Raw genomic sequence first — 57,671 nt, 5'->3', positions numbered from 1 at the left:
CCGTTATGAAAGTGATTTCTACGACATTGAAGTTGACGTGTTGCCCGTTAGCTTTCCACGATATTGCGTGGGCTAAGAATGATGTCGATTATCGTAAATCGCTTGGAAAAGCTCGCGTCTATATGGTGGCAAAAAAGCCTCGCATTGATTTTTGCAATGTGAAATTTTCGGGCCATAAAGTTGATCTTGACCTCGTGAGCGAATGTGGTCGAGTAAGCGTTTCTATCCCAGCAACTGAACCGCTGTTTAAGCCGAGTGAAAAGAAAACTCTTGTTGTTGATGTTGGTGCAGAAAAGCCGCACATTCTCGCCAAAGATGAAGTTGTCGCAAAAACTCACGGGATAAAATTCTATGAGATTGATACGGCGTTCTATGAAAAGGCGACCGACAAGGAACTGAAAAAGTGTCTGAACGATGACTCTTTTGTGGCTTGGTTTACGCCTGAGAAACTCTTGTACTTATATTCTAATAGGTTGCTTCGAATTCCGAACTTGGATAAAACCAAATGTTTCCTTTGGAATTATGAACCGATGTACATTGGAATTGTGGTGGACGAAAGCGCCGTGAAGCATCATCGTCATCACGAAACATTCCTTGAACTTCTTGAATCTGAAATTGAGGATTGCGAGGATATTCGCGATGACGTTGTGCTTTTGTTCTTTGATGTCGAAGAACGGGATAACAGTCTTTTGATCGGAAATGCGGTTTCGATAAATGAATTCCAAGCGCCGTTGGCTGGCAAACGGTTGCCGTCTATCGAATTGCTGTCGATGGCTGCCGAAAGCGTATTTGTCGAAAAATTCAAGCCCAAGTACAACGCCGCGCTTTTCCATCCATACCTGAACGGTGTGGATGCTACGCCTGATTCCGAATACGATGCTATTGATTACGCTATCGATGACTGGATGACTCTTGTATTCAAGGGCATGAAATGGTATGGCGGGCTTGAGGGAAATTGCTTGGTGTACAGCAGAGGCGATGGCCTGCGTGTGATGGCGCCAACATCGTTTGATGATTTCCTGGAAAGGAAATTTATCGAATCTGTGCTGGCTTGTTAAAAATAAAATCCTTCGCTTTGTTGCGGAGGATTTTTGCTAAACGCTAGGCGCTTTTTTCCTGCATCTACACCGGCGTCTTGCTCTTTTCTCCGGCGATTTCTCGCACGAGCTTGGGCACTTGATAGCCGGGGAGCTTGGTGCGGATTTGCGCGATGAGTTCTCGGGCGCGTTTATCGCTGACTTCAAAATGGGCGACACCTTTCGCGTGGTCGAGTTGGTGCAGATAGTAGGGGAGTACACCTTGCTCGAATAGCCTGCGGCTCAAGCGTTCGAGCGTTTCGGCGTCATCGTTCACGCCTTTCAAAAGAACGCTCTGGTTCAAGAGTGTCCAACCGCTGAATTTAAGTTGTGCGAAAACGGCGGCTGATTCTTCGTCGAGTTCATCAGGGTGGTTCACGTGTACTACGAGCACGCAATTGAATCGTGCGGGAAGTTCACGCAAAAGTTCAAAATGCTGCATCACGAGGTCCGGTCGCATAATCGGGAGTCGCGTGTGGATGCGGAGCGTCGTCACAGACGGGTGGAATGCGATTGCTTCCACGAGGTCGCGGAAAGGTCCCGGGCCAAGTGTGAGTGGGTCTCCGCCCGAGAGTATGACTTCCCAAATGCTCGTATGGACGTCGAGCCAGTTCGAAACTTCACTCGCGGTATTCTGTGTGTCCTGGAAGGGGTAGTTGCGCCTAAAGCAGAACCTGCAGCGCACACCGCAGGCAGAAGTCGAAACGATGAGGGCGCGGTTCTCGTACTTTTGCAAGATGCATTCGGACTTGCCGGCGGGGAGGTCCCCGACGGGGTCATCGACAAAGCCTGGAGCCTCCTTGAGCTCGTCCTTGCTTGGTAGAACCTCGCGTAGCAGTTTGACGGGCTCGGCCGAATTCTTGATGAGGTCGGCGTAATGCTTGGAACAGTTGAATGCGAACGTGGGCTCTTGGTCGAGGTTTGCGCGCATTTCGCTTGTCAAACCGGTAAAATCATTGCCCAAATAGTCTAAAAATTCAGAAATATGCGTGAAAGTTTTAACAGAATTGTCCATTATATTGCTAAATTTAGAATCAAAAACCAAAAGAGGATAATATGGGTACTGTAAGCACCAACGAATTCCGTAAAAAATTGAAAATCATGGTTGATGGTCAGCCGTATGAAATCATCGAAAACCAGTTTGTGAAGCCGGGTAAGGGTCAGGCTTTCAACCGCGTTCGTATCAAGAACTTGGTGACAGGCCGTACTCTCGAACGCACCTGGAAGAGCGGTGATACGGTGGAAGAAGCTGATGTGACCTACACCGAAATGACCTACCTTTACAACGATGGTTCTACTTGGTACTTCCTCAACAGCGAAACTCAGGAAACTGAAGAAATCTCCAAGGAAGCTCTCAATGGCTGCGAAGTTTGGCTCCTCGATGGCGCTACTGTCGAAGTCACTTGGTGGAAGGACCCGAAGACTCAGGCAACGCTTCCGATCGAAGTTATCCCGCCGACCTTCGTTGACTTGATGATCGTTGACGCTCCTCCGGCAGTTCAGGGCAACACCAGCGGTAACGTGATGCGTGAAGCTACTCTCGAAACAGGCGCTAAGGTGATGATTCCGCTCTTCATCGAAAACAACACCAAGATCCGCGTGGATACCCGCGACGGTTCTTACCTCGAACGCGCTAAATAAGACCGCTCGGCTCTTATGCAAGGCGGGGACTCCGTCTTCGCCTCGCTCTCGCAACCACGCTCGGTTAATACCGGGCGTTTGTTGCTCACGGTAATCTTAAACATGTCATCCCCGACTTGATCGGGGATCTCCTTTTAGCCTCGTCCAAGCGACGGGGCTATTTTTTTTTGCGGAGAGAATGTACTGACGGTAGTTGTAACAAAGTAATTGAATGAATTCTGTGTCGAAAAAGCTCTTTTTCTGGATTCTATTTCCTATTTCCGAAATCCTTATTCCGAATTTACTATATTCTACCGCGGAACATTTTATTTAACAGAGGTTCAAAAAAAATGAATTATTTCAACTCAATCCCTATGCGTCGCCAACTCGAAGAAATTGGCCACTGCCGTTTCATGGAACATTCTGAATTCAGCCGTGGTGTTGAAGCCCTCAAGGGTAAGAAGATTGTGTTCGTCGGTTGCGGTGCTCAGGGTCTCCATCAGGGTCTCGACCTTCGCGATAGCGGTTTGGATGTTTCCTACACGCTCCGCAAGGAAGCCATCGAACAGAAGCGCCAGTCCTGGAAGAACGCTACTGAAAACGGCTTCAAGGTCGGTACTTATGAAGAAATGATTCCGGATGCAGACCTCGTTTGCAACCTCACACCGGATAAGCAGCACCACAACGTGATCCCGGCTATCATGAAGCTCATGAAGAAGGGCGCAGCTCTCTCTTACAGCCATGGTTTCAACATCGTCGAAGAAGGCCAGGAAATCCGCAAGGACATCACTGTGATCATGGTCGCTCCGAAGGGACCGGGTTCCGAAGTTCGTTCTGAATACCTCCGTGGTTTCGGTATGCCGTGCCTTATCGCTGTTCACCCGGAAAACGACCCTGAAGGCAAGGGCTGGGACTATGCCAAGGCTTACGCCGCTGGTCTCCATGCTGACCGTCCGGGCGTTCTCGAAAGCTCTTTCGTCGCCGAAGTGAAGTCTGACCTCATGGGCGAACAGACCATCCTTTGCGGTATGCTCCAGACCGGTACGATCCTTTGCTACGACAAGATGGTGAAGGAATTCGGTATCGACAAGGCTTACGCTGTGAAGCTCCTCCAGTACGGCTGGGAAACGATTTCCGAAGCTCTCAAGCATGGTGGCATCACGAACATGATGGACCGTCTCTCCAACCCGGCTAAGATCCGCGCAACGGAACTTGCTGAAAAGATGAAGAAGATCATGAAGCCGCTCTACCAGGAACATCAGGACAACATCATCTCTGGCAAGTTCTCCAGCACGATGATGGTCGACTGGGAAGCTGGCGACAAGGACCTCCTCAAGTGGCGTGGCGAAACTGGCGAACTCGAATTCGAAAAGGTTGCCGCAACAGACAAGCAGATCACCGAACAGGAATACTTCGACCGTGGCGTTCTCATGACCGCTATGATCAAGGCCGGTGTGGAACTCGCATTCGAAACCATGTGCTCTGTGGGCATCAAGCCGATGAGCGCTTACTACGAATCCCTCCACGAAACTCCGCTCATTGCAAACCTCATCGCTCGTAAGAAGCTGTTCGAAATGAACCGCGTCATCAGCGATACTGCAGAATACGGCTGCTACCTCTTTGCTAACAAGTGCGTTCCTCTCCTCGCTGACTTCATGAAGAACGAAGTCAAGAAGGGCGACATTGGCGATATCTTCAACGAAGGCAATACCAACGCTGTCGATAACGAAGAACTCATCAAGGTGAACAAGAACATCCGTCAGCATCCGGTGGAAGAAGTCGGTGCTTGGCTCCGCGAACGCATGTCTGGCATGACCCGCGTCGTCTAAGCTTCGCGATACTGCGTTGTGGCTGCGCTCACGTACCTTAGTACGCTACGCGCATCCACGCCTTGTCTCGCTCGCTTATACTTGCGGGAAGAAAGTTGTCTAATTTTGATTATACGACTTTCACGGATTTCCATACTCGCTTATACTTAGCGGGGAAGTAGATACCGCAGTTCATAGCTTTGAACGTTTTAAAATCTCGTCAGGTAACCCCTGGCGGGATTTTTTTGTACGAAAAAGACGCTCGCGTTGGGCGAGCGTCTTGTAGTGAAATTTGCGAGTCTCGTTATAGGACTGCGCGCATTTCGTTTGTGGAATGCGCATCCCGTATTATAGATGCGTCGAGCGTTTCACGTATTACGCTTTCTGCGTTTTCTTGCTTTTCACGAAGACGAACGCTCCGAAAGCGATGAGCAAGATTGCTGCAAACAAGCTAACTTTGAGGCATGCATGGAATGGCTTACTGCGGTATTCCATGCGGACTTCGGATTTGCCTTTTGGAATTTCAACAGCGCGGAGGTCGCCGAATGCCTTGTAAACCTTGGCTTCCTTGCCGTTGACGGTTGCTTTCCAGTAGGGGTGGTAGTTGCCTGCGACAACCATGAAGCCTGCGCGGTCGCTTTCGACCTGGAACACTTGCGTGTCCATCTTCGGGCATGCGATAAGCTTTGCCTTGCCCTGTGCGATGCCTCCTTCACCTTTGTTTTGCGGTTCTTCGGAGAGGATGACCTTTTCGCGGTAGGCAAATCCGTTCTTAAGCGCGTCAATGGCCTTGGAATCTTCCATCGTGGTCGATTCGCCGTAGATGTAGGCTTCGCCCATGGCAGTCGTGATTGGCAAGTAGGAGGTGCCGCGCTGCGTATCGAAGATGATGGCGTTGATGTTCATCAAGTCGAGGAACGGGTGCGGTGCTGTCGGATCGTTGACGTTGATCAGATAGTTGGCGTTGCCCTGGCCGCCACGGAATTCGCGGTAGCTGGCAAGTTCGTTGTCATGGAAGCCATCCGCATTGCGCATATGGTATTGCGGGAAGATGTTTCCGCTGAGAGCCTTACTGCGGGAGAGCGAAAGTACACGCGGCTGGTTGATTGGATCTGCTTTGTAAGGAGCCTTGAGGGCTGCTACAATGCCGTTTTTCGGCTGCAAGTATTCGTTAGCGGCCACGTTCTGGATAAATGCTCCATTGATGGTCATGAGTTCAATGCCGGCAACTGCTGCGAGAATGCCGACCTTGGCTGGCGTGCTCCCTTTCCACTTGAACACGGCAATGCTCACGCCAATCACAACGAGAATCAAGATGAAGCTCGGGATAATCTTAGAGGCGGTCATGTTCATCACGACTTCGTTCAGCGGCTTGAAGTACGGGGCCGTAACGGGGTCGTTCAAGAGCTTTTGACCGCTCATGAGGAATGTACCGATAATTGCAAATCCGATAACAACTGCGGCCTGTACGCCTCTAGAGGTTCCCGGAAGCTTAGACTTGAATGCATCGACAAAGTTTTGGACGTTAATCGCCTTGCCTTGATCATCGAGGCTCATCACGCCAAGGCATGCAATTGCGTAAGCAAGGCAAACGACAAGTCCGAACGGGCTGATAAAGAGTGTCCAGTTGAAGCGTGCAATCACGACGAGCAAAAGTAGGATGACGAACATCGCGGTTCCATGCAAGAGAGCGCGACGGTTCTTGGTCGTATTTTCGTTCGGATCGCTAACTGTGCGAAGTACGGGGCCTGCCATCATCACGAGCAAAAGCGGGAGCCAGAAAAGGGCCATGCCCGGAGCGCGGAAGTTCTTGACGCCCGGCAGAATATTGTACCAGAGCTTGAAGAGCGGAGAATGGTCGCCCATGCCATAGCTCAAAGCGACAACGGCTCCGAGTCCCCAGAAACTTGCCCAGCGGCGCTTACCCGGGAGGAACAGGCAGAGGAAGCCGAGGAACGTGAGGAGTGCGCCTGCGTTGTTGTGGTCGAGCTTGAAGCTGTTGTGTCCCCAGTAGAACGGGCTACCCTGGCTACCGGCTTCGGCCATCTTGCGGTATTCGTCCATCGTCACATCGACAAAGGAACTGCCCTTGAACGAGTTGGACTTTTCATCTTGTTCATAGACATCGACACCGATAAATCCCGGAATGAGCATTTGAGCCATTTCTTCCTGGTGGAAGGACCAGCTCACGGCGTGACCGTAATTGGTGTGTTCGCCTTCACCGCGGACGGATTGCGTTGTCGTGTAAATGTAAGGCGGTACAATCTGGAAACTGCTGAGTGCAAGTCCAAAGGCAAGCGCTGCTGCTGCAAGCCCGATGCGTTTACCGCGTACGGCAAGCGTGTTGCAGTGGAAGGCTGCTTCGTATAGCGTGTAAAGGCCTGCTCCCCACAAGAAGAGGTACGTGAGCTGCAGGTGGCTTCCGAGAATCATCCACGTGACGCTTAGCGCAAACACAAAAAGATAGGGGAGGCTTCCGTCACGGACAATCTTACGGATGGCAAGGAGTGCCAACGGGGCAATGGCAAAAACCATCATCTTGCCGTCGTGGCCTCCGTAGATGTAGGTGAAGTATTCCGGCGAAAATGCGTAGAGGAACCCGAGGAGCGTTCCCCACCACTTGTTCTTGGTCAGGTTCCAGGCGAGGAGCATGGCGCTCATGAATGCGACCCAGACCGTGAGGATGAACTTGAACCCGACGGCGCGTGCCGGGTCCATCAGGAACTGCGTCCACACGAGCGGGTGGTAGGCGTCGCCGAATAGTGCGTCAATCGTCGGGACACCGCCGAGGCGGCTATCGTCCCATTCCGTGAGGATGACGTCGAATGTACGCAAAATGCGGTTGCCTATGCTGTTCAGCTGGTCGCTGTTGAGCATGAGTTGACTGGAATCGAATGCGAAATCGCGGAAAACGAACAGCAAAATCGCAAAGAAAATTGCGGCCATGGCCACAAAGAATGCTGGTTTCTTGTCGAGGAAATTCATAGTTGGAAATATAAAAATACCGCAGAGGAAGCCCGCTACGGTTTGTTAAATTGTTCGCCTTTGAATAAGTTTTCGAAAGAATGTTATTCGAGCGTGTTTTCGTCGGTCTTGGCCGTCTTGACGAGGCTGTAGATGCCGAATGCAGAAATGATGCACACAGCTGCGATGACGACGTACTTAATCAGTTTTCCCATAAGGTTTCTCCTTGACTTTTTTAGTAAAGATATTTGATTTTCGCAAAACGGTCAAGCGAATTTTTACTCTTTCGTGATAATCATGCAAATGACGGGGAGCTTTTTATCGACCTCGTTTTCACTTGGGATGATTTCGCTTTCGACGACCTTGCAGTTGAGCTCCTTCACAAAGAATTCGAGCTGGCTGCGTTCAAAACCAAGCCAAATGTGGCCGTGGGTCGTGCGGAACGATTCTTCCTTGTGCTGGGCGAGGTCCAAAAGCGCAAGCATTCCGCCCGGTTTCAAGATGCGGGTTGCTTCCTTGAGGGCGAGGCGCGGGTCTGTTGCATGGTGGAGCACTTGGCTCATCAAGACGAGGTCTGCGTAGTTAGAGGGGAGGCCCGTCTGCGTCATGTCGGCGACTTTCGGCGTCACGTTTTCGATGCCTTTCTGGCGCAAAATCTGCTGGAAACCGCTAATGATTTTTGGATCGTAGTCGAGTGCGGTCACGTTTTTGCAACGGCTTGCGAGCATGAGCGAGAGGTCGCCGCCTTCGCCGCACCCAATGTCCACGGCGTTTTCGAACGGCACCATGAGCTTGCTGAACAGGCTGATTTGTGCCTTGAGGCTTCCGCCGGCCTGGTCGAGCTTATGGATTTGTCCCTTGGTCTTATCGGTGCGTTCTTCGAGCGCTTGTGCGGCGCGGCACTTGAGAATGTCCTTGTCCTGCAGTTCATCGTAGGCTTCGCGGATAATCTGCAACAGACGGCTGCTCATGTAAAGTTCTTCGCTCAGACGGTAATAAGCCTTGATTCCATCGCGTCGGTCTTTCACGAGCCCGCATTGCGAAAGCTTTGCCAAGTGGCGGCTTGCGTTACTCTGGTGGATATCCAGAATGTCCTTGATTTCGTTGACTGTAAATTCGGACTGGTCCAGTAGGAGCAGTATCTTGAGGCGCATTTCGTCGGAAATGGCTCCAAAAAGTTCCATGTTCGGGATGATTGGTTCTCGGTTCTGGTTTAAATTCGAATTTGTCACGTGTTCCGCCAATACTTTTGTATGTTTGTGTTTGTGAATATAAATTTTTAGATGGACTTTTGATGTTTTCTGGGCGATTTAAAAGCTTATTTCGGGTGCTTTTTGCGGTGTTGTGTTTGGCAACGCTTGCCTTGGGTGCGCCCGACGCTTCCCGGAACATGCCCGGCGCGGAAGTTCCTCGCCATTACGAAGTCTCAGTCCGCTTGGATGTCCCGCTTTCGCTTGGAATCGTTATGACTTCGGTGCTTGGAGTTTATCAGTACTACGGGATGTCGAAAATTTCATCGAGCGACTTGAAGCCGAAATCAGAACTGTTACCGTGGGACCGCCCGTTTGCTGGGCTTTACAGCGGATGGGCAACGACTGTGAGCCATTATTCGGGGGCTTTGGCTGTCGCTCCATTGGCGTTGGCGGGGTACTCCTGGTACAAGGGCGATGCCGATGGTCATGACTTTGGCGCCTTTTCGCTCATGTTTGTGGAAGCGTTTGCCTTGCAGAACGCCTTGAACCAGCTGGTGCGTTCAACGCAGTTGTGGCCGCGCCCTTACATTTATGCGGAACGGGGCGAAGGCCGCAAAAAGGCGGAGTCCGCGAGTGGCGAGGCTTACGGTTCGTTTTATTCGGGACATGCCTCGGCTGCGTTTACGGTAGCCGTGTTTACAGGGGAGTGGTTCTCTGAAATTTATCCGAACTCCAAGTACAAAAGTCTCATATGGGTGTCATCGTTGACGCTTGCCGGGGCTGTCGGGGCCTTGCGCGTTGTCGCTGGCAAACATTACCCTACTGATGTTGTAGTTGGGGCGCTTGTGGGAACAGGCGTAAGCTTTGGAGTGCTTAAATTGCATGAAATTTGTAAAAAGAATATTTCTTTTTGGGCAATTCCGGGCAATATTGGCGCTATTTTTTACTTTTGACAATTTTTTATAGCATTTTTTCCGAAAAAGCGTATATATATTGTGTAGGCTTACTTCGTAAGTCTATTATTTGTGAGGTTATTGATGTTGGATGAGGTGTGGCGTTCGTTGTGCGCCGTAGCGATTTTGACCGTGTCTGTGGTCACCCATAATTACGCAGCAGAGTTTAAGGATTATAGAGATGGACGCGTTTATCGTGGAATTCCGTCGGGATCGTTAAACTGGTTCAAACAAAGTCTCAAGTACAGCAAGACCTCATACTTTACTGACGAAAATGGAATTCCTTTTTATCGTAGCGATAGCTGGAAAGCCTCATGCCCAGAGGGAACGCAGCTCCCGGATGAAACGGATTGGGACGAACTGATTGAAGAAAAATTCTCAGGCCCAGATAAAATCCAGAACATGAATGATTTTGTGGGACATTCGTCGCTTGGTTTTTACAAGTTTGAATTTGATGAAGTGGTGAATGCAAGAAAAGGTTATGCCTATTTTGCTGTCCGTGGCCCGGCCAATCACGCGATAAGGTTTGAAACCAAGCATGGAACCACAAAGTATGTGGATATTGAAGAAGCTGATGCCATCCAGATCCGTTGCGTTTTTGCTCGTGACCAGTTTGCCGAAAAAAATATCTCCCCGAAGGATATGATTTTTACGGATAAACGCGATAATAAAAAGTACAAGGTCGGCGTCCGTGGCGGTAAAATTTGGATGATGAAAAATCTCGCATTCAGCGTGACGTCCGAGAAACAGTGCTATGTAGATGATAAATCCTACTGCGAAAAATTTGGACGCTATTACACCTATGATGATGCAACTAAAGCATGTCCTCCAGGTTGGCACTTGCCAGATGACGGCGAATGGCGTGATTTCCAGAAAGACCGCGCCACGCTGGATTGGGACAATTTAGGTCAGGGCGGTTGCCAGGATTGGGACAACTTCTGCGATGGCTTTAATTCTGGGCATTATTGGTCCAAGTCTTCTGTCCAGCCTAATACCGCCCGCTCATGGGAATTCAATCGCGCCGACAAGGATATTGAACGCACAGACGCCAGTGTTTACAAGGGCCTGTACGTTCGCTGTGTCGCAGATTAATCGGCTATTGCAAAAAAGGCGTACAGTACGGAAAATACTGTCGCAGAGACAAAACTCCCCGAGAGGTAAACGAAAAGCCCGAAGACGATTACCGTCAGAGATAGAAGAAAAATTTTACTCGGGCTAAATGGATAATGAATGTTGAACATGTGTGACCTTTAATGTTTATCTTTAACTGTTTATAAAATAGATAAAGATTATGTCATTAAATGTCACTGCTTGTTTTTACAGCTCGTCCTCGCTTTCGGACACGTCTCCGAAATGGCTCCCGTATTCGTCAAAGTTGACTTCTTCGGCGATATCGTCATTGTCGATGTCTTCGTTGTCGAGGCCTAGCCCAAGTCGGGCGCAAATGCGGTCCAGGAGGATGAGATCCACATCTTCGGTGTCGCCCCCTTCGCGTTCATAAGCTTCGATGATGAGCTCCTGTTCGTCAGCTTTATATTTATCGACAGCTTCTGTAATTTTCATTTTTTCTCCTTTGCGGGTAATCAAAATTATCCGCGTCTCTGCTAGTAATATCGCCAATCTGTGTCATAAAGTCAATGGTTTTTACTAAATTTTTTACCATGAACAAGAAATTGTCTTTTATTGCGCTTGCATTGATGGTTGGAATGTCTCAAGTTTGGGCTGTGGACCCCCGTATTGAACAGGGTGCCCGTTTTGAGGCCAAGGGTCAGTATGATAAGGCTCTTGGGGAATACCGAGCCATGTTGGCTGAAAATAAGAAGAATACTGAAGCTTATATGGCGGCAGGCAAGGTTCGCATGAAGATGAAGGACTATAAGGGGGCTGTGGCAAACTTCCGCCTCGCTTATGGTTATGATCCGAGTTTGACGGAAGCGTACGAAGGCGCTGCCAAGGCTTACGAAGCTATGGGCCAGCAGGCTAAGGCCGATGCTGAACGCGCTAAGATGAAGGGTGGCAAGGCTGCTGCAAAGACCGAAACGGCAAAGGCTGAACCTGCAAAGACTGCACAGCCCGCACAAACATCTCCTGCTGCAAAGGCTGAGCCGGCAAAGACCGCTGCCCCTGCAAAGGTCGAAACGCCGAAGGCTGCACAACCGGCGCCTGCAACGGCTGCCGCTTCCGAAGATCCGTTTGAAAAGGGCAAGGCTTTGCTTGCCGAAGGCCGCTATGCTGAAGCTGCTCCGCTTTGGAGAGTTGTTCTTTCGAAGAAGCCTGGCGATGCCGGTGCGTACTTCTATGCGGGCTTAACCCGTTATGAGATGGGAGAATACGACAAGGCCGAGTTCAATTTGAAGAAGGGGCTTTCGTACAAGGAACGCGGTAACGACGCAAATTACTATCTGGCAAAGATCAACCAGAAGAGCAAGCGTACCGAACAAGAAAAGAAGTATCTCTCGGCATACTTGAAGAAGGCTGCTCCGGATGCCAAGTTCCGCAAGGCTGCTGAAGACCGTTTGGCCGAAATCAACGCTGTCGCCAGTGCCGCTGCCGAAGAAAAGGCTATGCAAGAAGCCGAAGCCAAGGCTTTGAAGGATGCCAAGAAGAGCGGGAACGACAAGTCGAAGTCTGCTGATGTCGCTCCGCAGAGGGAAGACGTTGCTCCGACGGCTTCGAATTCCATTGCCAACGCCAATGCGCTCTATGCGGACGGCTATCACGAAGCCGCTCTCCAGATGTACAAGGCTTTGCTCGAAAATGAAATCACGCCGGACGAACGCTACTTTGCGATGCTCCAGATGGGCAACATCTACCGCGAAATGCGCGACTTCCACAGTGCTGTAACGCGCTACCGTGATGTTGTTCGTGAATTCCCGGATTCTGACTGGGCAACCGAAGCTGAACGCGCTCTCGAAGATGCAGTGTGGCTTGAAAAGCACGCGAGCGAACTTCCGCGTAACAAACGCTAATTGGCCATTAGTCAATGGTCTATAGTTTTTAGTTGCAACTGAAAAATTTCGAACAATGTTATGCCGGGCTTGTCCCGGCTTCATTGTTTTTAAGATGTCATGCCCGCTCAGGTCCCTGAGCTTGTCGAAGGGAGGGCATCGCCTTTTTTGAAAAATTTTTAAGAAAAATTACCCTTTCACGAGCTTTCGATCGCTCTTGACTTTATCCAAGAATTTCTTGTAGATTTTGTTGTAAATCTCGTGATTCTCGGGATTGGGCGTGTATGTATTCGTGATTTCGATATAGCTATGGATGTCTTCGAAATGCATCTGCCCAAGTCCGATTGCAGCAACGGCAGCGGCACCTAGTGCGCCCACATATTGCGGATGCTTTACCGTTTCAATCGTATGCCCGGTTACGTCGGCGAGAATCTGGTTCATGATGTTGATTCTAGCAAGACCGCCTGCAAAGCGGATGGTGTCTGATATCTTGCACTTCTTGGCCTGGCATTCCAAGAGCCAGCGGAAGTGGAAGCAGATACCTTCGATAACGGCGCGGAGCAAGTCTCCACGGGTTGTATCCAGTTCAATACCCGAAAGCGAACTGCGGATTTCGCCGTCTTCAAAAGGCGTCTTGCAGCCGTTCATGAATGGCGTGAACAGGAGTCCACGGGAACCTGGCTTTGATTTTGAAATAAGTGATGCGCATTCTTCGTAGCTGTACTGCGAATTGTCCAGCTTGCCGATGAGCTCGCGAGCCCAGGCAAAGCACTTGCCTGCGGTTTCAAGTTCTCCGTACAGGTATTTCTGCTTGGGATTCGGCCCCTTGACGGCAATCATCATGATATCTGCAAACTGGATAATGTGATCGACAACGGTGCAGACGGATCCTGAAGTTCCGCAGTAAATGCTGGTAAGATTGTTTTGGGTGTTGCCACAACCGATTGCGACCATGGCGACATCTCCGCCTCCAGCGATGACTGGTGTGCCCTTTTCCAAGCCCATCTGTTCGGCGGCAGTGGCTGTAATACGGCCGACAATGTCTGTGCTTTGCACAATCTCTGGCAAGTGCTTTTCGTTGATGCCGTACGCTTTAGCCATGGTGTGGCTCCAGCCGGAATGGCCTTTGCGGCAATCGTTGAGTGCCGTGCAGAATGCGGAGTCTTCTGTGCGGACGAATCGTCCTGTGGCTTTGTACAAAAGATAATCGCCAACATCTAGGAACTTGTCGACTTTTGCAAAATTTTCGGGCTCGTTGTTTTGTACCCACTTGTATTTCCAAATCGGGCTGTAAGCTCCAACGGGGACCATGCTTGTATGATGCATCGCCTTGATGAGTTTCCAGATGTTTAGACCGTGAATCTTGAGACCGTGGTTGAAGTAGCCCTTGAATTCTTTGTCGGCACGTCTGTCCAGGAACGTCATGGGTGGGCGGACCGCATTGCCGTCATCATCAACGAGTATGGTTGCGTTCATTTGGGAACAGAAACTGATACCCTTGATCTGGTCGCTAGTAATACCGTAATTTTTGAGGAGGTCTTTTGTGCTACGGCAGATGGAATCCCACCATTGTTCGGTGCTCTGTTCCACCCCTTTGCCGCCTAAAGTCGAGGTACTATGCGTACTGACAACAGTCGCTCCCACGAATTCAATTGAATTTGCGATTTTTGTAAGTGTTGCTTTTATAAAGGAGTTGCCGATGTCGTAAGTGACTAAATACATTTTTGACCTCTATAAAACCGTCCACATATACCTTTTTATCTTCTCCTAAAATTATAAAAAAACTACACAGGCTTTGTCACCTGTGTAGTAAGCTTTTTGGAAGCTTTTGATGCTGTCATGCCCGTCTTTGAACAGGCATCTCCATCTTGAGCTTTTATAAAAGGTGTTAAACGACCTGAACCAGGAGTCCCTTGAGGTATTGTCCTTCGGGGAAGGCTGTGTTCACGGGATGGTCGGCTGGCTGTCCAAAACGTTCGATAATCTGCACGCGACGGTGGGCATCGGCTGCGGCGTCGGCGATAATCTTCTGGAACAAGTCCATTTCCATAAGGCCGGAACAGCTGAATGTGGCAAGCATGCCGCCTTCGGCAAGCAACTTCATTGCAAGCAAATTAATATCCTTGTAACCGCGGGCGCCTTTCTGCAAGTTGTCCTTGCTTTCGACGAACTTTGGCGGGTCAAGCACTATGAAGTCGAACGTTTCGGCCCTGTCACGGCACTTGCGCAAGTACTGGAACACGTCGGCTTCAACATGAGTCGCATGCGCCGTGCTTAATTTGTTGCGCATGATGCCTTCCTTGGCGAGCTTGAGCGCGTCCTTGGAAACATCGACCTGATAAACCTTTTCGCAACCGCCACGGAGGGCGTACAGACCAAAGCCGCCGGTGTAGCAGAAGCAGTTGAGCATCTTCTTGCCACGAGCGAGTTCGCCTACACGGCGTCTGGCATCGCGCTGGTCGAGGTAGTAGCCGGTCTTGTGTCCGTTCTTTACGTCAATCGGGAACAGAATTCCGTTTTCGTTGATGATGACCGGTTCGTCTGGAACTTCGCCAAATACAACGCCCGTGCGGAGGGGGAGTCCTTCCTTTTTGCGGACTTCGGAATCGCAGCGTTCATAAATGCCACGGCAACCCGTCTTTTCGGCAAGCAATTCGTAAATGATCTGGCGATTGACTTCGGCGCCTGCAGCAAGGATTTCGACGGAGTAGATGTCGGCATACTTGTCGATGATGCAACCTGGAATGCCGTCATTTTCAGCGTTCACAAGGCGGAATGCACATTCCTTGTCATGGATGTCGAACCCACGGCTCTTGCGGGAGGCAATGGCGCGGTCCAAAATGTCGCTAAAGAATTCGCGGTCAATCTTGACGTTCTTTCCTTCGGTCCCGAATGTCCAGAAACGGCCTCGAATCTGGGATTTCGGGGAGTAGGCTGCAAGGCCCAGAAAATCGCTGTGGTAGCTATAAACTTCGACAACGTCACCAAGCGCGGGGTCGCCAACAACTTCATCAATGGCGCCGCTAAAAATCCACGGGTGGTAACGGAGGGCGGATTTATCGCGCCCGGCTTTCAATGTAATTGCTTTCATGGGTAAAAATTTAGAATTTTTAGTTATATTTATTTTGTCACGCATTTGTGTGGTTCATAAAACGTGTGACGGAGCGCAAATTATTGTTTTTAATCGAGGGGGAAAAGTGATTGTAAATTTCTTTTTTGAAATTTTAATTACTAGATTAAAAAACATGGTAGGAAAGAATCAAGCAAAGATTTTTAGGGTTGGACTTTTGGGCTTGGCCCTCGTTTTTGCTGTATCTTTTTCTGCCTGTGGCGATTCTGAATCCTCCAAAAAAGAATCGTTAAATGCGGTTCCCGAAAAGCCTTTGTTTAATGGCGTTGTCCAGAGCGTTGTGGGCGATGCCCATGTGAAGACTGCTGATAGCCATGCCAAGTCATTGAAAGTCGGCTTATCCGTTCATGAAAAATCATCGATTGTGACTGAGGCGGGTTCTTCGGTTGTTATTTCTGTTGATGACGGTTCTGCGCTCAAGACCGATGGTCGGTCTGAGATGGCTATTGAAGTCACTAAAGCGGGTGAACTGAAAACAAGAATGACCGTTGCGCTCCGCCATGGAAAGTTGTTGTTTGATGTGCAGAAACAGGCGGTCAAGGACGAGTTTGAAATTCGTACAGAAAATGTTTCGTCTGTAGTTCGTGGAACGGCTGGCTTTATTGAAAATGTCGATGGGTTGGAAATCTCGTCGCTTAAGGAAGGTCGTCTTGACGTGACCGTGAAAACCGGTACAGCGCAGTCGGTCAAGAGCGGACAGACTTTGATTGCCAATACGAATGGCGTAAAGATTTTATCGCTTGCAAGTTCGGGTACGCTTATTTTAGCTCGTGCTCTTGATTCTATTGCGACTGGTGCCGCTACTGAACTTGGTGTGCGCGCTGCAAGGTTGAATCTCGACAAGCTCGAACCTATGTTGCTGGAATTTGATGAAGCCTACAAGAAAAAATCGGAAGCATTCATAAAGAGCTCGCAGATTGAGTTTAAGCCGAAAGTCTTGAATGAATACATTGGCAAGCCGAGTGTAACGCTTGAAGCGTTGTTTATCCCGGGAAGCTTAGTTTCTGTGCTTGGAATTGTCGATACGATTCCTGAAAGCGGGTTTTACAAGCGTACGTTTGAATGGGCTGATTCTACAGCGTTTGGTCCGAAGCATTTTGTTGTGAATTGCAGCAATGGTGAAGTGGAATACATTTGCCATACCTGGCATACGAACTTTGTTTCGGCGAAGATGGCGGAAGTCTTGACGAAGGCTAATGAACGCAAGTCTACGGCTGCTAAGGATACGGTCCAGCCCAAAAAACTCAAGCCTTCGATTGTCATAGAAGGTTCTGGTCGTGAACGCATTCACGTATTGCCCGAAGAGCGTGATATCCCGGCGACGCTTCGCTTTAGTGTTGCTGGACTGATGGGCTCGGACTTGAGTCAGATCAAGAAGATTATCGTGAAACGCAAGGGTGTTGTGGTAAAGACTTTTGCAGACGATGAATTGATGACAAATTCATTTAAATTGCCAATTCGCCTCAAGCAGAATCGAATAGCCCATTTTGAAATTGTCGCCACATTTGTAAACGGCAAAAAGATCAAGGCAAGAAAAGTCTATGAGACGTATTGCTTCTTCGAAAATTATGAAGATGGCAAGAAGAGTAACCGAATCAACGACATGACGGCAGAAGAAGAATACAAAAATGTCGTCTCCAAGCGCTTGCTCAAGAACGAATAGCTTTTACAAAAGCTAAATTTGGGCGCATGTTTGAATCGCTCTTTGACAAGTATCCGTTTTTCAGAAAAGTCCCTGCCATCCTCTGCATGGCAATCATTTTCAAGATTTCTTCGATGACATCCTATGAACTCGAAGACTTCCCGCATGTGTGGGATAAGCTTGCGCATACTTGCGAATACGCCACTTTGGCGGGATGTTTTTGCATGTGGTGGGCACGTGGCCAGTGGTCTTTGAAACCGTGGCTCAAGGTGCTGATTGTTATGGCGATTGCGCTTGCTTACGGTTGCACAGACGAATACCACCAGAGCTTTGTGGAAGGCCGTGACTGTAGCGGTTTCGACTTGATTGCTGATGCACTCGGCGGTATGATCGGTGGACTTGTCTATTGGCTCATCGTTAAAATCTTGAACAAGTACGATCCGCTGTCAAAGTAGACTGTCTTTTTAGAATTCTCCGAGCAGAATCACTTCTCTGTGAAGCTGAATGCCAAACTTTTCGGCGACGACTTTTTGAACGTATTCGCTGAGTGTTTTGATGTCTGCTGCGGTGGCGTTGCCTGCGTTGACGATAAAGTTCGCGTGCACACGGCTCACTTCGGCGCCGCCTATGCGGTAGCCTTTTAAACCCGCCTGTTCGATGTAATAACCTGGTGCGATTTGTGTTGGCGTTTCGGCGGCGCCTGCATCAAGACGCTTGAAGGTGCTGCCCGCATTGGGCATGGAAAGCGGTTGCGAATTGCGACGCTTTGTCATGCATTCTTGCATTTCGCTTTCGAGATCCTTGGCTGTCTTGCCAAGTTCTGTTGCGGGCGTAAGCTGGAATGTGGCAGAAAGAATTGTTTCTGAAAGAAAATTGCTTTGCCCCCATTCGGCAGGCTCAGGGACCTTGGGCTCGCATTTTGCAAGTTCTTGAAAAATGCTATGGCGATAGGCAAAATTGCAATCTGCTGCGGCTCGCGTGTGCATATTGCCTGCGGCATCGATGCTTTCGACTTCAATGCAAGTCTGCGAAACATCTTGACCATAAGCGCCTGCGTTCATGTAAATCGCACCGCCGAGGCTCCCGGGAATGCCGGCGAGCTTGTGGATGCCTGCGAGTCCTTCGTTAATTGTGTAGCGGGCGAGGCGGGCAAGCGGCGTGGCGCCTTTAGCGCAAATCTTGCTGTTGCCAAGATCTGTGATTTCCGAGAAAAATTTACCGAGCTGAATAATGACGCCGTTGTATCCGCTGTCGGAGACGAGCAAGTTCGTGCCTTTGCCGAGAATGTAGTTCGGGAGCGCTTGCTCGTTTGCAAATGCGATTGCTTCTTTGATATCGCTTACGGATTCTGTTTTGACGAAATATCGTGCGGGACCGCCTACTTTAAAGGACGTGTGCTCGCTCATCGGTATATTTTCTTGAATAATCATGACGAAAATATATATATTCTTGGTGCAATGACAGAAGAGGAACTCAAACAATTTAAGGCTGCACTCTCGATTACGACGGTGGCTATGGATTTAGGTCTCCCGGTGGTGCGTGGCCGTTGTCGTTGCTTTTTCCCGACACGCCATGCGCATGGCGATAGAACTCCGTCCGTATCGTTTTCCGAAGAACGCGGAACATTCCGTTGCTGGGTCTGCGATGACGTTCGTGGTGATGTGATTTCGCTTGTGCAGTTTGTCAAGAATTGTTCATTCCTAGAAGCTCTGAACTGGCTCAAGGAAACGTATGGATTCCTGTTGCGTGGTGCTAAGCCTCAGGTGCAAAATCGCGTATCAACGACGAATCCTGCTTCTGCAACGGTGATGCCGAATCGAACTCCAGCTTCGAATGTGTCGCTTGAACAAAGCGCTGCACTTGTTGCGAAAACGGCGGTCCGTGATGCCGCTCTTGAATATCGCTCTCCTGAGCCTGCAAAAGAGCTTGTGAGCGAAGATGAACGCAAGAAGATTATCCTCTCGTTCTTGAAAATGTTGAGTCCTGTCGACAAAACGCCCGCGGCTGCATACCTTGCACGTCGCCGCATTTACAAGCCGATTTGGGACAAGATGCTTTTGCGCACGATTACGGATTATGGTGCGCTCAACAACGAGCTCAAGGAAACTTACGATTTGGAAGTACTCAAGTACGTGGGGCTTTTCAGCGAAAAAGGGAACTTGAGGTATTACAAGCATCCGCTATTTTTCCCGTATCTCGATACCAAACGCCGTTCGTTTTATTTCCAGGCGCGCGCGATTGATAGCACAGTTGTGCCGAAGGAGCTGAACTTGCGCGGGACGGTTCCGTTCCCGTACAATGTTTCCGCGCTTGATGAAAGGCCGGGCTGGGTTTACCTTTGCGAAGGCGTCGTCGATACGCTTACGTTTTTGGGGCAACGCATTGATGCGATTGGAATTCCAGGCGTGCGTTCTTTTAAGACAGAATGGCTCCCGCTGTTCAAGAACAAAAGCGTCGTGCTTTGTTTGGACAAGGACGAGGCGGGGCGCAGCGGTACGGAGTATTTGCAGACGGTTTTTGCGAATGCGAATATCCGCACGGTTGTGCTTGGTGATGGCGTAGATCAATTTGGCAAATTGTCGATGAAAGAAGGCGAAGACATCAACGATTGGTTTGGTGGGAAGAAGTGAACTAAGAAATAGTTCACTTCTTCTGTTTTTATTTTAATGTAAAATGTACTTCTTGCGGGCGGGGCCCCAGCTCGGAGTTGACGCCTCCGGCGTCAGCTGCTTCACTCGGTTATGCCGGTCTGCTAGCAGCCCGTCGCAACACTCGTTTTGCACGCTACTGCGAAGAAAATACCTTGGCCGACGCTTTATTCTCTCGACGATGACAGACTTTTTATTTTATCATTTGTTCTCGCTTTAAACGGATTCAATGCTTTTTGATTTGCTGAATAAAAATTATTATGATCCTAGCACTCTCTCAATTTCTTCTTCGGTGGTGATGCCGGATTCTACGAGCTTTCTTGCGTTTTCTTGCATGGTGGAGTCGGCGTAGGTGTTGTTGGGGAGTAACAATTCGCAGACGACTGTTCTGCCTTTGTATTGCTGTGTAGATTCACTAGATGCTGTTTTATCAAGCTTCCTTACGAGGCGCTGGGCGAACACGCCTAGCAAAGCTTCATCCAAGATTCCTTTTGGAACGCCTAGATCGAGAAGTCTCGCTGCCGCTGCTTTTGCGCTGTTCGTGTGCAATGTGCTCAAAACGAGATGCCCTGTCTGTGCGGCTTGTAATGCTATTTGTGCAGTCTCTGCATCGCGGATTTCTCCGACGAGAATCACGTCTGGATCCTGGCGCAAAATAGAACGCAATGCAACGGCGAACGTGAATCCGCATTTTCCGTTGACGGGAACCTGATTTGCTCCGCGGAGTTCGTATTCTATGGGGTCCTCAATTGTCGTGACGTTGATTTTTCGCTGGATGATTTCTCGGAGGCCAGCGTAAAGCGTAGTCGTCTTGCCGCTCCCTGTGGGCCCTGTAACGAGGAATAGCCCTTGCGGGGCGTTGAAAATTTTCCGAATCGCTTGGAGCGTTGTTTCGCTAAAATCAAGGCTGTCGAGCGTTTGTGCGGAATCGTTGGCGGGGAGCAATCGCAGTACGCATTTCTCGCCGTTGTTTACGGGAATGGTACTTAAGCGAACGTTTACCTTCTCATGAAAATCTTCAAAGGCGAAACTCCCGTCATGTGGCAAGCGGCGCTCCGTGATATCGACATTCGCCATGACCTTGAGACGAATCAATATAGGCTCGGCAAGCCATTGCGGGAATGTTCTGTATTCCGTTAAAAGCCCGTCAATGCGAAATCTTACACGTAGTGAATCTGCCAACGGTTCGAGGTGAATGTCGGTCGCTTTTTTCTGGAGTGCCTTGACAATAATGCTATCAACGAGATTTATAATCGGTTCTGATTCCCACGAAGAATTTCGTGAAATCTCGAGATGGTTGAGGTGCTGGAGCAAATCCTCGTCATCGATAGAATCGGCGTGGTTGTGCATGAGCCTGATTTCGGCAGGGGAGTGCTGCTCTGGGGTAATGCGTTGCTGTGTGACAAATCGGATCTTTTCGAGAAGGAATTCATCGTTTGCGTTCGGTACGGCAACTTTCAGGAGCGCGGCGCATTCCCCGGTGCTTTCAACAACTGCAATCCCGTTTTTCTGACACCATTTTTTGGACAAGTTTTTTGTATTCATCCCCGTAAAATACAAACAAAAATCTTGAAAAATCACCTTCATGCAAATTTTGCAACCAACCGTTTGCAAAGTGCCGTAAAGTCATCCTGACCAAAACGGCGAGACGTCATCCTGACACCGAAGGTGGAAGGATCCAGTAATTTCTTGTTGTGAAAAATCAAAGCTTAACTGGATCCTTCACTTCGCCCTTATGGGCTTTGTTCAGGATGACTCTGCATAAAAAAAGTCCCCCGGGGTGGGGGACTTTGCGGAGTTGTCTAATGAAACTTAATTATGCCTTGCTGAACTTTGCCTTGACTTTGTTGGCGCCTTTCTTGGCCTTGCTAAAGAGGGCGTTCGGGAGCCAGAAGAATGTCGGCACAAGGAACATGGTAAGCACTGCGGACACAATCAAGCCACCCACAGAGGCAATACCCATCGGCTGCGTCATGGCGGCGACGTTACCACCGAGAGCGAATGCGAGCGGGAGCTGGGCAATCACGGAGGCAAGCGTTGCAAGCATAATCGGCTGGAACTTGGCTTTCGCGGCTGTAAGCACTGCCGAGCGGCGGCCCATGCTTCCACTACGCAACAGGCGGTTTGCTTCGTCGAGCAAAAGAATTGCGTTGTTCACCACCACACCAATCAACATAACGATAGCCATGAGGGCGATCATGGAGAGCGCCTTGCCGGTAAAGATAAGGGCGAGGAGCACACCGATAGCACCCATCGGGATGGTCGTCATAATGATGAACGGCTGGGCAAAGCTTTCGAGGAGTGCGATGAGCAAAATGTAGGTGAGGAGGATTGCCATCACGATTGCCGTCATGAATTCCTTCTGCATGTCGTTCTGCATGTCGGCGTTACCACCGAAGCTGAACGAGATACCTTCTGGGAGTTCGTCCTTCATGCTGTTTGTAAGTTCCGTGAGTTTGCCCATGATTTCACCGGTCGTGTGGCCAGGGAGCAAGTTCATCGAAACGTCTACACGTCTCATCTTGCGCTTACGGTCAATACGTGTCGGACCAGCACCATCTTCGATGTGGAAGAGTTCGCTAGCACTTACGTAGCCCTTCGGTGTCTTGACAGGCAGGTCTTCGATGTCGGCATGGCTCTGTCTATCCTTTTCCATCAAGCGTACGTAAACGTCGTATTCTTCACCGTCTTCGGTGTACTGGCCTGCTTCGAAACCGTTCACTGCAATGTAGTTGTAGTTTGCGACTGTTTCAAGCGTTACGCCATAGTCGGCCATGGCGGCGCGGTTCGGGATCAAGCGGATTTCAGGCTTACCGGCTTCATAGCTCGTCTTGATATCCACGATGCCGTCAATCTTTTGCTGCACGCGGTCAAGGACGATTTGTGATGCCTTGATGACGGAGTCTGCATGGAGACCGCTCACTTCGAGCACCACGTCGCCGCTGGAGTTGTTCTGCATTTCAGAGGCGGAGGTGGATTTCACGGAAATGTAAGCGTCTGGAATGTTGGCGAGGTACGGACGGATGGAGTCGACGATTTCGTCCGTACTGCGATGTCTGCCCTTCCAGTTGGGATTGTTCTTCTTTTCCCAGTCCTTCAAAAGTCTAACACGCATGGTGGCCTGGTTTACGGTCGTAAAGCCGTTGGAACCACCCACGTTCATACTGTAGTGGACAATTTCAGGAATATCCTTGACGCGGGATTCAATAATACGAGCCACGCTATCGGTTGTCTCGATGTTTGTACCCACAGGCATTTCGAGCTTGATGCTCATCATGCCTTGGTCCTGTCTCGGGGTAAGTTCAACAGTCAAGTTGTTCTTGGCGAGGCCTGCCACAAGGAAGATGGCAGCGCCAAGAGCGAGAACCTGGACTATCACGCCCGGAATAGAAAGGCAGAATCCAAGCATCTTCAAGTAGACAAAGCGAACACCGTTCAAAGCCTTGGGGAAAAGTCCCAGCAGGCTTCCGATAATGCCCGGCTTTTTTTCAATGATGTTTCCATTTTCGTCTTTCTTTTTACCCTTGAACAAGTAAGCGGCCATAAGCGGTGTCAGCGTGAATGTCACGAGGAGCGACACGAACGTTGCAAACACCATGGTCATACCGAATGTTCTAAAGAAGATACCGACGATGGACTTCATGAATGCGATAGGCACGAACACGCAGACGTTGGTGAGCGTCGATGCCATGATGGCAATCATGATTTCAGAAGTGCCCTTGTAGGCGGCTTCCTTCGGATCAAGGCCTTGGTTCAGCTTGTTGTTGATGTTTTCAAGCACGACGATGGAGTTCGTCACCAACAGACCCACGGAACTTGAAAGAGCCATGAGGGACATCATGTTGATGCCAAAGCCTGCAAAGTACATGAGCGTGAATGCGCCAATCACGGAAATCGGCATCGTGAGAGCCGCGATAATCATCGTCGAGAATTTGCCGAGGAACAGGAGCAAGAGGCCTGCGGTAAGCGCAATAGCGATAATGATGTTCTGGATAACGTTATCGATAGATTCGTTCACAGCTTCGGACTTGTCGTAAATGAGCGTGAGCTTGAAGCCTTCCGGGAGAGTCTTGTTGACTTCTGCCATGCGCTTGAGCACGCCTCTGGAAACATCCACGACGTTTGCGTCGGAACGCTTCTTGATATCCAGTGCGACAGAGTTGATGCCGTTAAAGCGGGAAGTCGATGTAATTGTTTCGATGGTATCTTTCACGACGGCAATTTCAGAGAGCTTGACGACTCCCTTTTCCGTCGGAATTTCCATGTTGCGCATTTCATCGAGGTTCTTGAACTTACCTGCGGTACGCACAGACGTGTTCTTGTGCTTGCCGATAACTTCACCAATCGGGAGGTTAACGTTGGACATGCCGTAAAGGCCCATCATGGTGCCGATATCGACACCGCGGTCCATCATTTTTTCCTTGTCGACTTCGATGGCTATCTGGCGGGTTGTACCACCGAAAATATCAACGCTAGCAACACCGGAAACAGAAGTGAAGAGCGGTTCGATTTCGTCTTCGACTTTCTGGCGGAGTTCTGTAGAGTTTAGAGGACCGGTGAACGAGATTGCCATGATGGCAGCACCGTTAATATCGACCTTCGAAATAATCGGCGCCTGTACTGCATCCGGGAAGTCCGCAGAGGCGAGGTCCACCTTGGAACGCACGTCATTTGCGGCAACGTCCACGTTCACGCCCATGTTGAACATGGCGACGATAATGCCGTAGTTTTCCAAGCAGATGGACTGCACGTAGTCGATACCGTCCACGAGTTCCACCTGTTCTTCAATCGGCTTGATAATTGTGGTTTCGATTTCTTCAGGGTTTGCGCCCTTGTAAATGATGGTGGCCGTAACCACGGGGACTTCGAATTTCGGCATCAAGTCCACCACCATCATGGAATAGGTATAAAGACCGAACACCACCACGGTCAAGATGACCATGAGCATGGTGATTGGTTTGTAAATACTGGCTTTAATCATTGGCTATTCTCCAGTGTCGATTATTCGACAATCAGCACCTTGTCGCCGTCGTTCATGCGGTTCTGGCCTTCGACCATCACGACATCGCCTTCGTTAAGGCCATCCTTGATTTGGATGTCGGTCTTGGTCTGCACACCGAGTTGCACAATCTTGCGCTTGGCCTTGCCTTCGCTATCGACTGTCCAGACCGAGTTCACGCCATTGCTATAGACAATGGCTTCGACAGGGACTGTAACGCCTGTAACTTCACGGGCGTCAATCTTTGTGGTGAGGTACATGCCCGGGAGGAGTTTTTGACCCTTGTTCTTGAATGTGACTTCAACCGGGAAGAAGCGGGTTATCGGGTTTGCGGCGAGCGGAATGAGGCTTACTTCGCCCTGAAGCTTTTCGCCGTTGAGTTCGATTGTTGCCTTGGCGCCCTTCTTGAAGAAGCCGATTTCAGAGCTTGTGACGTTGAGCTTGAGGATTACTTTGTCGAGGTTTGCGATGGTGAACATGGCACCACCGACACCCGGAACTTCACCGACCTTGAACTTGACTTCGGTAATGGTGCCCGAAGACGGGGCGAGCACGAGCGTTGCACGGCGTGCGGTTTCCATCTGCATCTTGGCTACGTTAATCTGGGTTTCGAGCTGTTCTACATCCTGCAGAGAAACACCACCCTTGGCCTGAACTTCTTTCAAGCGGTTGAGGCTCTTTTCTTGCATGGCAATGTTTGCTTGAGCCTGTTGGTAAGCGGTGTTGTCGCCCGTAAAGACGAATTCAGCAAGGATCTGATCTTTTCTGACCTTGGAACCGACGCGGACATTGATCTTGGCAATCGGGTCACCGAGCTTGGCGGTTGCTGTCGTCTGCTGGCTACCTTCGATGGTGCCACTGAAGGCGCGGACGTCTGTGAGCTTGACTGTAGCAGCCTTCACGACGCGGGCTGGCTTGCCATTGACCTTCTGAATTTCTTCGATGGTCGAAACTTTCTTTTCGGACTTGGCGTCTTTCTTGGCGTCGCCACATCCAGCGAGGAGGAGCGACAGGGCTGAAATAGTAATGATTGATTTTGTAATGGTCTTCATGATTGTCTTCCTCTTAAATCTTAGTATTCACCAGTGGCCTTGAGCAATGCGTTATAGGCATTGTTCCAGTCAAGAACAGCCTTCATGTAGCCCAGCTTGGCCAAGCGAAGCTTCTGGCTTACGTCAAGAAGGTTGATTTGTGTTTCCGCACCGATTTGGTAGGCCGCTTCGGAGATTTCGTATCCGCGATTTGCCAAGTCTACCTGACGTTTTGAAATTTCGATTTGATTATGCGCGTCTTCCAAGTTGTTGACGCACGCCTCTATTTGCAGGCGGAATCCGCGTTCTGCAGTTTCTTTCATGAGTTGTGTGCTGCGAAGTTCTGATTTTGCTTGAACTACGGCTTCCTTGGTCTGCATGCCGTTGAAAAGGTTCATCGACAAATTTAAAGAAACGTACTTGTTGAGTTTGTCCCACTTCGGGGCATCCCATTCGGTAATCTTGTTTTGGTTGTTTGCGTATTTGAGGCCACCGAGCAAGGCGATTGTCGGTTTGTAACCGGCTTCTTCGATTTCGATATTTTTTTCTCTCATTTTTTCAGTGGCTTCGAGCTTTGCCAATTCCCTACGGCGCTTTTTCACGTTTGCCATAGCTGTATCCGGGTAAGGGAGGTTTGCTTCGGGCATGCGAAGTTCACCGACGAACTGTACTTCGGAATCCCAATCCAGTCCCATCTTGTTGAGAAGAGCGTTCTTGGCGAGGATACGCAATTTCTTTGTCTTTTCGAGATCGGAACGCTGGCTTTCCAACTCAAGTTGTGCGCGAATCATGTCGATTTCTTTACCAGATCCGCTTTGGAATTTCTGCGTGGCGATATTCAGATTTTCTTCGATCTGCTTGATGCCTTCTTCAGTGATTGCAATACTCGAATCCAGGAGGATCAAATTGTTGAAAAGGCTATCAACGTCGTAGCGTATACTAGACTTCTTGTCTTCGAGATTGACTTCTTCCATATGCTTGTAGGCTTTGGCGATATCGATTGCGGTACCGACCTTGCCTGCGGCATAGAGGACTTGGGTCAATGTGAGGCCAACACTGGACTGCCAGCGGTAGGCTTGGGACTTCATTCCATAAGTCATTCCGTCCAAAGCTGGGCCAATCACGTTTTGGTCAAAAGCGTTTGCTTTGGGGTGTCCGTCGTCGTCCACGCTGTTTGCCATATTTTTGGCAGCGTCCGTAATTGCGGATGTTTTTTTGACGTCGTCCAGTCCAAAAATACGGGTGACATTGGCACTAAGGTCAATAGAGGGGTATGCGTTACCATAGCCTGCATCAACTTGAGAAGAAGCCTTAATGAGGTCTTCTTCAGCGGTTTTGACATCCGGAGAGTTCTCAATGGCGGTCTGGACCGCTTCATCTCGGGTGTAGGTTTTTGCCGAGGCTGGTACAATCAGCCCTAAAGCGAGGGCAGAAAGGACTAAAAATTTCCTTGACATTCGTTCTCCTAATATATTAAGCTAGCCAAATGTAAAAAAAAAGCACCCTTTTCATAAGGGTGCTTTTTTCTGTTTTTGATGAAGCGCAAATATTGGGGATGAAGTGCATCCGAATTTGCGAATTTTTGCGAAATTTGGCGAAAATTACATCAAACCGGGGATTTTCATGCCGCCAGTGATGTCCGAAATGCTTGCCTGCTGGGCGTCGTCTTTCTTCTTGACGGCGGAGTTCACGGCTGCCATGATGAGGTCTTCGAGAGCTTCGACATCGTCCTTGTCAACTGCATCCGGATTGATCTTCACCATCGTGAGTACGCCCTTTCCGTTCATGGCGACCTTCACCATTCCGCCGCCGGCTTCGGCATCAAAGCTCTGTGCCTTGAGGTCGTTTTGTGCCTTAAGCATCTTGCTCTGCATTTTCTGAAGGTCCTTAAGCATCTTGCTCATGTCCATGAATATATCCTCGCTTTTTGAGTGTATTAAAAGTTGTTTTTATGCTTTATTGCTTTACCGCAGTTGTCATGCCCGCCTACGAGCGGGCATCTCCTTCTAGTGAAGTCTCGGGAGATTCCCGAACAAGTCGGGAATGACATTAAAGTGGGGGGCATTAAAGTCATTTTCCATTCGTAATTATAGAATTTTTATTTTTATGGATTCTATCACCACACTACGTTTCGTTCCAGGATGACGTTTTAATTGTCACCCTGGAGGGAGCTTGCGACCGATAGGGTCCATGATAATCTATGCGTCGCAATCCTCGTCGTCACATTGTGAAACGATGGCTGCTTTCTTGAGTTTCTTGGTGAAAACGAGTTCCGTTGCAAACATCTGCTGGAGCTTTGCAAGTCCCGGTTCCTTTTCCAGGTCGAGCTCGTATGGGCTCATCTTGGCGGCGCGCTGCTCGGCCAGTTCCGATTCGGTGAAGGCGCGGGTGCGGATGGAAAGCGCAATTTTTGTCTGCAGGCGGTCTTCCAAAATGCGTGTCACGCGTTCGACGTATTCGGGATGCTCCGTCATTTGGCGGTAGCCCCAGTTTTCGGCATTCTCGGTCGTGCCCGCGTAGGTAAGTGCAATCGGGAACGGATTCTGTTCGGGGTCGCCGGTTTCAAGCGTGGTGCCAGCAATGGCGGCGGAGAATACGTAGTCGCCGTCGTTAGCGATGTTGGAGAGGATGGAAGGCCATGCGGCGGCAATTTCGTAACGTGAAAAAGCCTGCACGCCACCCTGATCGTAGCCTGCAAACGGGTCATCATAAGACGCCTGGACTTCTTCCTGGGCGTCTATCATGGCGCTGACTTCAGTTACTTTTTTTTTTACCGCGTCGTTTTCGGCGCTTTTAGGATCGTTAATCGCTGCAAGAGCTTTTCGCAAATCGACCAGTCGGTCGAGCCAAGCCATTCGGGCGAAAGTCGTCTCGACGAGGAGGCGCGGGTTCGTGCTGTAGCGGAGCGTACCCTGCAAGTCGATAAGCATCTTGCTGATGCGGAGAATGTCACCGTTGGTGAGACTTTGTGCGCAGCTCTTGTACTTGGTGTAAAGCTCTTCGGTGATGTTGAGTGCGTCCGGCGTGAATGCGTCGAGGCGGGCGTAGAGCAAATTGCGGAGGAACTTGCCAAAGCCGTCGAGCAGCGGGATGAACTCGATACCGATTTTCACAGCGTCATCCACCATGCGGAAGCAACCCTTGATGTCGTGGTTTTCGATGGACTGGATGAGCGAGAAGAAAAGTTCTACAGGTGGGATGCCGAGGACGGAGCGGACGGATTCCGCGGTCATCTCGTTCCCGGTAAAGGCGTATGCCTGGTCAAAGTAGGTGAGGCCGTCACGCATGGAACCGTCGGCTTTTTCGGCAAAGATGTCGAGGGCTTCATCGGTGGCCTTGATGCCTTCCTGTTCGCAAATGTAGCGGAGGCGGCTGCGGATCTGGTCTACGGTCAGGCGCTTGAAGTCAAAACGTTGCACGCGGCTCAAAATCGTCTGCGGGACCTTGTTGACTTCGGTCGTTGCAAAGATGAAAATCACGTGGGACGGCGGTTCTTCGAGCGTCTTGAGGAGAGCGTTGAAGGCGCCTGTCGAGAGCATGTGGACTTCGTCGATGATGAAGATCTTGTACTTGCCGATGACGGGCGGGTACTGCACACGTTCAATCACATCGCGGATGTTGTCGACGCTGGTGTTAGAGGCCGCATCTATTTCATAGACGTCCATCGGGTTTCCGCCGGCGATATCCTTGCAGCTGTCGCACTGCCCACACGGGTGCAGCGGGTCATTGCCCTTGCAGTTGAGCGTGCGGGCGAGGATGCGGGCGCTAGTAGTCTTGCCCACACCACGGGTGCCGGTAAAAAGGAATGCATGATGGAGACGACCGCCCTGAATGGCGTTCTCAAGAGTCTTTGCGATATGTTCCTGACCGACCATATCGCTGAATGATTGCGGGCGCCACTTACGCGCCATTGCGATGTATGCCATGCTGTTTAATATAGTAAAGTAATCAGGATTTTTTAGTTAAGAGTTTCTAGTAACTAATAGCTATTGACTAAAGACTACGCCATCGGCGCTTAATTTTCGTATCTTTATAAATGTAATTAGTCAAATAGAGGTACTTATGAATTTTGATATGGCGCTTTTGATTTTGTGCTGGCAGACAGCCTGCCTTTCCCATGACTACGAAAATGAACCGCTTTTGCCGGGGGCGACTTCGGCAACGGAAGCGGAAAGTGCTGAACTCGACAAGATTCATGACGAAGTGACTCCGAACGCCAGTTGGGACGAATTCAATAGCCTCTATGCTGGCTTCAAATCGGCTAGCGAACGTACCAAGGCTTGCGTCAAGGCTCTTCAGTCGCAGTCCCGTGATTCAAAGGTTCTCGTGATAAACTGCATGGTCCGTATTGCGAATGCTTCGCACGAAGACTACAACAGGACTAATATATCGCCCGAAGAATATGAATTTATTAAGAATGTACGCGAACAGCTGGGGCTGGGCTAGTTAAAGTTAGTCTACCGAACCACTGGGTTAGGATAAGCTTATATTATTTTACTAGATTCTAAAAATCTTAAATAATTTCTCAATAATTTACAAAAAGGAGTTTGTATGAGAAAATTAAAGCTTGTTCTAGCTATGGCGATTGCTTGCGCTTTTTTGGTTGGGTGCGCAGCTCCGCGAGCTGTGATTGATGATTCTTGGACTAGCAAACCGACTAAGGTCAAGGTTGTGTTCACGGAACCGATTATCGCCAATCTTGATGATTTGCAGGATGACCTGCCGGATTATTACAATAAGTTCTCTGAATGGTACAAAACTGAATTAGAAAATAATTTGGGAGAACAGACTTCTGGTGTTCGCTATTCGGTACAGAAAATTTCTAGCGATAATATCAGAATTAATCCGGCTCCTCTAAATAACGAGAATATTAAAGTCCCGAGTGTGACAGAAATGAGTAATTCTGCGGATATCTATCTTGTGCTGGATGATATTTGGATTGGCAGAACTACGAAAATGTCGACATGCTCTAATGGAATGACGACTTATTCTTGCCCGCAAAACTACTTTACGGCAAAGGGCATATATGCTTATTATGATGTGAAGAGTGGCAAAAGAGTTGGCTATGGCGATTATGAGGCTAACTCCGGCTATTCGTTTGTCGTGTCGTTGAGCGACTGGGAAACCATCATGGAAAAAGCGGTTCGCATTGTCTTGAATAACACTCCGCTTGCAGAGTAGTTATTGTAATTACGAAAATGAAAAACGCTCCCGATGGGAGCGTTTTTTTGTGTAATTACGAGAAATTACTGTATGGGGCAAGCCCCAACCTCTTTGTTCAGGATGACGCAAAGCAATCGTTCGAGGATGATTGCTTTGCGGTGCAATCGCTACTAGCGGAGTACGATGTCGCCGTTTGCGACGAGCTTGTCGCGGAGCTTGTTGTGTGCCTTGTTGACTTCGTCGTCCGTGAGCGTACGGTCCATAGCCTGGTAAGTGAGGCTGTAAACCATGTTCTTCTTGCCTGCTTCAATCTTTTCACCTTCGTAGATGCTCTTGAGAGTAATCTTCGCGAGGTTCTTCGGGTTGAGAGCCTTGATGCGGGCGAGCACGTCTTCGTGAGTCATCGACTTTGCAACTTCGATAGAGATGTCGCGGGTCGAAGGCACCTGGCGGCTGAACGGCTGGAACACGATCTTCTTGTGGCTTTCATGTTCCATCTTGTCCATGTCGGCTTCCATCACGTAAGTCTCGTAGCTGATTTCGTTAGCCTTGAGGCAGTTCGGATGGAGTTCGCCCATCGTTCCAAGAACCGTGCCGTTGCAGACAATTTCGGCCTGCTTGCCCGGATGGAGGAATAGTTCTGGCTTTGCTGCGGCGCGGAATTCCACGACGAGGCCGAGGCGCTTGAAGAAGCTTTGGACAAAGCCCTTGAAGGCGGCAAAGTCAATCTGTTTTGGCTTGTCGTTGAGCGGATCGGTATCAAAGTTACCGGCGATGGTGAGGGCGACGAGGTTGGATTCGTCAAAGCCCGGATCGCGTTCGTCCTTGCGAGCGCGCTTGAACTGTCCCTTGGCAACTTCGAACAGACGAACAGAACCCGGACGGTTCTTTTCGTTTTCGGCAACAGCCTTGAGAAGATTCGGGAGGAGGCTCGTCGGCACAGCACCGAGTTCTTCGGAAAGCGGGTTCAAAAGGAGAGCCGGCTTGCTGCGACGGTCGTCACTTTCTGGGCCAAAGAGGGCTTCGGTGCGGGCCTTGCTTGTAAAGCGGAGGCTCAAGCATTCGTGGAGACCCATGGCAGAAAGCGTCTTGCGGATTTTGCGGTTCAAGACTTCAATCGGCGGGAGTTCGTTCGGCTGCATTGTGAACTTCGGCAGGCTGTACGGAATGTTGTCAAAGCCGACGAGACGAGCGATTTCTTCGATGAGATCGACTTCGCGTTCGAGGTCCGGGCGGAAACTCGGAATCTTGAACGTGATAGATTCGGCGTCCTTCTTCACGACTTCGAGAGCGATACCCGTGAGGTACTTTTCGACCTGGGCAGCTTCGAGCTTCATGCCGATGACTTTTTCGGCGCGGGCAATGCGGAGTGTGACGACGTTATTTTCTTTCTTGTGGTCTTCGCCGGTGTATTCGACGGAACCCTTGAGGATGCGGCCACCAGCGACTTCCTGGATCATGGCGCAAGCGTACTTGCTGTATTCGTCCTGCGTAGCAAAGTCAATTTCGCGCTCGAAGCGGTAGCTGGAGTCCGTAGAAATGCAGAGGCGCTTGGCTTGCTTGCGAATAACGGTGGGGTTGAACCAGGCGCTTTCGAGGAACACGTTCTTCGTGGCATCGACGATTTCGGATTCGACACCGCCCATCACGCCAGCGACGCAAGCCGGACGGTCACCATCGCAAATCACGAGGTCGTTTTCGATGAGTTCGTGTGCGGTGTGGTCGATCGTTTCAATATGCTCGCCCTTGACGGCGCGGCGGACCTTGATCTTGTTGCCGTGGAGCTGGTCCATATCAAAGCTGTGGAGCGGCTGACCAACGTCCATCAAGATGAAGTTCGTGATGTCGACGACGTTGTTGATGCTGTTCATGCCGACAGCGTGCAAAAGCTTAGTGAGCCATGCCGGGGACTTTTCAACCTTCACGTCCTTGATGACGCGACCCACATAGCGGGAGCAACCGCAACCCGGAACGACTTCAAGGCTGATGGCGGCGCTTGCGTCTTCGGAGTCTTCCTTGAGGGTGTAAGCGAGCGGCTTGAGCGGACGGTTAAACTTGGCAGCGAGTTCGCGTGCGACACCGCGGTGGCTGAGGGCGTCCGGGCGGTTCGGCGTGACGTTCAGTTCGAAGCAGACGTCGTACATGCCGAGGCTTACGAACGGCGTACCTGCCGGGATGGAATCGTCGAGAACCATGATTCCACCGTGGTCGTCAGAAAGACCGATTTCGTCTTCGGCGCAGATCATGCCGAAGCTTTCGACACCGCGAATCTTGGATTTCTTCATCTTGAGCTTGGTGCCATCAGGGAGCGGAAGTTCTGCGCCAATCGGGGCGAGCACAACCGTCTGGCCTGCAGCGACGTTCGGGGCTCCGCAAACAACCTGGATGGTGTTCGTGCCGTCGTTCACGGTAGTGATGTGCAAGTGATCGCTATCCGGGTGCGGATCGCAAGTGAGAACCTTTGCAACGAGCAACTTGTCATAGACCTTGCCCGGTTCTTCCATGCCTTCAACTTCGAGACCGATGGAGGTGAGCGCCTTTGCGACATCTTCCGCAGATTCCGGAAGGTCAACGTGACGTCTAAGCCAATTCAAAGAAACTTTCATTTTATTACCCTTTGTGGCTCGAAACTTGCAGTTTTTGTCCTTGCGGCTGGTGTCGCGGGGGTGTGCGAATTTCGTGCCTGCTTAAATTTTCGGCGGTAAATATAGAAAAAATGAAACTTGGATTAATATGTTTCGCAGTAGGGAATATCTTCAAAGGAAGCTGCAACTTCTTCTTTCTTGAAGTGATTGAACAATAGGACTTCGTTTTTCGAGAATAGTTCGTCGTTTTTCAGGAATGAAATGGCGATTTTGCAGAAGCCTTTTTGAGGGATTACGACCCCGTGTTTTTCTTTTAGGGTGAGCGTAGTTTCCGTGAGTCCGCAAGAAAATCTGTAATACTCTAAATCTGCTTTTCCAGGTTCAATGTAGGCCGAAAAGAGGTTGTCCTGTTCGCTAGTCCATGTGGGCTTGACGATGACTCTTTCTCCACCGAGCTTGATTTGCTGTTGGTATCCGCCACTGCAGAATCCGACTGGCTGACGGAATACGCCGATAACGCCGGATTTTTGTTCGAAGGTTTCTTTCTTGGAAACAGAAAGGGACTGCGCGCAAGATGTCATGAGAACGCATGCGCTTAGAATTCCAAGTAGCTTCAGGTATTTCATTTACTCCTCGTAAGGCTTTGTTGCTGTTAAAACTGGTTGGCCCGGCTTGCGAAAAATTCGAAATCTTCGGGCGTCGTGAGCTTGTCGTTTGCGGATTCGCCTTTCACGATATAGACGGGCTCGCCAAAGAATTCGAGGATGCTTGCTTCATCGGTTGGCGTGAAGTTCAGCGGTTCCTTCTCGATGCGGGTATAAAGGCTCTTGAGCAAATCGATGCGGGCTGCTTGCGGTGTCTGTGCAAGCCAAACTTTGTTGCGGTCAATGGTGCTTTCGACACGACCATCGCTTGCAATCTTGATGGTGTCGATTGCGGGCTTGGCAACGAGGCAACTTCCTTGATTGACGAGCGTTTCGCAGACATCGCGGATAATCTTTTCGCTAATGAACGGGCGTGCTACATCGTGGACGAGCACGTATTCAGCGCCGCTAGTGAGCGCGTTCACTCCGTTTTGCACGGACTGCCAGCGTTCTTTCCCGCCAACGACAATTCTTAGTTTGTTTAAATTATTCCCGTATCCGGTTCCAAATGCGGGACTCAAACGGCTAAAAATATCTTTTTCAAAGTAGTCTTTCCAATCGGCTGGGACGGCAATCACAACTTCAGCGATTTCTTCCATATTGAGGAAGGTTTCGAGGCTATATTGGTAAACCGGTTTTCCGCCAAGTTGCATCAATTGTTTGGGAATTGCCCCGCCCATGCGCTTGCCGAGGCCGCCTGCGGGGAGAACTGCTGCGAATTTTCCAAAAAGTAATGAATTAGACATATTTAAAAAATAGAAAGATTTGTGATTTAGGTCACCGTGTTTAAAATGTAAGAACTAAAAAGTTTTTTGAATGTAGAGAAAGTTTTTACCTTTGGCTTTGAGTGTGTATATGGGAGATAAAATGGATTTTAGAGAATTAAAACCCCGAAATCGAACCCGCATGGCTGTGGCTGCCTGCTTGGGTGGCTTTATTGGGGCGCATAATTTTTTGCTTTCGAACAGTGTTTCGGGAAGCATCAAAATTTATTTAACCCTTGTTGCCGTTATTGCTCCTCATCATGTCAGTTTAAGCCTTGCGGCTGTAAACCTTGCTTGGATTTTGTTTGATTTGTGGCAAATATGCTTTGTGAGCACTTTGCCAGAGATTCGTTTGGAAGGCAGTCGTAAAAAGGCGGTGGCTTTTGTGTTTACCTATATGGCTTTTGCGACTGCGCTTGCCGTCCTTTTATGCCAGCGCTATTTGTAGCGCCTATTTCTTGAAGCGGACTGCTGTGCCGTAGGCGATAATTTCTGCGGCATTAGCCATTAAGGCGCTTGTGGAATAGCGGACATTCACGATGGCGTCTGCTCCAATCATGGTGGCTTCGCTGATCATGCGCTCAGTTGCTTTTTGGCGTGCTTCGTTCATCATTTCGCTGTAGCCGCCGATTTCGCCACCGATAATAGTCTTGAGCCCGGCAAAGATATCACGGACAACGTTCTTCGAAAAAACGATACTCCCTTTGACAAGCTGGATCGTTTCGATTTCTTTGCCACTGATGTAGTCTGTGTTTACAATAATCATTTTTCCTCTTCATTTGCCTATTTTAAGACATTTGTCTGTTATAATATACACTTTTCAATTGTGAATGAACTTGTATATCGCAAAAACCCCTGCACTTTTAGGGTGCAGGGGTAAGGAGGGTTTGTTGAGGAGAGAATAGAATGAATTAGAAAGCGAAATAAATTCCCAAATGAGGTGTGAAATTGATTCCAGAGAATACGTAATCCAACTGTGTCACCTTGGAAGCTTTGTCGTGGTCTCTGGAGTAGCCACCGATTCCGAAGGCGTTGGTTGTTATATCAATTCCAGCGAGAATACCCATGGATCCTAGAACCTGATAGCCGATAATGATGTCTCCGCCAATGGTTGCATCAACATATATGGCGGCTGGCATAAATTTTTCATCCTCTATATAAGCTTTACCGTTAGCAAATTTTACATCGACGCCGCAAATGAAATGGAAGGCGACGATTAGATCGTTTGAAACCGGGGCAAAGCCCAACCCTAATTTCGCGTTGAGATCAAAACCTTTGAATTCGATTTTATCGTCGAAAAAGTCGTCTTTTAGGTCACCGGTAAAATAGCTTGCTCCTAAGCCAAATAATGTGGAATATCCACTTTCTTCGGTCTTGTAGCGAGTCCAACTGAGCTGGAATCCAAGGGAATTCCATTCATGTTTGTCGGATCGGACCTCCCAGGTTTCGGATTCGACGGGAAGATTAAAATTATAGCTATGAATCGTTTTGAGGTTGCGTAATTTTTGGCTAGGTGCTGGTGTCGCAACTTCTTGTGTTGTTGTTATTGTAGAATCCCCTTTTGGGGGGATTGCCGATCTTTCGGTAACTTGGGGAGTTTGCGCAAACAACGATGCGCAATACATAATAACAGAAATAGCCACAGTTTTGGAGAGCTTCGTAAACATATTTGCCTCCTTGGCTAAAATTGTGGTTTTATCATTGCTCCGTTTCTAAATATATCTCATTACTTACGAAAAACTTAAGAAAAGTTTATAGTCATATTCCAATGTAGAACGGTGGGGTAAAAAACGCATAAAACTTGACGGATTTCTGTAAATAGATTACTTTTTGTGCAGTAAAACAGATGTTCACTACAAGGCGGTTCGCATATGGAAAAAAGCCCGAAAAGCGAAAATGTTGAAAACTCCCTCGAATGGGAGCGTTCTCGCCTGGACAAGGAACAGCTTGAGGCGGTCGAGACGACCGAGGGCTATGTGCGCGTGGTGGCGGGTGCTGGGTCTGGCAAGACCCGGACGCTCACGCACCGCTATCTGTATCTCGTGAAGGAGATGGGCATTTCGCCTGCGAACATTCTCTGCGTGACGTTCACGAACAAGGCTGCTGCCGAAATGAAAAAGCGCATCCGCTCGATTCTGGGCGGCGACGACAGCGGCTACATTTCGACGTTTCACGGCTTTTGCGTGCAGTTCTTGCGAGAAGAAATCCACGTGCTGAATTACCCGAAGGAATTCATGATTCTGGACGAGGACGACCAAAAGTCGCTTTTGCGCAAGGCGTATGCGGATTTGGGATTCTCGCTCAAGGACTTGAAAATCAGCAGTGTCCTTGATTTTGTGGGTGGCCGCAAGGCGAATGATATTGGGTACGTGTCGCTGTTTGCGGAACACTTGGCGGATGAGGTGGGTGCATCGGCGGCCGGGAATGCGCCGGCGGTTGAAAACGAGAAACGCGAGCATCTGGTGGAGCTTGCGGACGAGGCTCCGGACAAGTGGATGGCGGTTTATTACCGCTATCTGTACGAGCAGAAGAAAAATTACGCGCTCGATTTTGACGATTTGATTCTGGTGACGCTATATATTCTAGAGAATTTCCCGGAAAAGCTCGACAAGTGGCGCAAGCGCATGATGTACGTGATGGTCGACGAGTACCAGGACATTGACGGTCAACAGTATCGTTTGGCGGATTTGCTTTCGAGCTACCACAAGAACCTGTTTGTTGTGGGCGACCCGGACCAGACGATTTATGGTTGGCGCGGTGCCGATATCAATCGTATTTTGGAATTTGACCAATTCCATAAAGGCACGAAGACGATTCTGTTGCAGAACAATTACCGCTCGACGCCGAGCATTTTGAAGGTGCCGGATGCGGTCATCAAGAATAACAAGTACCGAATCGAGAAGGTTTTGAAGCCGGTTCGTGCGGGTGGCAAGACGCCTGTTTTTTACCATGCAAAGAACACGCGCGAAGAAGCGAAATGGATTGTAGAACGCATCCAGAATGCGGTACAGAATTCTGTGAAAAACGGTGCGGGCGGCGTGCATTACAAGGATATAGCGGTCTTGTACCGTATGCATTCGCAGTCGCGTTCTGTCGAAGAGGCTCTGATGTCGGAGTCTATCCCTTATAAGGTTTATAGCGGTGTAGGCTTTTACCAGCGCAAGGAAATCAAGGATATCATTTGCTATTTGCGAATGCTTGTGTATGCCGATGATTTGTCGTTTATCCGGACGGTGAATACGCCCAAGCGCCAGTTCGGGCCGAAGAAAATGGCGATTTTGCAGGCGTTTGCGGATACGCGCAAGGTCGGACTTTACGAGGCTCTGCTTGAAATTGTGTACGAGGCGGGGCGCTTGAACGATGTGGCGCCTGATGTCACAACGCAGGCGGAACTTTCGTCGGTCGGCAATGACCATCGGAAAATCGATTTTGACTGCAAGGAATTCTTGTCGAGAAGCAACGTCGTTGAATACGTGAAGTTGATTGAAAAGTACCGTTCGCGTTATAAGGATATGCGCGTCTCGGAATTGCTTTCGAAGATGCTTCGCGAGACGAAGTACGAGGAAATGCTTCGCCTGGATGGCGATGAAGATCGCTTGGACAATCTCGCGGAACTCAAGCAGGGGATTCTTGAATTCGAGAATTACTACGAAGAAGATGCTTCGCTGGATGAGTATTTGCAAAACATCGTGCTGTTCACGAATGCCGATGAAGATGTGCAGGAAAAGGACCGCGTGCAGCTCATGACGATTCACAATGCGAAGGGATTGGAATTCCCGTACGTTTTTGTGTGCGGCTTGAACGAGGGCTTTTTCCCGGTAAAGCGCGTGCAGAACAAGATTCAGCTCGAAGAAGAGCGCAGACTTGCGTATGTGGCTTTCACGCGTGCCGAAAACGTACTTTGCCTGAGCGATGCCGAAGATGGCGTGGCGGGCGAGAGCGGGTCGCGTTATCCGTCGAGATTCTTGCTCGAAATGGACATGGGCGAGCTCGATGTGGCGCGTGGGTTCTCGGACGATTTGCTTTTGGCGGCACGGGCTTTTATTGCAGAAGCGGACCGCAATCGCGATTTGATGGGCGATTTTGATGAAGACGAAAGTCTTGGCTCGGTAAAGAAAGCGCCTACGGCAGAATTTGCGGTAGGCGATCGTGTCGTGCACAAGATTTTTGGGATCGGGACCGTTAGCGGTGTCGATAAAAAGAACTTCTGTTACGAAATTACTTTTGACAAGTTTGCGACCCCGCGCTCGATTCAGTTCGATTTCCCGCTATCGAAAGTGTAGAGGATAAATGTCGGCCCCGTAACAAGTACGGGGTGACAGGCTTCGCCTGCTTTTGTCATGCCGCACCCTGTTGCTGCATCGCCATTTTATCGTCTGCTTCTTTGGAAGTTGTTTTCAGGACGTTCAAAGCGCATCGGCTTGAGCTGCTTGATGACATCGCGGAGTTCCTTGGGGAGAGGGCAATCGAAAACTTTATGTTCGCCTTGCCAATCGAATTCCAGGCGGCAGCTGTGCAAGAATAAGCGGTTCAGACCGAACAGCTTTTTGACTTCGCGGTTGAGTGCGAAGTCGCCGTAACGTGTATCGCCAAGAAGCGGATGCCCGATGCTTGCGAAGTGGGCGCGAATCTGGTGCATGCGGCCTGTTTCGAGCTTGATTTTCACAAGATCGTAGCCTTCGTAATGCTGCTTGACGCGGTAATGCGTGATGGCCTTCTGTGCGTTTTCGTCATCTTGGCCGACGAGCATCTTGCTGCCCTTGGCGCTGTCTGTGCGCAGGAGCGATTCGCTGATGGTGCCGCGGTCTTTCTTGAGATTGCCTTTCACGAGCGCAAAGTAGAATTTGTCTACGACATGTTCACGAATCATGCGGGTGAAGTCGCGGAGCGTGTCGCCGTGGAGAGCGGCGATGATGAGGCCGGAAGTTTCTTGGTCGAGGCGGTGGGCGATGGTCGGCTTGAAATCGAGACCTTCGTTACGTCCCCATTCCCAGAGGTATTCCACGAGGCTTTCGCCTGGGCGCGTGCCGCTGCCCGGCTGGCTTGCGAGTCCCGAGGGTTTGTTCACAATCACGTAATCTTCGGTTTGCACGACGAGGTCGAGCTCGTGAGCGCCCCAGTGCGCCTGCTTTTCGGCACCTGTGAGGTGGCGGCCCCAGGTGGACTTGTTCTTGGCAAATCCTGTTGCGCTTTTGGCATCGGGGCGTTGCGGGGTGTCCCCGCTCGAAGGGGTAGCGGGAGCCGCTTCGGCGGCGGAAGCGAGGGGAAGGCTTTCCCCCTTTTTGTCGTCTTCGCTTACGGATTTGAAGTTCTCGTAAATGTTGACCACGTCGCCTTCGACGAGCATCTGGTTTGCCTTGCCGACAACGCCGTTTACACGGACTTTCTTTTTGCGGATGACTGCGAAGAACACCGAGAGTGATTCTTCGGGGAATGCCTTGCGGAGGAAACGGTCAAGGCGCATGTTTGCAAAATTGCGATCGATAGTACGTGTAATCATTTTTAGTTACTAGTTAATGGTTTACTTGCATTTTTTGGCGTAGTGTGCAAGTCGTACGCCGTCTGCGGCACTGGTGACGATTCCGCCTGCGTAGCCAGCTCCTTCGCCGAGGACGAATAGTCCTTGGGTGTTCACGCTTTCGAGAGTTTCGTTGTTGCGCGTGATGCGGAGCGGCGAGCTAGTGCGCGTTTCGGGGGCGACAATCAGGCCTTCGTTGATGAATCCTGGAATTTTGCGGTCAAAATTTTGGAAGCCTTCGGCGAGACTTTGGCATATCGTCTTGTCCATCCAATCCCACAGATTGCTTGGCACGAGCCCGCAAGGGTAGGTGGTTTTGGGGAGCGTTTTGTCTTCGCGGTGGGCGAGGAAGTTCTTGATCGTTTGCGCGGGAGCGGCGTAAACTTTTCCGCCGACGTTGTAGGCGTCTGTTTCGATTTTTCGTTGCAAGTCGAGACCGCCAAAAAGCGAACCGCTTGAAGGAATGTCAAAGCCTTCGGCGCCTGCAGTAATTGGGACGGCGATGGCTCCGTTAGCAAATGCGCCATTGCGGTGGCTGTAGCTCATGCCGTTTGTCGCAAGCGTTCCCGGTTCCGAGGCACATGGCACAAGGACTCCGCCGGGGCACATGCAAAAGCTATAGGCGCTTGAAGTCTTGTTGATTGTCGGCGTGGCGAGGAAATATTCGGCGGCTCCGGTGAGTCTTGTATCGACGTTCAGTCCGAGCTGTCGCATATTGATGAGCGATTGTGGGTGTTCGACGCGGACGCCCATGGCGAACGCCTTGCTTTCGAGAGTCACGCCGCGAGCGTGGAGCATCTCGTAAACGCTACGAGCGGAATGCCCAACTGCAAGGACCAGCGCTTCGCACGGTTGCCAATGCGATTCCGCGATCCCTGCGCCCGCACTTGTCATTCCCGCGCATGCGGGAATCTCCCTTAGCTTAATTGCGCAAATTCGCCCATCCTTAATTTCAATATCTTCAAGGCTTGTGTTGAAATGGATATGCCCGCCAAGTCGGACAATTTCGGCGCGGATTTGACGCAACATGAGTACAAGTTTGTCTGTACCAATGTGCGGCTTTGCAAACGTGACGACGCTTTCGTCAACGCCAAAGTCTACCATGTCCTTGAGCACGGTTTCGCTGAACAAGTTGCGACTGCGGGTGTTGAGCTTGCCATCACTGAATGCACCTGCTCCACCTTCACCAAATAGCACGTTACTGTAGGCGTTGAACTTGCGGTCTACAAAGAATTTGCGGATGTCGCGAAAACGTTCTTCAACTTGCTTACCTTGTTCGTAAATATCGACAGAGAACCCTTTGCGCAAAAGATGTAGCGCAGCCCAAAGACCGCTAGGCCCTGCTCCAATGACATCCACGTGGCTAGCCATCGCTACAGTGTCTTTTAACGGTTCAGCATCGAGGCTCTTGATCTCGCGTTTGGATTCGATGAGCCCGCGGGCGTTGTTCCCCGTAGCACGGACTTTGCGCTTTAGGTCGAAAACGACATTGTAGGACCAGTGCAAGTCGCCTTTGCGTCTGGAGTCCAGCGAAAAACGTTCGACTTCGAGATTGAAGATTTCTTCGGGGTTCACTCGGAGCGTCTTGGCGAGCGCAAGACGGACTTCGCCTTTTTTTTCAAGGGCGACAGCGAGTTCTCTGTAGCGATATGTAAACATGTATGCCACAAATTTAGAAATATGGCAAAAAAATAGTTTTTTGGACTTGAGATAGTGGTTTACATTTTTTTATAATTGTGAAAACCCTAAAAATGGTAGTGATATATGTTTAAAGTTGGTTTTGATAACGATGCTTATCTAAAAACTCAATCTGAAAAAATTCAAGAACGTATCTCTAAATTTGGTGGAAAACTTTATCTTGAATTTGGTGGAAAACTTTTTGATGACCATCATGCAAGTCGCGTTTTGCCGGGCTTTGCTCCTGACTCCAAAATCCGCATGCTCGAAAAGCTCAAGGATAAGGCCGAAGTCATCATCGCCATCAATGCTGGCGACATCGAAAAGAACAAGGTTCGTGGCGACCTCGGCATTACCTACGATCAAGACGTCCTTCGCCTGATTGACGCTTTCCGTGGTTATGGTCTTTACGTGAGCAGTGTGGTGCTGACTCGCTGGCAAGAACAGCCGAGCGCAGTTGCTTACCAGAAAAAGCTCGAAGGCCTCGGACTCAAGGTCTATCGCCATTATCCGATTGCTGGTTATCCGAGCAACATCCCGCTTGTGGTGAGCGATGATGGTTATGGCAAGAATGAATTTGTTGAAACTTCTCGCGAACTCGTGGTGGTGACCGCTCCGGGTCCGGGTAGTGGAAAGATGGCTGTCTGCCTCTCGCAAATTTATCATGAAAATAAGCGCGGTGTCAAGGCTGGCTATGCCAAGTTTGAAACGTTCCCGATTTGGAACATCCCGCTCAAGCACCCGGTCAACCTCGCGTATGAAGCTGCAACGGCCGACTTGAACGACGTGAACATGATTGACCCGTTCCACTTGGAAGCTTACGGCAAGACGACGATTAACTACAACCGTGACGTCGAAATCTTCCCGGTTCTGAACGCTCTCTTTACGCGCATCCTCGGTGAATCTCCGTACAAGAGCCCGACGGATATGGGGGTGAATATGGCTGGTAACTGCATCGTTGATGATGCTGCTGTTTGCGAAGCCGCCAATGCCGAAATCATCCGCCGTTACTACAATACTTTGTGCCAAGTCCGCAAGGGTAATGCCGATAAGGATCAAGTCTACAAGCTTGAACTTGTGATGGAACAGGCTCACATCAGCGCTAAGGACCGCAAGGTTGCTGTCGCTGCTGTTGCCAAGGCTGAAGAAACGAACGGTCCGGCTGTTGCTATTGAACTGAACGATGGCACGATCATCACGGGCAAGACTTCTTCGCTCCTCGGTGCATCTTCTGCTATGTTGCTCGATTCTCTCAAGCACTTGGCTGGCATTCCGGACGAAGTCCGCCTGCTTTCTCCGATGGTGATTGAACCGATTCAGAACCTCAAGACGATGCAGCTTGGTCACAAGAATCCGCGCTTGCACATGGACGAAGTCCTCGTGGCTCTCTCCGTTTGCGCTCTGACGGATTACAATGCAAAGATTGCGCTCGAAAAACTTCCGGAACTCCGCCATTGCGAAGTCCACTCCAGCGTGATTCTGTCGCAGGTTGACGTTGGTGTGTTCCGCCGCCTCGGTGTGAATTTGACATCTGAACCGAATTACCAGACGAGCAAGCTCTACCACGGGTAAAGAACGTCCGCTAATCGGCGCAATACTGCGTTGCTCGCCCCCTCACGTACGTTTTAGTACGCTACGGGGGACTCGCGCCTTGTCTTGCTTGATTATCAAACGTTCTTTGTTTCGCAAAGCAAAAACTTTACTAAAGATTATCGAGAAATCGGTAGTCTTTTTCTTTTTGTTTGTATATTTAAAAAGTAATTTGATTAGAAGGATGGGTTTGAATGGCTAATGGTAAAGTTTACGATGATGTTGAAGTTCACGATATGAACGATATGCATCGTGATAGGCGTAGTGTGAAAAAGGGGGATGAACAGAATAGCGCTCCTGTTGTCTGGAAAGCGCTTTCTGTAATTATTGCTATGCTTGCGGTGGTTTACGATTTGTCTCCGATTGATGCTGTTCCCGATACGATTCCGCTGTTTGGCTGGCTTGATGATGTTGGCTTTACGGTGATGGCCGCTCTCAATGCTTATCAGCAATTTGCCAAAGATCAGAATTCCATGGTTGTTCGCTTGGCAAAGTACGTCAAGTGGATGATGGTGGCTTTTGTTGTGCTTGCTGGCGTCGCCGTTGGCGGTCTTATAACGGCGATAATCGCACTCGTTACGCACTAATTATTGCATTGTCATTCCGGCCTTGAGCCGGAATCTCCATTAAGCAGCTTTCTTTGCTTGCATTCGATTCGTTTTCACAATTTCCTCCACGAAATATTGATGCACTCGTAAATCGCTATTGAGTTCTGGGTGGAACGAAATAGCGAGTTGATTCTTGTATCGCACGGCGACAATTTGATTTTGAACGGTCGCAAGAATTTGCACATCCTGGCTTGCGCGCTGTATGAGTGGGGCTCGGATGAATGTCATCGGGATTTTCCCGATTCCCTCAAAATTTTCTTCGGTGTAAAAACTCCCGAGCTGCCGACCGTAGGCATTGCGTTCTACAGTGACGGGCGTTGTCGCAAAATACGTATGACCGTCGTTGCTCAATTTCTCGGCAAGTAGAATCAATCCTGCGCAAGTGCCAAATGTCGGGAGTCCGCTTTCAATGCGTTCGCGTAAAGGCTCGAAAAGTCCGAGGTCGTGCAAAAGCTTTCCTTGTACGGTGCTTTCGCCTCCAGGGAGAATGAGTCCGTCGAAATCTTGTTCGAGGTCTCGCAACTGGCGGATTTCAAACGTTTCAATGCCGAGCTTCTCAAGGATCTGGCGGTGCTCGGCAAATGCACCTTGTACGGCGAGTACGCCGATTTTGGTGTGGTTGTTTGTTTTGTCTTCGCTCATTTACTTTCCTCTTTCTGCCATTAAAAGTGCAATTTCGTTTTCGTTGATGCCGACCATCGCTTCGCCTAAATCTTCGGAGAGCTTGGCAATGAGTTTGGCGTCCTTGTAGTTTGTGACGGCTTGCACGATCGCGGCGGCACGCTTGGCCGGATTGCCGGACTTGAAAATACCTGATCCGACGAACACGCCTTCGGCGCCGAGTTGCATCATGAGTGCTGCGTCGGCGGGCGTGGCAACGCCACCTGCAGCGAAGTTCACGACGGGGAGGCGCTTGTGTTCATGAACGTATTTCACGAGTTCGTACGAAACTTGCAATTCCTTGGCTCGGTTGAAAAGTTCGTCTTCGCGCATGGAGGTGATGCGTGCGATTTCCTGATTCATGAGGCGAATGTGACGGACTGCCTGTACGATGTCGCCGGTTCCTGGTTCGCCTTTGGTGCGGATCATGGAGGCCCCTTCTTCAATGCGACGGAGTGCTTCGCCAAGGTCACGGGCTCCGCAGACGAACGGCACTTTGAAATTGTGCTTGTTGATGTGGAAAACGTCATCGGCGGGGGAGAGCACTTCGCTTTCGTCGATATAGTCAATTTCGATGGCTTCGAGGAGTTGGGCTTCGACAAAGTGACCGATGCGGCACTTGGCCATCACGGGGATGGAAACGGCGTCTTGGATGCCTTTAATCATCTTGGGGTCGCTCATGCGGGAAACGCCACCGGCGGCACGGATATCGGCAGGGATGCGTTCAAGTGCCATGACTGCGGCGGCACCGGCTGCTTCGGCAATTTTTGCCTGTTCCGGGGTAGTCACATCCATAATGACTCCACCTTTAAGCATTTGGGCGAGATTCTTGTTGAGTTCGTAGCGATTTTCTGTAGACATTGGGTTCTCCTTGTTTTGAGTGTCATCCTGAGCGTGGTTCGACAGGCTCACCAACCTTAAAAGATCCCTGAGCTTGCCGAAGGGCTGCGTTAATGACTCTAGTGCTGTTTTTTTCTTGTTTTCGAGGCATAATTTACGCTTTTTATTGATATTATCAAATATTCAAATTTCTATTATTTTAATAGGTTCAGTTTAATGTCAGTTTGTGGTCAGTTTTTTCAAAAGGAAAGTTTGATAATGCAAGAACTTCGCATTGTAAAAACACTCGAAACGGTTCTCGTTCGTTATAATAACGATGTCATGCCCGATTTATTCGGGCATCGCCTTCTTGGTTTACAGAAAAGGATTTCCTAAATGCTCTCATACGACATTTCAAAAGCAGGTGATGACACTCTTTACCATTTCCTTTATCGTTCTATAAAGGACGATATTCTGTCGGGGCGTCTGGAGGCGGATGCGAAGCTTCCGTCGAAGCGTCCGTTTGCCAATGTGTTGGGCGTGAGCGTCGTGACGGTTGAAAATGCGTACGAGCAGCTTTTAGCCGAAGGCTTTATTTACTCTCTTCCGCGTAAGGGCTTTTTCGTTGCGGCGATTCAATCTAAAAATCCGCAAATCCAGCCCAAGCCCATTCACGCCAAGCAATCCCGTGAATCGCAACGCGTTGAACCGCCTAAGGCTCTACATTACATTGCAGACTTTGTCAATAATCAAGTAGATGCTTCGACGTTCCCGTTCTCGACGTGGGCAAAAATTACGCGAAAAGTCCTATGCGAACAGCAAAATGAGCTGCTGACGCGTTCGCCGAATTCTGGTGTCATCGCGCTCCGAAAAGCGATCGCCAAGATGCTTCTGGAGTTTCGCGGGATGCGCGTGGATCCAGAACAAATTGTCGTAGGCGCTGGAACGGATTGCCTTTACACTTGGCTTGTGCAACTATTGGGCTTTGATAAAAAGTACGGCGTCGAAGACCCCGGCTACAGTAAAATTTCTAAAATTTACCAAAAGCTTAATGTTGTTTGCAATTTTATCCCGCTTGATGAACATGGCGTTCGCATAGACCAGCTTGAAGAAACGTGTACCGATGTTGTTCATCTTTCGCCATCGCACCATTTCCCGACAGGCAAGGTGATGCCCGTGAGCCGTCGCTATGAACTTTTAAGCTGGGCTGCAAAATCTAGCAACCGCTACATCGTCGAAGACGAATACGATAGCGAGTTCCGCATGGTGGGCCGCCCGATACCTGCGTTGCAGAACATTGACGTGCAAGACAAGACGATTTATATAAATTCATTTTCTAAAACGCTTGCCTCTACGGTGCGCGTGGGTTACATGATTCTCCCGAAACCGCTTGCACAAAAATTTCACAAAGAGTTTTCGTTTTACACGTGCACTGTATCGAACCTTGAACAGTACGTACTCGCAAAATTCATCAGCGGCGGTCATTACGAAAAGCACATCAACCGTATGCGCAATTTTTACCGTCACCGTCGCGATATTCTGCTTGATATCATCCGTCGCAGTCCGCTTCATGACCGCGTTGAAATCGCTGAACAAGATGCAGGTTTGCATTTTATTCTAAAAGTGAAAACTACGCTTTCCGATGAAGAATTTTGCAATCGGGCTCTCGAAAAAGGCGTTCGCATCGGGGCACTTTCGGATTACTACACGATGGCCGAACCCTCACAACATGAATTTGTCATCAACTATTCCTCCGTGCCCGAAAAGCAAATGAAAAAGGCTGTTTTGCTGCTTGAAAAAATTGTGGAATGAGATTTTCTTGCTTTGTCACCCCGGATTTATTCTCTTTGACCACTTAGAACTTTGACGCTTTGCGTCAGCATCTTCGGCTCAATCATGACAGTCTGCAAGCAGCCTGTCGCGACACTCGCCTTGAATGCAACTAGTTCTTATGTGGTCATGATCCGCGAATGGGGACGGGATCGCCTTTTTAATTCCTCAAATTACTTATATTTACCTCAAATGTATGGGGAGGAGATGCTTATGAAAATGTTTGCAAAGTTTGTGCCGTTTATGCTAGTGACAGCTATGTCTGTCTTTACCGCCTGTGGTGGCGATTCTGGCAGCAATGCTGATTCAGAAGAACCTGTGTCCAGCAGCGCTGTGAAAAAATCCAGCAGCAGCAAGGCAAACTCCTCGTCGAGTAAGAAAGTTTCGTCTAGTTCAGCAAAGTCTTCTTCGTCTGCGAAAACATCCTCAAGTGCGAGCGGTGCTAAAGCTGTATACGACGAAAAAAACAATACCATGAAGGACCCTCGCGACAATAAGACCTATAAGACCGTGAAAATCGGTGACCAGGTCTGGATGGCGGAGAATTTGAACTATAATTCTGGCCTTAGCTATTGCTATGGCGAAGAACCTTCATACATGCAAAATAGTCACCCGGGATTATGCGGTACATACGGTCGCCTTTATAAGTGGGATGCCGCAACGGAAGTTTGCCCTGGCGGTTGGCACTTGCCCTCTAAGGACGAATTTGAAACCTTGATCCAAACAGTCGGCGGTAGCGGTAATGCGGGAATAAAGCTCAAGTCTGTTGATGGCTGGAAATTTGAGAAAAAAGAAACGGTCGGAACGGATGAGTATGGTTTTACGGCCCTCCCTGGAGGCTTCAGAAAGGAAGACGATTTGAGTGATTATGTCACTGAGAATATTGAATCGTACGATTTTATTGGCGACAAGACAGAGGCGTATTTCTGGAGCTCTACGGAAGATGTTGAAACATCGACTAGGCTGGATGGCAATAGGATTCTGGTTGATCACGCGTTCTGCATGTCTTTGGAGAATCGTTACGCAAAGGCTGATATTTGGGGTGAGCCAATGATCAATGCAATGTCCGTCCGTTGCATTTTGGATTCCAAAACTTCGTCTAATGAAAAGTCTAGCAGTAGCAAGGCAAACTCTTCTTCTAGCGCAAAGTCTTCTTCATCTGCGAAATCGGGGAGCTCTGTAGCTGTGCCCAAAGGCTGCAAAACTTCAACTAAAGATAATTGCGAGTATGGCGAATTGGTGGATGACCGCGACGGACAAACTTACAAGACTGTGAAAATCGGTGACCAGTGGTGGATGGCCCAGAACCTGAATTACAGGAGAGAGGCTAAATACAAAAACGATTATTGCTATTGTTACAATAATTCAAAAGATAAATGCGATAAGTTTGGGCGCTTATATGTATGGACTGCAGCTGCGGACGCTTGTCCCGAGGGATGGCATCTGCCATCCACAGCGGAATGGAAAACCTTGATTGACGCGGTGGGGGGCGAAGAAGTCGCTGGCATAACACTCAAGACGAGTGGATGGAATCGCGGTGGCGATGCGACTGATGCTTTCGGTTTTTCTGTGCTTCCTGCAGGTTATAGGGACTGGCTCTACCAAGACGATTATTACGAGGAGGGGTATCAAGCGTTGTTTTGGAGTTCTAATGAATATGAAAACAGTAGTGGATGCGTGTATTTTCAGAGTGTGTATGATGGTGCGAATATCCGCTCTGGAAACAAAGACGACGGCTATTCAGTCCGTTGCGTGATGGATGTCGAACCTGAAATTATAGAACCCCCGGTTATTATAGTGCCCGAGGCAAAAGCCTGCAAAACTGAAACTAAAGATGAATGCGAATATGGCACGCTAACGGACTCCCGTGACAAACAAACTTATAAAACCGTGAAGATAGGTTCGCAGATTTGGATGGCTGAGAATCTTAATTTTGAGACGGATAGTTCCTATTGCTTCAACGACTCCGCTAAGTACTGCTCCAAGTACGGTCGCCTTTACACTTGGGCCGCAGCAATGGACAGTGCTGGCGTATGGAGTGAAAACGGCAAAGGCTGCGGTTATCAAAAAAACGTGTACACCCACCTATCCAGTGCAGGGGGCGTGTCCCAGTGGCTGGCATTTGCCTACGAAGGCTGAATATGATACTTTGTTTGCCGCAATTGGCGGCTCCGAGACTGCAGGTGAAAAACTCAAATCAACTTCTGGTTGGTCTGAAGGCGGTAACGGTACGGATGATTATTCCTTTTCGGCGTCGCCTGCTGGATACAGGTTTATCAATGGAATATATCCCATTTACAGCGAGATTGGCTATCTCGGGGTTTTGTGGACGTCTACAGAGGCCGAAAGCGATGAGTGGTGCGATGAGACTTGCAGAAGAGTCGTCGCGTGCAATGTGTCTTTGACAAGCTTAAACGATGATTCATTTGTGGGCAACACGGGTAAGGACAATGCATTTCCAGTCCGCTGCGTCAAAAATTAGCAAGCCGAGTGTCGCGGGAAAGCTTGCTTTCCCATGACCGAGGCGAAGCGATTTGCACTACGAAGTAGTGCAAAGATTAGCAAATCGAGTGTCGCAGAAAAGCAAAAAAGGCCGCGTGCAATCGCGGTCTTTTTTATGAAATGTGTTACTGGATCCTTCGGGGATTTGCCCCTCAGGATGACACTGACAATTCGTCATTCTGAGCGCAGCGAAGAATCTAGTTACTTCACAGAAGCGGTCAGCAGCTTTGTAATCGCAGCGACGTATTCAGCGGGGTTCGGGAGCGGAGAACCTTCGGCAAGCAAAGCCTGACCGTAGAGTGCCTTCGGCCAATCGCCAAGATCTTCGTTCGCTTCGGCCTTCTTCTTGAGCATTTCGCAAATCGGGTGTGTCGGGTTGATTTCCAGAATGCGCTTGCTCTTCGGCAAGTTCTTCTGGCCCATCGCCTTCATCATGCGTTCCATCTGAGCGCTCATCGCATCTTCGCTCGTCACGAGGCAGCAAGGGCTATCCTTGAGGCGGCTAGACACGCGGACTTCCTTGATGTTTTCGTCCAAGACTTTTTGCAGGTTTTCGCAGAGGCCCTTGAAAATGCCCTTGTTTTCTTCTTCGGCCTTCTTTTCTTCTTCGGTCTTTTCGAAGTCCACATCGCCACGGGAAATGTCGTGGAACTTCTTGTCGCCGAATTCCGTGAGGCTAGACATCATGAATTCATCGATGCCGTCGCTCATAAGCAACACTTCGTAGCCCTTTGCCTTGAAGGCTTCGAGCATCGGGTTCGACTTGATGGCGTTCTTGTCGCCCACGAGGTAGTAGATTTCCTTCTGGCCTTCCGGCATGCGCTTCACGTATTCGTCGAGGCTAACGAGAGCGTCGCCTTCGGTCTTGGTGCTTTCGAAACGGAGCAACTTCTTGAGTTCGTCAAGATGTTCCCAGTTCATGTAGAAGCCTTCCTTCAAGACCATGCCGAGTTCACGCCACCAAGCGTTGTACTTAGCGACATCCTTGTCAGCCATGTTCTGCAAGGCGTCGAGCACCTTCTTGATCACGTGCTTGCGGATGTTCGTGATAATCTTGTTGTTCTGCAAAATTTCACGGGACACGTTCAGCGGCAAGTCTTCGGAATCGACCACGCCGCGCACAAAGCGCAACCATGGTGGCAGCAAGTCCTTGCAGTCGTCCATGATAAAGACTTTCTTCACGTAGAGCTTCAGACCGTGCAGAGCGTCGTTGTGCCAAATGTTGAACGGAGCCTTTGACGGAATGTACACAAGGCTCCAGAATTCTTGGGAACCTTCGGCGTGGCTGTGGCTCCAAGCGGCCGGTTCGTCGGCTTCGTGGCTGATGACGTTGTAGAAATCCTTGTACTGTTCTTCGGTGACTTCCTTTTCACTCTGGCGCCACAAAGCAGTTTTGTCGTTCAAACGTTCTTCGGGCTTTTCTTCGAGTTCGCCCTTGTCGTTCTTCTTTGCTTCCGGGTGGAAGTAAATGCCGTAGCTCACGAAACCGCTGTACTTCTGGACAATGTCCTTGATCTTCCATTCGCTAGCGAAATCTTCGGCGTCTTCGTCGTCCTTGAGGTAAAGCGTAATCTTGGTGCCCACCTTGTCGAGCGGGGCTTCTGAAATTTCGAAATCGCCCGTGCCTTCGGAGCTCCACAGGTAACCCTGCGTTTCGCCAGCCTTGAGCGTCAACACTTCAACCTTCTTCGCGACCATGAACACGGAGTAGAAACCCACACCGAACTGACCGATGAGATCGACGCTGCCCTTGTCGGCATCTTTCAAGTTCTTGATGAAGTTCTTGGTGCCGCTACGAGCAATCGTGCCCAAGCAGTTGATCAAGTCTTCCTTGTTCATGCCGATACCGTTGTCTTCGACAACGAGGCGCTTGCCTTCCTTGTTCACCGAAATATCGATGCGCAACTGAGTGCCCACCGGGAGGAGGCTGGAGTTCGAAAGCGAGAGGAAACGACGCTTGTCGAGTGCATCTGCTGCGTTAGAAACCAATTCGCGGAGGAAAATTTCCTTGTTGCTGTAAAGAGAATTGATCATCAAGTTCAGCATGTCGCGAACTTCGGTCTGGAACTCCATCTTTTCTGTTGCCATTTTAATCTCCTGTTAAATTTTTAAGCAATCCCGCAATTTTAATGTTTCAAATTGAAACCAAAGGGCGGTCTTGTTTTGTTTCCGCGCTAGTATATGCAAGAACCGTGCCAATTGAGACGAGCGACTAGAGACGAATGAACGGGTATGCGACTATGTCATGCCGGACACCGTTCCGGCATCGCCTTGTTTTATGGTTATTGTAAATGTGACTATAAATAGGATAATGAGGGGGGGGGAGGTATCCCCCTCGCTTCTGCCGCCAGCGGCATACGCTACCCCTACTGCGGGTCTCAAACGCCGACCCGCAACGCCCGGCTTATCGTTTTGACAACGTTCAAAAAGAGCCCTTATACCCCGGATAGACTACCATCATTTTGTCGATCGAAAGTTACGTACTTCAGTTTAAATATTTTGCCTGTAGTTTGTGTTATCACTTCATTTTTTTTGGTTTCATTTACATTAGCTTATTGTATATAAATTAAATAATGCCAAAAATGTATAAAAGATCCAATACTATTCCAAAAATTACGATGGCTACATACATATAAAACGATAATGGTTTTTCATTTTTTTTTACAATTGATCCAAGAAAGCCTGTTTCTTTTGTAACCAACATATCAATTAAAACATAAATAAACACAATAAGACCAAAATATTCCATTCTATCTCTCCACATTGGTATTATCTATAGGAACATTATATCGGGTATGTTTAAAGCGTTCAACGTAATCATTTCTGTAGGCATCTCGAAGTATTCAAGTTTTACCATCTCTCAAAAAAAACTCTATAAGACCTGCTTCTGAATATACCTTATTTTATGCGGTTCCGTGAGCTCGTGTAATCCAATAGTTGACAAAATAAACGATTTCGCAAACAACCGATTGCAAAATTTTCAAAGTTTCACTTTTGAAAAATTTTCCGTTGTAGATTAGAACCTTCAAACTTAATGGAGGTATTATTATGACACGAGATGAATTTTTCGCCATGGTCAAGGATCTTCACGAACATCCTGAACATTTGGCGGAATATCGAAAAAACTACATGAACGTTTATCCTTTCAGCGATGGCATTTTTAAGATGCTCATGGCAAACGAAGCAAAGCCCGAGCGCACGGTAAAATTTCTGAACGCCATGCTGGATTTGAACGGAGAAAATGCCATTAAATCTTTTACCTTTGGAGTTCCCGAGAATCCCGGAGTTCTTAATGACAAGACTGCGATTTTCGACATATACGGAACTACAGAAGCGGGCAATCCAGTTCTTATTGACGTTCAGCAGAATTTCAACACCCTTTTTGTCGATAGGCTTATCTACTACACGTCACGTGTGATTTCGAGAACCGTCAAAAAATCGCAAGATTATAACTTGCCGCACATCTACGTGCTTTCGATTTTGACCGAAAACCAGTTCCCATTGGAGAGAAATACTTACCTGCACCATTCCCAACTCGCACGAAATCGCCATTTCTTTTATGAAAAATTGGATGTTTATTTCGTGGAAGTGGAAAAATTTTTTGCAATTGATGATCGAACGGAGCCCGAACAGCGGGAAACAACAAATAGGGCGGAAATGCTTCGAATTTTCCGAGCTGTTCTCGAAGAAAAGGAGATTCCTGCAGAAAAACTGACTAGACTTCTTGACAAGGATTTTGTCAAAGATGTATCTTTGACTGGGTACACAGATGAAACTCTTTTGAATGAGGTTGACGGAATGACGAATTTACTTTACGAGAAACAAGGGGCTTACCTGCAAGGGAAAGATGATCGAGGTCGTGAAGATGCTCAACTTATGGTCGATTCCGGTATTCTGACTCCTGAAAAAGCTGCGGAGCTCTTCAAAGTTCGTAAAGAAGACATTCATCCTAGAAATGGCAAATAAAGAGTCTTGCTTAACAAGTTTCTTTTGAATACCAAATTTTTTCTAAAACAAAAACGCCCGCTCACAATCTAGTGAACGGGCACTTTGCATATAAAGTCTATTACAGCAAAATCAATCCGAGAATGCCGACCGCCCAGACGTACCAGGCAAAGTGCTGGAACTTGCCCTTTTGGACAAAGTTCATGAGCCACTTGAGGGCGATGATTCCAAAGACAAATGCGACAATCATGCCGACCAAAAGTTCCGGGGTGAATCCGCCGGCGTCAACGCATTTCAATGCCTTTTCTGGATCGAGAATCATTTTTTCGGGAGTCATGCTCTGGCACTTAATCCACTTGATGCAATCAAGGAGGGCTGCGCCGCCAACGGCCGGAATGCTCATGAGGAAACTGAATTCGCCGGCGTACTTGCGGTTCACGCCCATGAACATCATGGCGCTGATGGTCGAACCGCTACGGCTGATGCCCGGGATGCAGGCGATGCCCTGTACGGTGCCGGTCACGAGTGCGCGCCACCAGTTCATCTTGACGCCTTCGTTATTCGGGTGCTTGGCGCCGGTCGGGCCCCACTGCGATGTGAAAAGCAAAAGACCGGTGAAAAGTTCTGCAACGCAGACTGCGCGCGGGTTTTCAAACAGGCTTTCAAGTGCGTCCTTGAAGCCGAGGCCGATCATGGCTGTCGGGATGCTTGCAAGAATGATGTAGCCTGCTTCGCGGAGCTGGTCGCGGTCACGGCGGAGGCATCCGACGATGATGTCCGTAATCTTCTTGTGGAACACCACGAAGATTGAAAGCAGTGTGCCTGCGTGGAGCATGATGTCGAAGAACATGCCCGCTTCGTTCATGTTTAAAAGTTCGTGCCCGAGCACTAAATGGCCGGAGCTGGAGATGGGGAGGAATTCGGCGAGGCCCTGCAACAGGCCGAGAATGATAGATTCGAACATAGTAAGGTAAATGTAGTAAATTAGTTGGCTGAACTATTACTATCTTCACAACCATGTGCAAGCGTTTTCTCCTTTGTTTTCATGATTTTAGCGTCTGGAACTACCAGAAAGTGACCCCGATTCTTGAAGAACTCAAGGAATTGGTTGGAGGCCCTTTTAGCTTACTCGTGATTCCAGATACGGAAAACGCTACGGACGAAGCTGTTGAAAATTTCCGCGTGGCTCTCGTGAAGCTTAAGTCCGAAGGTTTTGAACTTGCACTGCATGGCTTTAAGCACAAGGCAGAATTCAGCCAGGGCCGCAGCTATGCGGGGCTTGTGGGCATGAACCTCACGGGTGGCGAGGCTGAATTCGCGGGGCTTTCCGAGTACGAATCGAGCCGCCTTTTGCAAGCGGCTCTAGATTCTTGGAAAAAACTATTCGCAGATGAAAACGGAAATGCGGATGCGCCAATTGCGTTTGTTCCGCCAACGTGGTTTAGTAACAAATTCTTGCCGGGTCAAGTCCGTGCAGAAAAAATGTTGTACGAAGACCGTTTTTCGCTTACGACTGCCGAAGGTGTCCGCTATGCATCGCCAGTGGCGAGCTTTGCAGGCATCCCGAAGTCAACGGAAAAGGCTGCGTTTGTCTATGCCGAAGGCATTTTGAAGATCCCGTTCGGCGTACCGCGTATTGCCGTCCATCCGGTGGATTTCCCGCGCCTGAACGACAAAATTCGTGACCTCATCCGTCTTGCGCTCGGCTGCAAGCGCCGCCTCACGCTTTATCGTGATCTTTAAAATCCCGGAACGGCAATCTCTTTTTTGATTTTGCGCTTGGACTCGTCCGTGATTTCAAGCGTAATTGTTTCGCCTGCATCGGGGAGTGCATCACCAAGGATGATGATTTCTCTCGGTTCAGAATCGTATTCGGCGGCAATCCATTTCTTGCCGTGTTTAACGGTGATTGCGTTTCCGTCTGGAATTCCTGCATATTTAGAATAAAGTGGAATTTTGAGAGCGGATTGGTACATGCCTCCGACGAGCGTTTCTGCCCAATAGGGGAATCCGAGCGAAATACCGTCTTCATCTGAAATGTTGGCGAGATCTCTAAGTTCGTTTGTCGTAGCGCAACGGTTCTTACCTCCGGTCTGCTTTTCGAAGTAGAACCAACGGCGAGTTGTTTCACCAAGCCAGTAAAGTGGTGCTGGATTGTCTTCGTTTTCAATACAAACGTTCCACTTGCCATAGAATTGCAATCCCTTCGGATGGAATTCGTAAAAATCAACGCTGTCGGTCTGGTTGCGTGTAACGGCGAGGACTCGTTGTGATGTGTCGCCGACAACCGGAATACCCGAAATTTTCTGTGAAATTTTAACGTTGCCTACTTTAGTATACCAGTTGATGCTGGTTTTGTATTTGCCATAGGGGTAAATCGAAATAAGTTCATTTAAGCTGCGTCCGGTACCTGTGGCGGCGGCATCTGCGCTATATCGGATGAATCTTGTTTCGGGGAACGTCTCGACGATTTTTCCAATCGGGAGCGGCTTGTTGTGGTCAAATATTTTGCAGAGGTCGTTGTTGATCACTTGCTCATCTTTATTCAGGGCTGTGAATTTGTATCCAGATTCGCAACGATAAATGTCAAGCATGCTCTTGCTCAAGAAAGTGTATAGCGGAGTGTTCTGGTATTGCGTGAGGACAAGTTTTCCGTTATCCTTGCAGGACTGATGGAAGTTGAATTCGCGCTTGATGATGTGTCCGCTAAAGTCTTCGATTTCGAGCCTGTATGTGGAGATGGGACCAAGCTTTGCGTTAATGTAATGCCAGTCGCCTGCAGTGTCGGCTTCTTCGGCCCAAAGGAGCTCGTTGCGGATATCGATCATCTTTTTATAGCTGAGGGTATCCATAACTTTGCTGTAAATTTTTTCGTCGTAGCGCCACATTTCCAAACGGCGGATGGCCATTGGGTTTTCCTTGGGCTCACGGCTATAGTCGGCAATCTTGATGGCCATGGACAAGTTAAACTCGTTTTTGACGGGCGTTTCAACGCAGCCGTTACGGAGAGAGTTGTCTGTAGTGAGGGCAAGTTCATTGCCTTGCCATACGGCAACTCCGAAAATTTGCGGTGCGATGGTGTCGAGGCATTTGACGCCGAGCTGACATGGCGAAGTGATGTCGTCTTTGTTCAGGCGGACTTCAAGATGCAAATGGGGATTCCCGATGCCGGTACTTCCCGCGAATGTGAGTGTGTCGCCTTTGCGGAATCTGGTGTTCGGCTTGATGGAAATGTCGTTACTCTTGGTGGCGTACTGCTTTTGCTTGATCTGGTCTTCTATGGCAGGCGTGAAGCTGCTTTGGTGGGCGAATACCCAGGTCTTGCCGCTTTCTCCTTCGAAGAACATGACTTTA

Annotated in this window: 46 protein-coding genes (1 of these 46 running past the window's edge); 20 read left to right on the top strand and 26 right to left on the bottom strand. The window is 49.3% G+C overall.

The window, feature by feature from the left end:
• The first annotated feature begins 5 nt into the window (after window positions 1–5).
• Window positions 6–1,058 carry a hypothetical protein gene (locus B7991_RS07575; protein WP_088630282.1) on the top strand — a complete coding sequence of 351 codons (1,053 nt, stop codon included), beginning with the start codon at window positions 6–8 and terminating at the stop codon, window positions 1,056–1,058.
• Between the two features lie 64 nt (window positions 1,059–1,122).
• On the opposite strand, the gene B7991_RS07570 is transcribed toward B7991_RS07575, so the two are convergent.
• Window positions 1,123–2,091 carry a KamA family radical SAM protein gene (locus B7991_RS07570; RefSeq protein ID WP_088630281.1) on the bottom strand — a complete coding sequence of 323 codons (969 nt, stop codon included), beginning with the start codon at window positions 2,089–2,091 and terminating at the stop codon, window positions 1,123–1,125.
• A 41-nt stretch (window positions 2,092–2,132) separates the two neighbouring features.
• On the opposite strand from B7991_RS07570, the gene efp reads away from it, so the two are divergent.
• Both efp and ilvC read left to right on the top strand, forming a co-directional pair.
• Complete coding sequence (gene efp, locus B7991_RS07565; RefSeq protein WP_014547140.1) at window positions 2,133–2,717, top strand: elongation factor P; 585 nt, start codon at window positions 2,133–2,135, stop codon at window positions 2,715–2,717.
• 329 nt (window positions 2,718–3,046) lie between these two features.
• A complete protein-coding gene (gene ilvC, locus B7991_RS07560; RefSeq protein ID WP_088630280.1) occupies window positions 3,047–4,525 on the top strand; it encodes a ketol-acid reductoisomerase in 1,479 nt (492 codons plus the stop codon).
• 354 nt (window positions 4,526–4,879) lie between these two features.
• On the opposite strand, the gene B7991_RS07555 is transcribed toward ilvC, so the two are convergent.
• On the bottom strand, window positions 4,880–7,489 hold the full coding sequence (locus B7991_RS07555) for a hypothetical protein (protein ID WP_088630279.1): 2,610 nt from the start codon (window positions 7,487–7,489) through the stop codon (window positions 4,880–4,882).
• A gap of 257 nt (window positions 7,490–7,746) precedes the next feature.
• Window positions 7,747–8,700 (bottom strand): metalloregulator ArsR/SmtB family transcription factor, encoded by a 954-nt coding sequence (locus B7991_RS07550; protein WP_235002810.1) that lies wholly within the window; start codon window positions 8,698–8,700, stop codon window positions 7,747–7,749.
• Between the two features lie 158 nt (window positions 8,701–8,858).
• Here B7991_RS07550 and B7991_RS07545 point away from each other — a divergent pair, with 158 nt between their 5' ends.
• Complete coding sequence (locus B7991_RS07545; RefSeq protein WP_217898049.1) at window positions 8,859–9,614, top strand: phosphatase PAP2 family protein; 756 nt, start codon at window positions 8,859–8,861, stop codon at window positions 9,612–9,614.
• Between the two features lie 84 nt (window positions 9,615–9,698).
• Complete coding sequence (locus tag B7991_RS07540) at window positions 9,699–10,706, top strand: FISUMP domain-containing protein (RefSeq protein ID WP_088630277.1); 1,008 nt, start codon at window positions 9,699–9,701, stop codon at window positions 10,704–10,706.
• Window positions 10,707–10,931: 225 nt separating this feature from the next.
• Here the strand turns inward: B7991_RS07540 and B7991_RS07535 are convergent, their stop codons facing one another.
• The gene (locus B7991_RS07535; protein ID WP_088630276.1) at window positions 10,932–11,177 is read right to left on the bottom strand and encodes a hypothetical protein; all 246 of its coding nucleotides are present in this window, start codon (window positions 11,175–11,177) and stop codon (window positions 10,932–10,934) included.
• Between the two features lie 98 nt (window positions 11,178–11,275).
• On the opposite strand from B7991_RS07535, the gene B7991_RS07530 reads away from it, so the two are divergent.
• Entirely contained in the window at window positions 11,276–12,583 is a 1,308-nt protein-coding gene (locus B7991_RS07530; RefSeq protein ID WP_235002809.1) for a tetratricopeptide repeat protein, read from the top strand.
• A gap of 168 nt (window positions 12,584–12,751) precedes the next feature.
• On the opposite strand, the gene B7991_RS07525 is transcribed toward B7991_RS07530, so the two are convergent.
• Entirely contained in the window at window positions 12,752–14,284 is a 1,533-nt protein-coding gene (locus tag B7991_RS07525) for an FGGY-family carbohydrate kinase (protein WP_088630274.1), read from the bottom strand.
• 166 nt (window positions 14,285–14,450) lie between these two features.
• Window positions 14,451–15,653, bottom strand: coding sequence for a class I SAM-dependent rRNA methyltransferase (locus B7991_RS07520; protein ID WP_088630273.1), 1,203 nt, complete (start codon window positions 15,651–15,653; stop codon window positions 14,451–14,453).
• A 154-nt stretch (window positions 15,654–15,807) separates the two neighbouring features.
• Here B7991_RS07520 and B7991_RS07515 point away from each other — a divergent pair, with 154 nt between their 5' ends.
• Window positions 15,808–17,355 (top strand): FecR domain-containing protein, encoded by a 1,548-nt coding sequence (locus tag B7991_RS07515; RefSeq protein WP_254917881.1) that lies wholly within the window; start codon window positions 15,808–15,810, stop codon window positions 17,353–17,355.
• 26 nt (window positions 17,356–17,381) lie between these two features.
• Window positions 17,382–17,789 (top strand): VanZ family protein, encoded by a 408-nt coding sequence (locus B7991_RS07510; protein WP_088630271.1) that lies wholly within the window; start codon window positions 17,382–17,384, stop codon window positions 17,787–17,789.
• Between the two features lie 9 nt (window positions 17,790–17,798).
• Here the strand turns inward: B7991_RS07510 and murB are convergent, their stop codons facing one another.
• Complete coding sequence (gene murB / locus B7991_RS07505) at window positions 17,799–18,764, bottom strand: UDP-N-acetylmuramate dehydrogenase (protein WP_088630270.1); 966 nt, start codon at window positions 18,762–18,764, stop codon at window positions 17,799–17,801.
• 27 nt (window positions 18,765–18,791) lie between these two features.
• Between murB and B7991_RS07500 the strand changes: the two genes are divergently transcribed.
• Window positions 18,792–19,964 (top strand): CHC2 zinc finger domain-containing protein, encoded by a 1,173-nt coding sequence (locus B7991_RS07500; RefSeq protein ID WP_088630269.1) that lies wholly within the window; start codon window positions 18,792–18,794, stop codon window positions 19,962–19,964.
• 276 nt (window positions 19,965–20,240) lie between these two features.
• Here the strand turns inward: B7991_RS07500 and B7991_RS07495 are convergent, their stop codons facing one another.
• From B7991_RS07495 to dnaX, 6 genes are all read right to left on the bottom strand, one after another.
• Complete coding sequence (locus tag B7991_RS07495) at window positions 20,241–21,527, bottom strand: GspE/PulE family protein (RefSeq protein ID WP_088630362.1); 1,287 nt, start codon at window positions 21,525–21,527, stop codon at window positions 20,241–20,243.
• 271 nt (window positions 21,528–21,798) lie between these two features.
• Window positions 21,799–24,963 carry an efflux RND transporter permease subunit gene (locus B7991_RS07490; RefSeq protein ID WP_088630268.1) on the bottom strand — a complete coding sequence of 1,055 codons (3,165 nt, stop codon included), beginning with the start codon at window positions 24,961–24,963 and terminating at the stop codon, window positions 21,799–21,801.
• A gap of 20 nt (window positions 24,964–24,983) precedes the next feature.
• Complete coding sequence (locus tag B7991_RS07485) at window positions 24,984–26,033, bottom strand: efflux RND transporter periplasmic adaptor subunit (RefSeq protein WP_088630267.1); 1,050 nt, start codon at window positions 26,031–26,033, stop codon at window positions 24,984–24,986.
• A 20-nt stretch (window positions 26,034–26,053) separates the two neighbouring features.
• Window positions 26,054–27,469 (bottom strand): TolC family protein, encoded by a 1,416-nt coding sequence (locus B7991_RS07480; protein ID WP_088630266.1) that lies wholly within the window; start codon window positions 27,467–27,469, stop codon window positions 26,054–26,056.
• Window positions 27,470–27,613: 144 nt separating this feature from the next.
• Window positions 27,614–27,922, bottom strand: a complete 309-nt coding sequence (locus B7991_RS07475) for a YbaB/EbfC family nucleoid-associated protein (RefSeq protein ID WP_012820129.1) — start codon at window positions 27,920–27,922, stop codon at window positions 27,614–27,616.
• A 288-nt stretch (window positions 27,923–28,210) separates the two neighbouring features.
• On the bottom strand, window positions 28,211–29,938 hold the full coding sequence (dnaX, locus tag B7991_RS07470; protein ID WP_088630265.1) for a DNA polymerase III subunit gamma/tau: 1,728 nt from the start codon (window positions 29,936–29,938) through the stop codon (window positions 28,211–28,213).
• Between the two features lie 136 nt (window positions 29,939–30,074).
• Here dnaX and B7991_RS07465 point away from each other — a divergent pair, with 136 nt between their 5' ends.
• Window positions 30,075–30,458: a hypothetical protein gene (locus B7991_RS07465; protein ID WP_088630264.1), complete on the top strand. Its 384-nt coding sequence runs from the start codon at window positions 30,075–30,077 to the stop codon at window positions 30,456–30,458.
• Between the two features lie 105 nt (window positions 30,459–30,563).
• On the top strand, window positions 30,564–31,193 hold the full coding sequence (locus B7991_RS07460; RefSeq protein WP_088630263.1) for a hypothetical protein: 630 nt from the start codon (window positions 30,564–30,566) through the stop codon (window positions 31,191–31,193).
• Window positions 31,194–31,345: 152 nt separating this feature from the next.
• Here the strand turns inward: B7991_RS07460 and pheT are convergent, their stop codons facing one another.
• From pheT to ispD, 3 genes are all read right to left on the bottom strand, one after another.
• Complete coding sequence (gene pheT / locus B7991_RS07455) at window positions 31,346–33,781, bottom strand: phenylalanine--tRNA ligase subunit beta (protein ID WP_088630262.1); 2,436 nt, start codon at window positions 33,779–33,781, stop codon at window positions 31,346–31,348.
• A gap of 122 nt (window positions 33,782–33,903) precedes the next feature.
• Window positions 33,904–34,386: a hypothetical protein gene (locus B7991_RS07450; protein WP_088630261.1), complete on the bottom strand. Its 483-nt coding sequence runs from the start codon at window positions 34,384–34,386 to the stop codon at window positions 33,904–33,906.
• Between the two features lie 26 nt (window positions 34,387–34,412).
• Window positions 34,413–35,150 (bottom strand): 2-C-methyl-D-erythritol 4-phosphate cytidylyltransferase, encoded by a 738-nt coding sequence (ispD, locus tag B7991_RS07445; protein WP_088630260.1) that lies wholly within the window; start codon window positions 35,148–35,150, stop codon window positions 34,413–34,415.
• A 121-nt stretch (window positions 35,151–35,271) separates the two neighbouring features.
• On the opposite strand from ispD, the gene B7991_RS07440 reads away from it, so the two are divergent.
• A complete protein-coding gene (locus B7991_RS07440) occupies window positions 35,272–35,616 on the top strand; it encodes a hypothetical protein (RefSeq protein WP_088630259.1) in 345 nt (114 codons plus the stop codon).
• Between the two features lie 3 nt (window positions 35,617–35,619).
• Here the strand turns inward: B7991_RS07440 and B7991_RS07435 are convergent, their stop codons facing one another.
• Window positions 35,620–35,934 (bottom strand): YbjQ family protein, encoded by a 315-nt coding sequence (locus B7991_RS07435; protein ID WP_088630258.1) that lies wholly within the window; start codon window positions 35,932–35,934, stop codon window positions 35,620–35,622.
• A 145-nt stretch (window positions 35,935–36,079) separates the two neighbouring features.
• Entirely contained in the window at window positions 36,080–36,835 is a 756-nt protein-coding gene (locus B7991_RS07430) for a hypothetical protein (RefSeq protein ID WP_088630257.1), read from the bottom strand.
• Window positions 36,836–37,039: 204 nt separating this feature from the next.
• Here B7991_RS07430 and B7991_RS07425 point away from each other — a divergent pair, with 204 nt between their 5' ends.
• Window positions 37,040–39,451: an ATP-dependent helicase gene (locus B7991_RS07425; protein ID WP_088630256.1), complete on the top strand. Its 2,412-nt coding sequence runs from the start codon at window positions 37,040–37,042 to the stop codon at window positions 39,449–39,451.
• Window positions 39,452–39,537: 86 nt separating this feature from the next.
• On the opposite strand, the gene B7991_RS07420 is transcribed toward B7991_RS07425, so the two are convergent.
• Together B7991_RS07420 and B7991_RS07415 are read right to left on the bottom strand one after the other, a co-directional pair.
• A complete protein-coding gene (locus tag B7991_RS07420; protein ID WP_088630255.1) occupies window positions 39,538–40,668 on the bottom strand; it encodes an RluA family pseudouridine synthase in 1,131 nt (376 codons plus the stop codon).
• A 21-nt stretch (window positions 40,669–40,689) separates the two neighbouring features.
• The gene (locus B7991_RS07415) at window positions 40,690–42,345 is read right to left on the bottom strand and encodes an NAD(P)/FAD-dependent oxidoreductase (protein WP_088630254.1); all 1,656 of its coding nucleotides are present in this window, start codon (window positions 42,343–42,345) and stop codon (window positions 40,690–40,692) included.
• Window positions 42,346–42,450: 105 nt separating this feature from the next.
• Here B7991_RS07415 and B7991_RS07410 point away from each other — a divergent pair, with 105 nt between their 5' ends.
• Both B7991_RS07410 and B7991_RS07405 read left to right on the top strand, forming a co-directional pair.
• Entirely contained in the window at window positions 42,451–43,935 is a 1,485-nt protein-coding gene (locus tag B7991_RS07410; protein ID WP_088630253.1) for a DUF1846 domain-containing protein, read from the top strand.
• Between the two features lie 212 nt (window positions 43,936–44,147).
• Window positions 44,148–44,540, top strand: a complete 393-nt coding sequence (locus B7991_RS07405; RefSeq protein WP_088630252.1) for a YkvA family protein — start codon at window positions 44,148–44,150, stop codon at window positions 44,538–44,540.
• Between the two features lie 39 nt (window positions 44,541–44,579).
• Here B7991_RS07405 and pdxT read toward each other — a convergent pair whose 3' ends face one another.
• Both pdxT and pdxS read right to left on the bottom strand, forming a co-directional pair.
• The gene (gene pdxT / locus B7991_RS07400; RefSeq protein ID WP_088630251.1) at window positions 44,580–45,203 is read right to left on the bottom strand and encodes a pyridoxal 5'-phosphate synthase glutaminase subunit PdxT; all 624 of its coding nucleotides are present in this window, start codon (window positions 45,201–45,203) and stop codon (window positions 44,580–44,582) included.
• Complete coding sequence (gene pdxS, locus B7991_RS07395) at window positions 45,204–46,082, bottom strand: pyridoxal 5'-phosphate synthase lyase subunit PdxS (protein WP_088630250.1); 879 nt, start codon at window positions 46,080–46,082, stop codon at window positions 45,204–45,206. It lies immediately after the preceding gene.
• 354 nt (window positions 46,083–46,436) lie between these two features.
• On the opposite strand from pdxS, the gene B7991_RS07390 reads away from it, so the two are divergent.
• From B7991_RS07390 to B7991_RS15110, 3 genes are all read left to right on the top strand, one after another.
• Window positions 46,437–47,852 (top strand): PLP-dependent aminotransferase family protein, encoded by a 1,416-nt coding sequence (locus tag B7991_RS07390; RefSeq protein WP_088630249.1) that lies wholly within the window; start codon window positions 46,437–46,439, stop codon window positions 47,850–47,852.
• A gap of 231 nt (window positions 47,853–48,083) precedes the next feature.
• Entirely contained in the window at window positions 48,084–50,009 is a 1,926-nt protein-coding gene (locus B7991_RS07385; RefSeq protein WP_254917880.1) for an FISUMP domain-containing protein, read from the top strand.
• Window positions 49,894–50,352, top strand: a complete 459-nt coding sequence (locus B7991_RS15110; RefSeq protein ID WP_369597603.1) for an FISUMP domain-containing protein — start codon at window positions 49,894–49,896, stop codon at window positions 50,350–50,352. The genes B7991_RS07385 and B7991_RS15110 overlap by 116 nt, the downstream gene beginning before the upstream one ends.
• A 221-nt stretch (window positions 50,353–50,573) precedes the next feature.
• Here B7991_RS15110 and htpG read toward each other — a convergent pair whose 3' ends face one another.
• Both htpG and B7991_RS07375 read right to left on the bottom strand, forming a co-directional pair.
• Window positions 50,574–52,460 (bottom strand): molecular chaperone HtpG, encoded by a 1,887-nt coding sequence (htpG, locus tag B7991_RS07380; protein WP_088630248.1) that lies wholly within the window; start codon window positions 52,458–52,460, stop codon window positions 50,574–50,576.
• A gap of 478 nt (window positions 52,461–52,938) precedes the next feature.
• Window positions 52,939–53,121 carry a hypothetical protein gene (locus B7991_RS07375; RefSeq protein WP_088630247.1) on the bottom strand — a complete coding sequence of 61 codons (183 nt, stop codon included), beginning with the start codon at window positions 53,119–53,121 and terminating at the stop codon, window positions 52,939–52,941.
• Between the two features lie 299 nt (window positions 53,122–53,420).
• Here B7991_RS07375 and B7991_RS07370 point away from each other — a divergent pair, with 299 nt between their 5' ends.
• A complete protein-coding gene (locus tag B7991_RS07370; protein ID WP_088630246.1) occupies window positions 53,421–54,338 on the top strand; it encodes a PD-(D/E)XK nuclease family transposase in 918 nt (305 codons plus the stop codon).
• Window positions 54,339–54,438: 100 nt separating this feature from the next.
• Here the strand turns inward: B7991_RS07370 and B7991_RS07365 are convergent, their stop codons facing one another.
• The gene (locus B7991_RS07365) at window positions 54,439–55,281 is read right to left on the bottom strand and encodes an undecaprenyl-diphosphate phosphatase (protein ID WP_088630245.1); all 843 of its coding nucleotides are present in this window, start codon (window positions 55,279–55,281) and stop codon (window positions 54,439–54,441) included.
• A gap of 53 nt (window positions 55,282–55,334) precedes the next feature.
• On the opposite strand from B7991_RS07365, the gene B7991_RS07360 reads away from it, so the two are divergent.
• Entirely contained in the window at window positions 55,335–56,060 is a 726-nt protein-coding gene (locus B7991_RS07360) for a polysaccharide deacetylase family protein (RefSeq protein WP_088630244.1), read from the top strand.
• On the opposite strand, the gene B7991_RS07355 is transcribed toward B7991_RS07360, so the two are convergent.
• Window positions 56,057–57,671: the 3' portion of a M23 family metallopeptidase gene (locus tag B7991_RS07355; RefSeq protein ID WP_088630243.1), read on the bottom strand. It continues 398 nt past the right edge of the window; 1,615 of the gene's 2,013 nt are visible here — the last part of the coding sequence; its start codon lies off the right edge, out of view — the gene reads right to left on this strand; the stop codon is at window positions 56,057–56,059. The two genes, B7991_RS07360 and B7991_RS07355, sit on opposite strands and share 4 nt — an antisense overlap.

Source organism: Fibrobacter sp. UWB3 (assembly GCF_002210405.1).
Classification (GTDB): domain Bacteria; phylum Fibrobacterota; class Fibrobacteria; order Fibrobacterales; family Fibrobacteraceae; genus Fibrobacter.
Note: the sequence above shows the minus strand (reverse complement) of the source record. Positions and strands in the feature narration are given on the sequence as shown.

Coding starts and splice junctions, on each gene's coding strand:
- B7991_RS07485 (WP_088630267.1), bottom strand. CDS start 26,033: ATGAAGACCATTACAAAATCAATCATTACTATTTCAGCCCTGTCGCTC.
- B7991_RS07370 (WP_088630246.1), top strand. CDS start 53,421: ATGACACGAGATGAATTTTTCGCCATGGTCAAGGATCTTCACGAACAT.
- B7991_RS07530 (WP_235002809.1), top strand. CDS start 11,276: ATGAACAAGAAATTGTCTTTTATTGCGCTTGCATTGATGGTTGGAATG.
- B7991_RS07510 (WP_088630271.1), top strand. CDS start 17,382: ATGTTTGAATCGCTCTTTGACAAGTATCCGTTTTTCAGAAAAGTCCCT.
- B7991_RS07435 (WP_088630258.1), bottom strand. CDS start 35,934: ATGATTATTGTAAACACAGACTACATCAGTGGCAAAGAAATCGAAACG.
- ilvC (WP_088630280.1), top strand. CDS start 3,047: ATGAATTATTTCAACTCAATCCCTATGCGTCGCCAACTCGAAGAAATT.
- B7991_RS07415 (WP_088630254.1), bottom strand. CDS start 42,345: ATGTTTACATATCGCTACAGAGAACTCGCTGTCGCCCTTGAAAAAAAA.
- efp (WP_014547140.1), top strand. CDS start 2,133: ATGGGTACTGTAAGCACCAACGAATTCCGTAAAAAATTGAAAATCATG.
- pdxT (WP_088630251.1), bottom strand. CDS start 45,203: ATGAGCGAAGACAAAACAAACAACCACACCAAAATCGGCGTACTCGCC.
- B7991_RS07375 (WP_088630247.1), bottom strand. CDS start 53,121: ATGGAATATTTTGGTCTTATTGTGTTTATTTATGTTTTAATTGATATG.
- B7991_RS07525 (WP_088630274.1), bottom strand. CDS start 14,284: ATGTATTTAGTCACTTACGACATCGGCAACTCCTTTATAAAAGCAACA.
- B7991_RS07545 (WP_217898049.1), top strand. CDS start 8,859: ATGCCCGGCGCGGAAGTTCCTCGCCATTACGAAGTCTCAGTCCGCTTG.
- dnaX (WP_088630265.1), bottom strand. CDS start 29,938: ATGGCATACATCGCAATGGCGCGTAAGTGGCGCCCGCAATCATTCAGC.
- B7991_RS07410 (WP_088630253.1), top strand. CDS start 42,451: ATGTTTAAAGTTGGTTTTGATAACGATGCTTATCTAAAAACTCAATCT.
- B7991_RS07460 (WP_088630263.1), top strand. CDS start 30,564: ATGAGAAAATTAAAGCTTGTTCTAGCTATGGCGATTGCTTGCGCTTTT.
- B7991_RS07465 (WP_088630264.1), top strand. CDS start 30,075: ATGAATTTTGATATGGCGCTTTTGATTTTGTGCTGGCAGACAGCCTGC.
- B7991_RS07365 (WP_088630245.1), bottom strand. CDS start 55,281: ATGTTCGAATCTATCATTCTCGGCCTGTTGCAGGGCCTCGCCGAATTC.
- pdxS (WP_088630250.1), bottom strand. CDS start 46,082: ATGTCTACAGAAAATCGCTACGAACTCAACAAGAATCTCGCCCAAATG.
- B7991_RS07490 (WP_088630268.1), bottom strand. CDS start 24,963: ATGATTAAAGCCAGTATTTACAAACCAATCACCATGCTCATGGTCATC.
- B7991_RS07480 (WP_088630266.1), bottom strand. CDS start 27,469: ATGTCAAGGAAATTTTTAGTCCTTTCTGCCCTCGCTTTAGGGCTGATT.
- B7991_RS07535 (WP_088630276.1), bottom strand. CDS start 11,177: ATGAAAATTACAGAAGCTGTCGATAAATATAAAGCTGACGAACAGGAG.
- B7991_RS07515 (WP_254917881.1), top strand. CDS start 15,808: ATGGTAGGAAAGAATCAAGCAAAGATTTTTAGGGTTGGACTTTTGGGC.
- ispD (WP_088630260.1), bottom strand. CDS start 35,150: ATGTCTAATTCATTACTTTTTGGAAAATTCGCAGCAGTTCTCCCCGCA.
- B7991_RS07420 (WP_088630255.1), bottom strand. CDS start 40,668: ATGATTACACGTACTATCGATCGCAATTTTGCAAACATGCGCCTTGAC.
- htpG (WP_088630248.1), bottom strand. CDS start 52,460: ATGGCAACAGAAAAGATGGAGTTCCAGACCGAAGTTCGCGACATGCTG.
- B7991_RS07450 (WP_088630261.1), bottom strand. CDS start 34,386: ATGAAATACCTGAAGCTACTTGGAATTCTAAGCGCATGCGTTCTCATG.
- B7991_RS07440 (WP_088630259.1), top strand. CDS start 35,272: ATGGATTTTAGAGAATTAAAACCCCGAAATCGAACCCGCATGGCTGTG.
- B7991_RS07405 (WP_088630252.1), top strand. CDS start 44,148: ATGGCTAATGGTAAAGTTTACGATGATGTTGAAGTTCACGATATGAAC.
- B7991_RS07495 (WP_088630362.1), bottom strand. CDS start 21,527: ATGAATACAAAAAACTTGTCCAAAAAATGGTGTCAGAAAAACGGGATT.
- B7991_RS07500 (WP_088630269.1), top strand. CDS start 18,792: ATGACAGAAGAGGAACTCAAACAATTTAAGGCTGCACTCTCGATTACG.
- B7991_RS07430 (WP_088630257.1), bottom strand. CDS start 36,835: ATGTTTACGAAGCTCTCCAAAACTGTGGCTATTTCTGTTATTATGTAT.
- B7991_RS07425 (WP_088630256.1), top strand. CDS start 37,040: ATGGAAAAAAGCCCGAAAAGCGAAAATGTTGAAAACTCCCTCGAATGG.
- pheT (WP_088630262.1), bottom strand. CDS start 33,781: ATGAAAGTTTCTTTGAATTGGCTTAGACGTCACGTTGACCTTCCGGAA.
- B7991_RS07520 (WP_088630273.1), bottom strand. CDS start 15,653: ATGAAAGCAATTACATTGAAAGCCGGGCGCGATAAATCCGCCCTCCGT.
- B7991_RS07385 (WP_254917880.1), top strand. CDS start 48,084: ATGAAAATGTTTGCAAAGTTTGTGCCGTTTATGCTAGTGACAGCTATG.
- B7991_RS07570 (WP_088630281.1), bottom strand. CDS start 2,091: ATGGACAATTCTGTTAAAACTTTCACGCATATTTCTGAATTTTTAGAC.
- B7991_RS07390 (WP_088630249.1), top strand. CDS start 46,437: ATGCTCTCATACGACATTTCAAAAGCAGGTGATGACACTCTTTACCAT.
- B7991_RS07540 (WP_088630277.1), top strand. CDS start 9,699: ATGTTGGATGAGGTGTGGCGTTCGTTGTGCGCCGTAGCGATTTTGACC.
- B7991_RS07360 (WP_088630244.1), top strand. CDS start 55,335: ATGTGCAAGCGTTTTCTCCTTTGTTTTCATGATTTTAGCGTCTGGAAC.
- B7991_RS07555 (WP_088630279.1), bottom strand. CDS start 7,489: ATGAATTTCCTCGACAAGAAACCAGCATTCTTTGTGGCCATGGCCGCA.
- B7991_RS07575 (WP_088630282.1), top strand. CDS start 6: ATGAAAGTGATTTCTACGACATTGAAGTTGACGTGTTGCCCGTTAGCT.
- murB (WP_088630270.1), bottom strand. CDS start 18,764: ATGATTATTCAAGAAAATATACCGATGAGCGAGCACACGTCCTTTAAA.
- B7991_RS07475 (WP_012820129.1), bottom strand. CDS start 27,922: ATGGACATGAGCAAGATGCTTAAGGACCTTCAGAAAATGCAGAGCAAG.